Annotated in this window: 61 protein-coding genes and 1 pseudogene (2 of these 62 only partly in view); 33 read left to right on the plus strand and 29 right to left on the minus strand. The window is 68.8% G+C overall.

Annotated elements, in window-relative coordinates; all coding sequences use genetic code 11:
- Positions 1-1,333, minus strand: partial view of a phytoene desaturase family protein gene (locus PGN37_RS06845; RefSeq protein WP_335330271.1) — the 5' portion only. 212 nt of this gene lie to the left of the window's left edge; only the first 1,333 of its 1,545 coding nucleotides appear in the window; its start codon is at positions 1,331-1,333; its stop codon lies beyond the left edge, outside the window.
- Positions 1,330-2,463, minus strand: coding sequence for a glycosyltransferase (locus tag PGN37_RS06850; protein ID WP_335330272.1), 1,134 nt, complete (start codon positions 2,461-2,463; stop codon positions 1,330-1,332). Before PGN37_RS06850 ends, PGN37_RS06845 begins: the two co-directional genes overlap by 4 nt.
- A gap of 73 nt (positions 2,464-2,536) precedes the next feature.
- Here PGN37_RS06850 and PGN37_RS06855 point away from each other — a divergent pair, with 73 nt between their 5' ends.
- The 3 genes from PGN37_RS06855 (at position 2,537) to PGN37_RS06865 (ending at position 6,071) form a co-directional block, all read left to right on the plus strand.
- Complete coding sequence (locus PGN37_RS06855; protein ID WP_335330273.1) at positions 2,537-3,382, plus strand: carotenoid biosynthesis protein; 846 nt, start codon at positions 2,537-2,539, stop codon at positions 3,380-3,382.
- Positions 3,379-4,950 (plus strand): FAD-dependent oxidoreductase, encoded by a 1,572-nt coding sequence (locus PGN37_RS06860; protein ID WP_335330274.1) that lies wholly within the window; start codon positions 3,379-3,381, stop codon positions 4,948-4,950. Before PGN37_RS06855 ends, PGN37_RS06860 begins: the two co-directional genes overlap by 4 nt.
- A gap of 179 nt (positions 4,951-5,129) precedes the next feature.
- Entirely contained in the window at positions 5,130-6,071 is a 942-nt protein-coding gene (locus PGN37_RS06865; RefSeq protein WP_442932865.1) for an esterase family protein, read from the plus strand.
- Positions 6,072-6,113: 42 nt separating this feature from the next.
- Here PGN37_RS06865 and PGN37_RS06870 read toward each other — a convergent pair whose 3' ends face one another.
- Both PGN37_RS06870 and PGN37_RS06875 read right to left on the minus strand, forming a co-directional pair.
- On the minus strand, positions 6,114-6,395 hold the full coding sequence (locus tag PGN37_RS06870) for a hypothetical protein (protein WP_335330276.1): 282 nt from the start codon (positions 6,393-6,395) through the stop codon (positions 6,114-6,116).
- Positions 6,396-6,454: 59 nt separating this feature from the next.
- Complete coding sequence (locus PGN37_RS06875) at positions 6,455-6,721, minus strand: hypothetical protein (RefSeq protein ID WP_335330277.1); 267 nt, start codon at positions 6,719-6,721, stop codon at positions 6,455-6,457.
- Between the two features lie 129 nt (positions 6,722-6,850).
- Between PGN37_RS06875 and PGN37_RS06880 the strand changes: the two genes are divergently transcribed.
- Both PGN37_RS06880 and PGN37_RS06885 read left to right on the plus strand, forming a co-directional pair.
- The gene (locus tag PGN37_RS06880; RefSeq protein WP_335330278.1) at positions 6,851-7,195 is read left to right on the plus strand and encodes a DUF3253 domain-containing protein; all 345 of its coding nucleotides are present in this window, start codon (positions 6,851-6,853) and stop codon (positions 7,193-7,195) included.
- Positions 7,196-7,199: 4 nt separating this feature from the next.
- On the plus strand, positions 7,200-7,745 hold the full coding sequence (locus PGN37_RS06885; protein WP_335330279.1) for a class I SAM-dependent methyltransferase: 546 nt from the start codon (positions 7,200-7,202) through the stop codon (positions 7,743-7,745).
- A 1-nt stretch (position 7,746) separates the two neighbouring features.
- Here PGN37_RS06885 and PGN37_RS06890 read toward each other — a convergent pair whose 3' ends face one another.
- Positions 7,747-8,136, minus strand: coding sequence for a DUF4267 domain-containing protein (locus PGN37_RS06890; protein ID WP_335330280.1), 390 nt, complete (start codon positions 8,134-8,136; stop codon positions 7,747-7,749).
- Between the two features lie 55 nt (positions 8,137-8,191).
- Complete coding sequence (locus tag PGN37_RS06895) at positions 8,192-8,560, minus strand: STAS/SEC14 domain-containing protein (protein WP_335330281.1); 369 nt, start codon at positions 8,558-8,560, stop codon at positions 8,192-8,194.
- A gap of 83 nt (positions 8,561-8,643) precedes the next feature.
- On the opposite strand from PGN37_RS06895, the gene PGN37_RS06900 reads away from it, so the two are divergent.
- Entirely contained in the window at positions 8,644-9,039 is a 396-nt protein-coding gene (locus PGN37_RS06900; protein ID WP_335330282.1) for a tautomerase family protein, read from the plus strand.
- Between the two features lie 29 nt (positions 9,040-9,068).
- Here the strand turns inward: PGN37_RS06900 and PGN37_RS06905 are convergent, their stop codons facing one another.
- Positions 9,069-9,950 (minus strand): TIGR03854 family LLM class F420-dependent oxidoreductase, encoded by an 882-nt coding sequence (locus PGN37_RS06905; RefSeq protein WP_335330336.1) that lies wholly within the window; start codon positions 9,948-9,950, stop codon positions 9,069-9,071.
- A gap of 65 nt (positions 9,951-10,015) precedes the next feature.
- Here PGN37_RS06905 and PGN37_RS06910 point away from each other — a divergent pair, with 65 nt between their 5' ends.
- On the plus strand, positions 10,016-10,768 hold the full coding sequence (locus PGN37_RS06910) for an alpha/beta hydrolase family protein (protein WP_335330283.1): 753 nt from the start codon (positions 10,016-10,018) through the stop codon (positions 10,766-10,768).
- 51 nt (positions 10,769-10,819) lie between these two features.
- On the opposite strand, the gene PGN37_RS06915 is transcribed toward PGN37_RS06910, so the two are convergent.
- Positions 10,820-12,220, minus strand: a complete 1,401-nt coding sequence (locus tag PGN37_RS06915) for a hypothetical protein (RefSeq protein WP_335330284.1) — start codon at positions 12,218-12,220, stop codon at positions 10,820-10,822.
- 198 nt (positions 12,221-12,418) lie between these two features.
- Between PGN37_RS06915 and PGN37_RS06920 the strand changes: the two genes are divergently transcribed.
- Positions 12,419-12,871, plus strand: a complete 453-nt coding sequence (locus PGN37_RS06920; protein WP_335330285.1) for an MOSC domain-containing protein — start codon at positions 12,419-12,421, stop codon at positions 12,869-12,871.
- A gap of 4 nt (positions 12,872-12,875) precedes the next feature.
- Here PGN37_RS06920 and PGN37_RS06925 read toward each other — a convergent pair whose 3' ends face one another.
- Entirely contained in the window at positions 12,876-13,364 is a 489-nt protein-coding gene (locus PGN37_RS06925) for a hypothetical protein (protein WP_335330286.1), read from the minus strand.
- A gap of 179 nt (positions 13,365-13,543) precedes the next feature.
- Between PGN37_RS06925 and PGN37_RS06930 the strand changes: the two genes are divergently transcribed.
- Complete coding sequence (locus tag PGN37_RS06930; RefSeq protein WP_335330337.1) at positions 13,544-14,074, plus strand: YdcF family protein; 531 nt, start codon at positions 13,544-13,546, stop codon at positions 14,072-14,074.
- A gap of 16 nt (positions 14,075-14,090) precedes the next feature.
- Here the strand turns inward: PGN37_RS06930 and PGN37_RS06935 are convergent, their stop codons facing one another.
- From PGN37_RS06935 to PGN37_RS06950, 4 genes are all read right to left on the minus strand, one after another.
- Complete coding sequence (locus tag PGN37_RS06935; RefSeq protein ID WP_335330287.1) at positions 14,091-15,911, minus strand: fatty acyl-AMP ligase; 1,821 nt, start codon at positions 15,909-15,911, stop codon at positions 14,091-14,093.
- Positions 15,912-15,981: 70 nt separating this feature from the next.
- Positions 15,982-16,605 carry an NlpC/P60 family peptidoglycan-binding protein RipD gene (ripD, locus tag PGN37_RS06940; protein WP_335330288.1) on the minus strand — a complete coding sequence of 208 codons (624 nt, stop codon included), beginning with the start codon at positions 16,603-16,605 and terminating at the stop codon, positions 15,982-15,984.
- A 196-nt stretch (positions 16,606-16,801) separates the two neighbouring features.
- Positions 16,802-17,299: a thiol peroxidase gene (tpx, locus tag PGN37_RS06945; protein WP_335330289.1), complete on the minus strand. Its 498-nt coding sequence runs from the start codon at positions 17,297-17,299 to the stop codon at positions 16,802-16,804.
- A gap of 42 nt (positions 17,300-17,341) precedes the next feature.
- Positions 17,342-18,031, minus strand: a complete 690-nt coding sequence (locus PGN37_RS06950) for a DUF899 domain-containing protein (protein WP_335330290.1) — start codon at positions 18,029-18,031, stop codon at positions 17,342-17,344.
- Positions 18,032-18,117: 86 nt separating this feature from the next.
- Between PGN37_RS06950 and tenA the strand changes: the two genes are divergently transcribed.
- The 5 genes from tenA to aceA all read left to right on the plus strand — a co-directional run bounded on the left by tenA (position 18,118) and on the right by aceA (position 24,336).
- Positions 18,118-18,834: a thiaminase II gene (gene tenA, locus PGN37_RS06955; RefSeq protein WP_335330291.1), complete on the plus strand. Its 717-nt coding sequence runs from the start codon at positions 18,118-18,120 to the stop codon at positions 18,832-18,834.
- Between the two features lie 73 nt (positions 18,835-18,907).
- Complete coding sequence (locus PGN37_RS06960) at positions 18,908-20,143, plus strand: GTP cyclohydrolase II (RefSeq protein ID WP_335330292.1); 1,236 nt, start codon at positions 18,908-18,910, stop codon at positions 20,141-20,143.
- Between the two features lie 32 nt (positions 20,144-20,175).
- Positions 20,176-21,357: a DUF1688 family protein gene (locus PGN37_RS06965; RefSeq protein WP_335330338.1), complete on the plus strand. Its 1,182-nt coding sequence runs from the start codon at positions 20,176-20,178 to the stop codon at positions 21,355-21,357.
- On the plus strand, positions 21,358-21,999 hold the full coding sequence (gene upp, locus PGN37_RS06970; RefSeq protein ID WP_442932866.1) for a uracil phosphoribosyltransferase: 642 nt from the start codon (positions 21,358-21,360) through the stop codon (positions 21,997-21,999).
- Between the two features lie 36 nt (positions 22,000-22,035).
- The gene (gene aceA, locus PGN37_RS06975; RefSeq protein WP_335330293.1) at positions 22,036-24,336 is read left to right on the plus strand and encodes an isocitrate lyase ICL2; all 2,301 of its coding nucleotides are present in this window, start codon (positions 22,036-22,038) and stop codon (positions 24,334-24,336) included.
- A gap of 4 nt (positions 24,337-24,340) precedes the next feature.
- On the opposite strand, the gene PGN37_RS06980 is transcribed toward aceA, so the two are convergent.
- Positions 24,341-25,126: an O-succinylbenzoate-CoA synthase gene (locus tag PGN37_RS06980; protein ID WP_335330294.1), complete on the minus strand. Its 786-nt coding sequence runs from the start codon at positions 25,124-25,126 to the stop codon at positions 24,341-24,343.
- Between the two features lie 35 nt (positions 25,127-25,161).
- On the opposite strand from PGN37_RS06980, the gene PGN37_RS06985 reads away from it, so the two are divergent.
- A complete protein-coding gene (locus PGN37_RS06985) occupies positions 25,162-25,899 on the plus strand; it encodes a glutamine amidotransferase (protein WP_335330295.1) in 738 nt (245 codons plus the stop codon).
- Here PGN37_RS06985 and PGN37_RS06990 read toward each other — a convergent pair.
- The 3 genes from PGN37_RS06990 to PGN37_RS07000 all read right to left on the minus strand — a co-directional run bounded on the left by PGN37_RS06990 (position 25,896) and on the right by PGN37_RS07000 (position 28,176).
- On the minus strand, positions 25,896-26,189 hold the full coding sequence (locus PGN37_RS06990; RefSeq protein WP_335330296.1) for a Dabb family protein: 294 nt from the start codon (positions 26,187-26,189) through the stop codon (positions 25,896-25,898). The two genes, PGN37_RS06985 and PGN37_RS06990, sit on opposite strands and share 4 nt — an antisense overlap.
- A 20-nt stretch (positions 26,190-26,209) precedes the next feature.
- On the minus strand, positions 26,210-26,899 hold the full coding sequence (locus PGN37_RS06995; protein ID WP_335330297.1) for an Rv0518 family GDSL lipase: 690 nt from the start codon (positions 26,897-26,899) through the stop codon (positions 26,210-26,212).
- Between the two features lie 65 nt (positions 26,900-26,964).
- Positions 26,965-28,176, minus strand: a complete 1,212-nt coding sequence (locus tag PGN37_RS07000; RefSeq protein WP_335330298.1) for an acyltransferase family protein — start codon at positions 28,174-28,176, stop codon at positions 26,965-26,967.
- Between the two features lie 247 nt (positions 28,177-28,423).
- Between PGN37_RS07000 and PGN37_RS07005 the strand changes: the two are divergent.
- From PGN37_RS07005 to yaaA, 6 genes and pseudogenes are all read left to right on the plus strand, one after another.
- A pseudogene (locus PGN37_RS07005) lies at positions 28,424-29,592 on the plus strand (PP2C family protein-serine/threonine phosphatase).
- Between the two features lie 96 nt (positions 29,593-29,688).
- Positions 29,689-31,281, plus strand: coding sequence for a sensor histidine kinase (locus PGN37_RS07010; protein ID WP_335330340.1), 1,593 nt, complete (start codon positions 29,689-29,691; stop codon positions 31,279-31,281).
- Positions 31,278-31,718 (plus strand): response regulator, encoded by a 441-nt coding sequence (locus PGN37_RS07015; RefSeq protein ID WP_046364196.1) that lies wholly within the window; start codon positions 31,278-31,280, stop codon positions 31,716-31,718. The genes PGN37_RS07010 and PGN37_RS07015 overlap by 4 nt, the downstream gene beginning before the upstream one ends.
- Before the next feature lie 2 nt (positions 31,719-31,720).
- Positions 31,721-32,863 carry an alkaline phosphatase family protein gene (locus tag PGN37_RS07020; protein WP_335330299.1) on the plus strand — a complete coding sequence of 381 codons (1,143 nt, stop codon included), beginning with the start codon at positions 31,721-31,723 and terminating at the stop codon, positions 32,861-32,863.
- Between the two features lie 161 nt (positions 32,864-33,024).
- Complete coding sequence (locus tag PGN37_RS07025; protein ID WP_335330300.1) at positions 33,025-33,555, plus strand: peptidoglycan endopeptidase; 531 nt, start codon at positions 33,025-33,027, stop codon at positions 33,553-33,555.
- 24 nt (positions 33,556-33,579) lie between these two features.
- Positions 33,580-34,326 (plus strand): peroxide stress protein YaaA, encoded by a 747-nt coding sequence (yaaA, locus tag PGN37_RS07030; protein ID WP_335330301.1) that lies wholly within the window; start codon positions 33,580-33,582, stop codon positions 34,324-34,326.
- Between the two features lie 41 nt (positions 34,327-34,367).
- On the opposite strand, the gene PGN37_RS07035 is transcribed toward yaaA, so the two are convergent.
- Complete coding sequence (locus PGN37_RS07035; protein ID WP_335330302.1) at positions 34,368-34,865, minus strand: hypothetical protein; 498 nt, start codon at positions 34,863-34,865, stop codon at positions 34,368-34,370.
- Between the two features lie 129 nt (positions 34,866-34,994).
- On the opposite strand from PGN37_RS07035, the gene PGN37_RS07040 reads away from it, so the two are divergent.
- Genes PGN37_RS07040 through PGN37_RS07055 form a run of 4 tightly spaced genes read left to right on the plus strand, consistent with a single transcriptional unit; the run spans position 34,995 to position 38,063 of the window.
- Positions 34,995-35,246, plus strand: a complete 252-nt coding sequence (locus PGN37_RS07040) for a hypothetical protein (RefSeq protein ID WP_335330303.1) — start codon at positions 34,995-34,997, stop codon at positions 35,244-35,246.
- Entirely contained in the window at positions 35,243-35,581 is a 339-nt protein-coding gene (locus PGN37_RS07045) for a hypothetical protein (protein ID WP_335330304.1), read from the plus strand. The genes PGN37_RS07040 and PGN37_RS07045 overlap by 4 nt, the downstream gene beginning before the upstream one ends.
- 49 nt (positions 35,582-35,630) lie before the next feature.
- On the plus strand, positions 35,631-37,097 hold the full coding sequence (locus PGN37_RS07050) for an amidase (RefSeq protein ID WP_335330305.1): 1,467 nt from the start codon (positions 35,631-35,633) through the stop codon (positions 37,095-37,097).
- A 42-nt stretch (positions 37,098-37,139) separates the two neighbouring features.
- On the plus strand, positions 37,140-38,063 hold the full coding sequence (locus tag PGN37_RS07055; protein WP_335330306.1) for an alpha/beta fold hydrolase: 924 nt from the start codon (positions 37,140-37,142) through the stop codon (positions 38,061-38,063).
- Here the strand turns inward: PGN37_RS07055 and PGN37_RS07060 are convergent, their stop codons facing one another.
- From PGN37_RS07060 to PGN37_RS07075, 4 genes are read right to left on the minus strand one after another with little or no spacing between them, the layout of a single operon-like run.
- On the minus strand, positions 38,064-38,288 hold the full coding sequence (locus PGN37_RS07060) for a hypothetical protein (RefSeq protein ID WP_335330307.1): 225 nt from the start codon (positions 38,286-38,288) through the stop codon (positions 38,064-38,066).
- A gap of 10 nt (positions 38,289-38,298) precedes the next feature.
- A complete protein-coding gene (locus tag PGN37_RS07065) occupies positions 38,299-39,567 on the minus strand; it encodes a competence/damage-inducible protein A (protein WP_335330308.1) in 1,269 nt (422 codons plus the stop codon).
- Between the two features lie 52 nt (positions 39,568-39,619).
- On the minus strand, positions 39,620-42,367 hold the full coding sequence (locus tag PGN37_RS07070) for a glycoside hydrolase family 2 protein (RefSeq protein ID WP_335330309.1): 2,748 nt from the start codon (positions 42,365-42,367) through the stop codon (positions 39,620-39,622).
- Positions 42,368-42,420: 53 nt separating this feature from the next.
- Entirely contained in the window at positions 42,421-43,167 is a 747-nt protein-coding gene (locus tag PGN37_RS07075) for a glucose 1-dehydrogenase (RefSeq protein WP_335330310.1), read from the minus strand.
- Between the two features lie 80 nt (positions 43,168-43,247).
- On the opposite strand from PGN37_RS07075, the gene PGN37_RS07080 reads away from it, so the two are divergent.
- A complete protein-coding gene (locus tag PGN37_RS07080) occupies positions 43,248-44,321 on the plus strand; it encodes an NAD(P)H-dependent amine dehydrogenase family protein (RefSeq protein ID WP_335330311.1) in 1,074 nt (357 codons plus the stop codon).
- Positions 44,322-44,324: 3 nt separating this feature from the next.
- Here the strand turns inward: PGN37_RS07080 and PGN37_RS07085 are convergent, their stop codons facing one another.
- Positions 44,325-44,771, minus strand: coding sequence for an ATP-binding protein (locus tag PGN37_RS07085; protein WP_335330312.1), 447 nt, complete (start codon positions 44,769-44,771; stop codon positions 44,325-44,327).
- Between the two features lie 45 nt (positions 44,772-44,816).
- Positions 44,817-45,203 carry an STAS domain-containing protein gene (locus PGN37_RS07090; protein WP_335330313.1) on the minus strand — a complete coding sequence of 129 codons (387 nt, stop codon included), beginning with the start codon at positions 45,201-45,203 and terminating at the stop codon, positions 44,817-44,819.
- A 202-nt stretch (positions 45,204-45,405) separates the two neighbouring features.
- Between PGN37_RS07090 and PGN37_RS07095 the strand changes: the two genes are divergently transcribed.
- From PGN37_RS07095 to PGN37_RS07110, 4 genes are all read left to right on the plus strand, one after another.
- On the plus strand, positions 45,406-46,161 hold the full coding sequence (locus tag PGN37_RS07095; protein ID WP_335330314.1) for an HAD family hydrolase: 756 nt from the start codon (positions 45,406-45,408) through the stop codon (positions 46,159-46,161).
- A 53-nt stretch (positions 46,162-46,214) separates the two neighbouring features.
- Entirely contained in the window at positions 46,215-47,348 is a 1,134-nt protein-coding gene (locus PGN37_RS07100) for a nitronate monooxygenase (protein ID WP_335330315.1), read from the plus strand.
- Positions 47,349-47,427: 79 nt separating this feature from the next.
- A complete protein-coding gene (locus PGN37_RS07105; RefSeq protein WP_335330316.1) occupies positions 47,428-48,021 on the plus strand; it encodes a TetR/AcrR family transcriptional regulator in 594 nt (197 codons plus the stop codon).
- Entirely contained in the window at positions 48,018-50,273 is a 2,256-nt protein-coding gene (locus PGN37_RS07110) for a molybdopterin-dependent oxidoreductase (protein ID WP_335330317.1), read from the plus strand. Before PGN37_RS07105 ends, PGN37_RS07110 begins: the two co-directional genes overlap by 4 nt.
- A gap of 12 nt (positions 50,274-50,285) precedes the next feature.
- On the opposite strand, the gene PGN37_RS07115 is transcribed toward PGN37_RS07110, so the two are convergent.
- Complete coding sequence (locus tag PGN37_RS07115; RefSeq protein WP_335330341.1) at positions 50,286-50,774, minus strand: hypothetical protein; 489 nt, start codon at positions 50,772-50,774, stop codon at positions 50,286-50,288.
- 214 nt (positions 50,775-50,988) lie between these two features.
- Between PGN37_RS07115 and PGN37_RS07120 the strand changes: the two genes are divergently transcribed.
- Complete coding sequence (locus PGN37_RS07120; RefSeq protein WP_335330318.1) at positions 50,989-52,245, plus strand: cytochrome P450; 1,257 nt, start codon at positions 50,989-50,991, stop codon at positions 52,243-52,245.
- A gap of 12 nt (positions 52,246-52,257) precedes the next feature.
- On the opposite strand, the gene PGN37_RS07125 is transcribed toward PGN37_RS07120, so the two are convergent.
- A complete protein-coding gene (locus PGN37_RS07125; RefSeq protein WP_335330319.1) occupies positions 52,258-52,542 on the minus strand; it encodes a hypothetical protein in 285 nt (94 codons plus the stop codon).
- Between the two features lie 85 nt (positions 52,543-52,627).
- Here PGN37_RS07125 and PGN37_RS07130 point away from each other — a divergent pair, with 85 nt between their 5' ends.
- Complete coding sequence (locus tag PGN37_RS07130) at positions 52,628-53,404, plus strand: MmyB family transcriptional regulator (protein ID WP_335330320.1); 777 nt, start codon at positions 52,628-52,630, stop codon at positions 53,402-53,404.
- Between the two features lie 79 nt (positions 53,405-53,483).
- Positions 53,484-53,909 carry a lipoprotein LpqH gene (locus PGN37_RS07135; protein WP_335330321.1) on the plus strand — a complete coding sequence of 142 codons (426 nt, stop codon included), beginning with the start codon at positions 53,484-53,486 and terminating at the stop codon, positions 53,907-53,909.
- On the opposite strand, the gene PGN37_RS07140 is transcribed toward PGN37_RS07135, so the two are convergent.
- The 3 genes from PGN37_RS07140 to PGN37_RS07150 all read right to left on the minus strand — a co-directional run.
- Positions 53,894-54,058 (minus strand): hypothetical protein, encoded by a 165-nt coding sequence (locus tag PGN37_RS07140; RefSeq protein ID WP_335330322.1) that lies wholly within the window; start codon positions 54,056-54,058, stop codon positions 53,894-53,896. The genes PGN37_RS07135 and PGN37_RS07140 overlap by 16 nt on opposite strands.
- A gap of 74 nt (positions 54,059-54,132) precedes the next feature.
- Positions 54,133-54,870: a L,D-transpeptidase gene (locus PGN37_RS07145; protein ID WP_335330342.1), complete on the minus strand. Its 738-nt coding sequence runs from the start codon at positions 54,868-54,870 to the stop codon at positions 54,133-54,135.
- Between the two features lie 116 nt (positions 54,871-54,986).
- Positions 54,987-55,556, minus strand: the 3' portion of a protein-coding gene (locus PGN37_RS07150) for a Pr6Pr family membrane protein (RefSeq protein WP_335330323.1). The gene runs 27 nt beyond the window's last position; only the last 570 of its 597 coding nucleotides appear in the window; its start codon lies beyond the right edge, outside the window — the gene reads right to left on this strand; the stop codon is at positions 54,987-54,989.

Raw genomic sequence — 55,556 nt, forward strand, 5'->3', positions numbered from 1 at the left:
GCGCGGCCCGTGGACCGTGGGATGCGGTGCCGTAGATCGCGCCGCCCGGAGCGCCGGTACGGCGTTCCAGCTCGGCCGGGGTGATGACCTCGACGAAACGTAGCCGGGGCCGCACATCTACACCGCGCTCGGCCAGCACGTCGAGGATGTGCTCGGCGTAGATGTCGGCGAGGCTGTCGGCGTCCCAGTCCATGCCACCCGCCGGATCGTGGGCCGGCGCGTTGACCAGGACGAACCAGCCTTCGGCATCGTCGTCCGGTCGCAGCGCCGGGTCGTCGGGGGCGTGTACGTACACCGTCGGATCGGCGACCGGGGCCGGGTGCGGCCCGAAGATGGCGTCGAACTCGGCGTCGTAATCGCGGGGAAAGAAGATGCGGTGTGCCACGCCGGGCTCTCGACCGGACAGGCCGAGCATCATCACGAACCCGGCCATCGAGCGGGGTGTCCGGCGTAACCGCCGGGCCAACCGCGCCGGCGCGTGGGCCAGCCTGCCGTACAGCTCGTCGGCGTCCGCGTCGCTGACCACCACGTCAGCGGTCACCGTCGCTCCGCCGCAGCGCACGCCGTACACCCGGCCGCCGCCCGTCACCACCTCGTCGACCCGACAATCGGTCCGGATGTCCACGCCGAGCTCCGTGCAGCGTCGGGCAACCGCCTCGACGATCCGGCGCAGCCCGCCGGAGACGTACCAGGCGCCGAACTCCTGCTCGACGAACGAGGTGACGGCCAGGACCGACGGCGTGCGCCTCGGATCGGAGCCCGAATAGGTCGCGTAGCGGTTCAACCACACACGCAACCGGGGGTCGGCGAACGCCGCGCGGCCCAGTCCGTCGATGGTGCGCCACGGAGCGACCGCCTTCAGGTCGGCCGGCCGTGCGCTCATCCGGGCCAGCGCAGGCAATGAAATCGGTTGCCGCAGAACGGGTTCGCCCACGAGCTCCCACAGTCGCCGCGATCGCTCGTGCAGACGGCGCCAGGACTCCCCCGCGTCGCGGCCCAACGCGTCGTCGATCGCCGCCCCCACCTCGGTCGGATCGTGCGGCAGCGTCAGCTCGGTGCCGTCGGCGAAGAGGTACGTGCACGCCGGGTCCACCCGCTCCACAGGCAGCTCGGAGGGGCCGCCGGTGGCGGCGAACAGATCGGTCAGCAGGCCCGGCATGGTCAGCAGCGACGGCCCGGTGTCGAAGGTGAAGCCGTCGCGCTGAAAGATCCCGAGCTTGCCGCCCACGCTCGAGGCCGCCTCGCACACGGTGACCTGATGACCGAGTGCGGCGAGCCGCGCCGCGGCGGCCAATCCGCCCAAGCCGGCACCGATCACCACCACGCGACTCATACGGTCCGGCCTTTCCACCGCAGGGTGCCGCGCCGTCGGCCACGCCACGACGAGCTCAGTAGCCCCAGCAGAGCAAGCACGGACACCGGGTGGCTGGCGGCGTCGAGCAGCTCCCCAGCGCCGCCGCGCCCACACCATCGGCGCGCAGGCACCCGGCCGGCAACGGCCGCCACGTAGCCGAGCGCCCCGACCCGCGAGCCGGTCAGCGCCGCCGCGGGCGGCACGACGTACACCAGGCACAGGGCTGCGCCGACGGCCGCGGCACCGAGTGGAGATCCGAACGCGGCCCACAGCGACTTTCGGTAGCCGGCGCTGAGTTCGCGGCCGGTCGCATACATCCGGCAGGTGGCGACGCCGGATCCGTCGGCGACCGCGGTGCGTCCCCCGCTGATCCGCACCGCCCGCGCGAGCCCGATGTCGTCGAGCACGGCATCGGCCACCGAGGCCCAACCGCCCGCGCGGGCCAGCGCGTCGGCGCGCATCGCCAGGAACTGCCCGTTGGCCACCGCCAGCGACGGCCGCCGCGAACGTTCCGCGATTCGCAGCGGCACCGTCGTCAACCACGACCATGCCAGCAGCGGCTGCACCAGGTGCCCCAGCACGCCCGCCGCCACCTGCCGCGGCCACACGCTGACGAGATCCGGGGCCTGCGCTCCCTGCAGCATCGCCGCGGCCCCCGCGACAGCGGACGGCGCGAGGACCACATCAGCGTCGACGTAGACCAGGATGTCGCCACGCGCCGCCGCGGCCAGCTGCGCACACGCGTGTGGCTTCCCCAGCCAGCCGTGCGGCAGCGCTGATCCGGTCAGAACCTTCACTCGGGGGTCGTCACCGGCGGCTCGCCGGACGACCTGGGCTGTACCGTCGGTCGATCCGTCGTCGAGCACCAGGATCTCGGCGTCCGGCAGCCCGAGCTGCGCCAGCACCGAGCAGATGGTGGGTGAGATTCGGTGCGCCTCGTCGCGAGCCGGAATCAGCACCGACACCGTCGCCGCCACCGGTTTCGGCTGTTCGTCCGGACGGCGCAGAAGACGCAGATTCACCAGCTCATGAGCGGTGCCCAGGCAGGCGAGCGCCGATCCGACCGCCGTCGCGGCGCGTAGGATTTCGACAAGGCGCGCATCGGGCACCTGCAAACTCTACGCAGTTCGGCGATGGCGCAGCGCCGGCGGCACGGGCCGCACGGCCAGTCAGACTCTCGAGGTGGAGGTTCTGCCGGTGGCGGTTGCGGTACGCAGCGCCGACACTGCGGCGGTGCGCTGGCGCCCCGTGGTCTGGGCGCTGGTGATCTCCGCCGTCGTCGTGCAGATCGTCTATCCGTTGATGCCCGAAACGTGGCGCACCCCGGTGACGGTGTGCAGCGTCGCGATCTTCTTCCTCGCCTCGCTGGCCGACGTGGGCCGGGTGCACGGACCGCGCGGGGCGCTCACCCTGGCAGCCGTCGCGGGCGGGGGTGGTCTGATCGCCGAAGCGATCGGCGTCTCCACCGGGTTTCCGTTCGGGGCATACACCTACACCGGCACGCTGGGCCCCGAGGTGCTCGGCGTTCCGGCGATCGTGCCGATGGCGTGGGTCATGATGGCCTGGCCCGCCCTTGTCGTCGGGCGCACCCTGGCCCGGCGGGGACCCGCTGTCGTGGCAGTCGCGGCGTATGCGCTGACGGCCTGGGACGTCTTTCTCGACCCGCAGATGGTCGCGGCGGGTCACTGGAGGTGGTTCGACGCCACCCATACGCTGCCGCTCATTCCCGGGATTCCGTTGACGAATTACGCGGGCTGGCTGCTGGTTTCGATCGTGATGATGCTGGTGCTACATGCGCTGCTGCCGTCAAGGGCGGAGTCGACCTACTCCGGGCCCGCCGCGGCGCTCTACCTGTGGGTCTACTTCTCGTCGGTGCTGGCGCACGCGGTGTTCTTCGGACTGCCCGGCTCGGCGATCACCGGCGGGCTGCTGATGGGGGTGGTCGCGCTGCCATTCGCGGCCCGGGTGTTCGGCCACGTTCGACCATGTCCGCGCCGACCGATCGACGGCAAGGAGCCGCGTAGATGAGTGATGTGCTGACCAGCCGCGCCGCGCCGCTGCGCATGCGGCCGCGCCGCCTCGTGGTACCGGATCCGTTGCAGCCCAATCAGGTACCGGCCGGCACCGAGGCCGTCGTCGTCGGCGGCGGGATCGCCGGGGTCTCGGCCGCGGTGGTGCTCGCCGAGCGCGGTGTCGCGGTGACACTGCTCGAGGCGGCAGACCACCTCGGCGGCCGATTGGGCGCATGGCCGGAACGCCTGCCCGACGGCTCCGACCAGATCATCGAGCACGGCTTCCACGCCTTCTTCCGGCACTACTACACCTGGCGGGCGATTCTGCGGCGCGCCGACCCGACGCTCGCGTTCCTCGCGCCGGTGAAGAGCTACCCGGTGATCTCCGCCGAATGGCCCGCTGAAGACCTCTCAGGGCTGCCCGCCGCTCCCCCGCTCAACCTGTTGGCTCTGGCGCTGCGCTCCAAGAGCCTGACGCGCCGGGAACTGCTGCGGGCCGACGCAGACACCGGCCGGGCACTGCTCGCCTACGACCGCGCGAGCACCTATGCCGAGTTCGACGGCGTCGACGCCGCGGCGTTCCTCGACGGGTTCGGGATGACCGAGCGCAGTCGCAGCATGCTGTTCGAGGCCTTCGCGCGGTCGTTCTTCTGCAACCAGGGCCAGCTCTCGGCCGCAGAGCTGATCGCGATGTTCCACTATTACTTCCTGGGCAACCCCGAAGGAATCGGCTTCGACGTCCCGTCCACCGACTACGCCACTGCGATCTGGGAGCCCCTGCGACGCCATCTGCAACACCACGGTGCCGACGTCGCGATGGGGACCGGGTGCGTGTCCGTCGAACCGCAGGGCCACGGATGGCGGGTCGCCACCACGACGGGGACGATCGATACCCGCCACGTGATCATGGCGCTCGATCCCGGGGCGCTCAAGGACGTCCTGAATCGATCGCCCGGCGCGGCGCAGGCCGCCCCGCGGCTGGCGCAGGCCTGTGAAAAGCTCTCGGTGGCACCACCTTTCGCAGTCAGTCGGATCTGGTACGACCGGGATGTCGCCGCGGACCGAGCGCCGTTCAGCGCCGTCAGCGGGCAGCCCACCCTCGATTCAATCGCGGTGTACTCGCGTCTGGAAAAGCCGAGTGTGGACTGGGCACGCTCCACCGGCGGATCGATCGTCGAACTGCACTCGTACTCATGCCGCCTGCCCGACGCCGACGCCGCCGCAACCGCCCTGCGCCAGGAATTGGCGACGCTGTGGCCCGAGACCGCCGCGGCGCGGATACTGCACACCCACGACCGGCTCGAAGCCACCGCGCCGGCGTTTCCGCCCGGCTCTGCCGGTACGCGGCCCACGGTCCGCACCGACGCGAGGGGCCTGCGGGTCGCCGGCGACTACGTCGACACCCCCTACCTGTCGGGGCTCATGGAACGGTCGGCGATGTCGGGCGTGCTCGCGGCCAACGACGTGCTCGCCGAACTCGGCGCGGCGGCGGAGCCGATTGTCGGTGTGCCGCAACGCGGCTTGCTCGCAGGAGTGCCACAGTTCGGTCGTAAGCCCAGAGAGCTCGTTCATCGCGATCTGTGACGAAACCTTCACGCCGGTAACGCCGATACGTCACGTGACGAAGTAGTGGACGCGGGTGCGGTGTGAAGCAACAGCATCGCCTCGGCGTGAACGCCGACCGCTGACAGTTCCCGTGACGCGCGCCGTGAGGGCGCGCGGTGGAGAGGACGGCACACACAACCATGAAGATCTTGCTCGCAATGAGACGCCGGCTGATCGCCGGCGCGATGGTGGCGCTGCTGCTGCCGGCACTCGTCGCAGTCGTCGGCGGATCGGCGACCGCCGCGGCCTACTCCCGGCCCGGACTGCCCGTCGAAACCCTGATGGTGCCCTCGGCGGCGATGGGTCGCGACATCCCGGTCAAGTTCCAGGGCGGCGGGCCCAAGGCCGTCTACCTACTCGACGGCCTGCGCGCCCGCGACGACAACAGCGGGTGGGACATCGAGACCGCCGCATTCGAGAACTACTACCAGTCGGGTCTGTCGGTGGTCATGCCCGTCGGCGGCATGTCCAGCTTCTACACCAACTGGCAAGGTCCCGCGGTCGGCAACGGACAGACCTACAACTACCAGTGGGAGACGTTCCTGACCTCGGAGCTACCCGCGTATCTGGCCGCCAACAAGGGGATCTCGACGACCGGCAATGCGGTCGTCGGCCTGTCGATGTCGGGTAGCGCCGCGCTGATCCTCGCCGCCTACCATCCTGGCCAATTCAGTTACGCCGCATCGCTATCGGGCTTCCTGAACCTCTCGCAGGGCATCTGGCCGACCCTGGTCGGCTTCGCGATGCGCGACGCGGGTGGCTTCGACGCCACCGCGATGTGGGGACCCGGCGGCGGGCCGGCATGGCAGCGCAACGACCCGACCCTGCAGGTGGGACGGCTCGTGGCCAACGGCACGCGGCTGTGGATCTACACCGGCAACGGACGTCCGGGTGATCTCGGCGGCGGCGGCGACGTCCCCGGCCAGGTGCTGGAGAGCATCACCGGTGACAGCAACCGGGCTTTCCAGAAGGCCTACACCGCTGACGGCGGCCGCAACGCCACCTTCAACTTCCCGGCCAACGGCACCCACGGCTGGGGCTACTGGGGGGCACAGCTGAATGCGATGAAACCCGACATCCAGCGCACACTGGGCGCCTGATCACGGCCGGCCGCAACGGACTCCGTTGCGGCCGGTTCGCGGTCATTCGGGTGCCGGCACCGGGCTTTCCCAGCGGGCGCGCCGCTCGTCGTCGGACTGTTTCCACCACGGCGGTGAACCCCGTTCCCCGAGAGCCACTTTGGCCGCCTGCACACCCGCGCGCGATGCCGCTTCCTCTGGTGTTCCGCGGGCGCGTCGTACTTCCCGGCGCCACGCCATCAAGATGTGGGTGAGCTCGTCGCGGCGCTCGTCGGGGATGGCAGGGTCGGTGGCTCTCCATCGCCTGCCCTTGATGACGATGTAGTGCTCGTCGTCGGTGCTCATGACAGCAGACCGCCGCGGACCCGTGAGATCCGCGGCGGCCGATGCATTGCGATCAGTGATCAGTAGGTCGGAACGAAGACGCCGTTCAACCAGACGCCCCAGTGCTGCCAGCCTTCGTCCCACACCTGCGGGTTTCCGGCGGCCCAGGCGGGATCGACGGGCTTGGGCGGGGCGGATGCCGGGGCGGCGCCGGTGTTCGGCCCGGCCGGCGGAACCGGCGGAGGTGTCCAGCCGGGCTGCGCGACCGCGGAACCGGCGACACCCAATGCGCCGGCGGTGAGGCCGCCGAACACGGCTGCACTGGCGAGAACCTGAGTCAACTTCATCGGTGAAACTCCCCTTTCGGGCCTGTCCGGCCCATGATCGTTGAGTACTGCTCAGTACTAACCGGTACGTGAAGCGAATAAACGCACGGTGTGGCACACCTCACAGCGTCGGGCTGCTTCACTGGACCTGTGTCCGACCGGCTCCGCAGCGAACTCCAGACGATCGCCGACGGCTCGGGTCCCCACGCCGACACTGCCCGCATCGCGTTGGGTGACGGTCCTCTCGAGCGCCGACTCGACGCGGCCATCCGCGCACTGGCCGGACATCGCGGAGCCGCCAGCAGCACCTGTCCCTCGGATGCGGCCCGCGCCGTCGGCGGCGCGGACTGGCGGGCCGCGATGGACGCCGCGCGCGAGATCTCCCGCGGCCTCGCCCGTCGCGGCCTGGTTCAGATCACCCAGCGCGGTGAAGTCCTCGACCCTGACGGCGACTGGCGTGGCCCCATCCGCATCCGCGCCGCGGACCGACCATGACGCCGTGTCCGAGGACGATCGTCTCCGCTGGGAGGAGCGATATCAGTCGCTACCCCCGCTCCGCGCCGACGACATCGGGCTGCCCGCGCCGTTCCGTCCTTTTGCCGATCTGCTGCCCCGCTCCGGTACGGCGCTCGAGCTCGCGTGCGGGCGTGGCACCGCCGCGGTCTGGCTCGCGCAGCAGGGACTGACTGTTCATGCCTACGACGTGTCCCCCGCCGCGGTGGAGGCGGCGCGGGCGTTGGCCGGTTCCACCGGCTGCCAGCAGCGTTGCCGCATCGCGGTTGCCGACCTCGACCATGGCCTGCCGCCCGGCGACACCGTAGATGTGTTGCTGTGCAGCATGTTTCGCGCTCCCCCGCTGTACGGGGCGATGATCGACCGGGTGGCACGCGGTGGACTGCTCGCCGTCAGCGTCCTGAGCGAGGTCGACGCGGCCCCCGGCCGGTACCGGGCACCGGCCGGCGAACTCACCCGCGCATTCACCGGTCTCGACGTGATAGCCGCCGGCGAGGGCGACGGCCAGGCGTGGCTGCTGGGCCGACGCTGATTCAACCGCGGGAACGGCGGGGCCGCAGCGCTCCCCACACCCCGACGCCGATACCGGCCACCGCGCCGCCGAGGCCGATCAGCCGCTGTGAGGCGCTCAGGTGATCGTGCACACTCAACCCGCCGAGCAGATCGGCTGCGTCGGCGCCTCCCGAGGCCAGGAACCACCCTCGAGTGTCGCGCCCCGAAGCCGCCGCGGAGACCAGCAGCGCGCCGATCAGGGCATCGCGGTAGCCCATTGAGCGCAACAACAGCCGCGCGGTGGGCGGCGGCTCTGCCGGATCACCCCAGAACCGGTTCGCCCGCAGCGGATCGACCAGAAACCAGACGCCCGAGGTGAGGCGTATGCCACCTGCGACAAGGGCGGCGCGGTCGAGTGTTCGGCCGGTCATGCGGCAGCCCAACCGACCGCCGCGTCCAGGTCGGCGAGGTCGAGTGTTCGGCCGGTCATGCGGCAGCCCAACCGACCGCCGCGTCCAGGTCGGCGAGAGGAAACAGCGCAACCTCGCCGGGCACCAGCCATGCGAACGCGTGCAGCGCGTGGACCACCCAGTCCTTGTCGGTGACCACGGCGATCCGGCGGAACGCGCCATGGTGATGCATCAGTACGTCGAGACCCAGCCGCAGGTCCTCGGACAGACCACCCGGTCCGAAGCCTTCGTAGTCGTCGGCGACCACCTCGACGAGGCGAATCTCTCCCGTCGCGAGCAGCTGCTCGATCGAGGGCTGGAACGCCCGTAGGTCGGCGCCGTCGAGGCGACCGGCCACCCGGAACCCCGCGACGCCCGGCGGCAGATCCGACAGCATCTCGATCATGATTCGCAGTGTGGCACGCGCCGTTGATCGGCAGCGGCAAAATCCAGCTGACTGCCGGCTGGCCGGTGTGTGAGGATGCTGCGATGCCCAGCACCGTCATCGACGTCCGGCGGCGCTACTGCGCCGATGATGAGATCGCGATCATCGATGCCGTGCACGAAGCGCTCGTGGTGGCATTCCAGATTCCCCGGGCCGACAAGCACGTTCGGCTCATCAGTCACGAGCCGCATCGGTTCGCGCACAATCCCAATTTGGCTCAGCCGGAGCTGTACACGTTCGTGGCTGTCGACTGCTTTGCCGGTCGCTCGGTGCAGGCCAAGCGCAGTCTGTACCGGGAGATCGTGAATCGCCTCAGCGCGTTGGGCATTCCGGCTGATCACGTGACCATCGTCGTGCGTGAGAGTGCACTGGAGAACTGGGGCATACGTGGTGGTCAGGCAGCCTGCGATGTCGACCTCGGCTTCGACGTCACGGTATAGCGCCATCGCCCGCGGCGCGGTGAATGAGGTCAATTCTGGCGCGGCAGAAGCTCTTCGACGAATCTGTCCAGGAACTCAGCCGTACTGGCGGAGCCAAGTGGGCGGATGACGAACTTCGTCAGGCCTGCGGCGATGTAGCCGTCGAGCATCGCATGCAGCGCGGGCCAGTCGGGGGCGACCAGCTCGGCGGGATCGAGGTCGGGCCGCCGAGCGTGGACCGCCGCGCGCACCGCGTCGGGCAGATCGCCGGTGCCGACCGCCACGTTGATACCGAAGTGGTCGTCGGGGATGTGCCGCCCGGCCTTTTCGGCGGCCGCGCGGATCTCGACGAGCGCGCCGCGCGTCTCTTCAGGGGTGAGGAAGCTGCCCAACCATCCATCGGCGTGGGTTCCGATGCGCCGGTATCCCGCCGACGAAGAACCACCGAGCCACACATCCAGTGGCGCAGCGGGTTTCGGGTTGATCGTGGCATCACGCACCGAAAAGAACTCGCCGGTGAACGTCACGGCGTCCTCACGCAACACGCGGCGCAGCAGCGTCAGCGACTCGTCGAACACCGCACCGCGCTTGCCGTCGGGCACGACGAACAGGTCGCGCTCGACCGGTAGCGCCGAGCGCAATCCGAACACGGGCAGCACCCGCTTCGGCGCCAGCGTTGCCATCGACAGCAGCGCCTTGGCGACCAGCACTGGATGACGACCGGGGAGTACCGCGACCGAGGTTCCCACCTTGAGGTGCCGAGTACGCGCCAGCGCGACCGCCATTCCGACGGTGGGGTCGATGGCAGGTGAGTACACCAGCTCGGAGAACCACAGGGAATCGACGCCCTGGGCTTCGAGACGGTCGACGACCTCCCCCAACGCCTCGGGGCCCACATCGGTACCCAAGCTGACTCCGAACCGCACCTTCATCGCCACATCCACTCCCGTCACTCCTCACCAGGATGCGCCACGGCACGAACTGAGAGGATGGCGGCGTGGCAGAGCGCGTGGAGTTCCCGAGCAGCAGCGGTCCGGCGTTGGCCGGCCTGATCGACACACCGGACGGTGAGGTCCGCGGGTGGGGAGTCTTCGCGCACGGTTTCACGCTCGGCAAGGACTGCCCGGCGGCCAGCCGCATGTGCAAGCAGCTGGCCAGCGAGGGCATCGGCATGCTGCGCTTCGACAACCTCGGCCTTGGCCATTCCGAGGGTGACTGGGGTGATGGATCGTTCTCCCACAAGGTCGCCGACACCGTGCGCGCGGTGGAATTCATGAACGACTCCGACCGCGCGGTGCACCTACTGGTCGGCCATTCCTTCGGTGGCGCGGCGGCCATCGCGGCGGCTCACGAGTGCCCGACGGTGACCGCGGTAGCCAGTGTCGCAGCGCCTTTCCAGCCGGCTCATGTGGAACACATCTACGACGCACTGGTCGAGCGCATCGAATCCGACGGCGAGGCACCGTTTCTCATCGGCGGCAAGGCACTCACGTTGCGACGGCACTTCATCGAGGACGTCCGTGACGCCGACCTGCGCGAGCGCATCAAGACGCTGCGTCGTGCACTGCTGGTCATGCATTCGCCCACCGACAACACCGTCGGTATCGGCAACGCCAGCGACATCTTCCGCGCCGCGCGGCATCCGCGCAGCTTCGTGTCGTTGGAGGGTGCCGACCATCTGCTGACCGAGAAGAACCAGGCCGCTCGCGCCGCCCGGATCATCAGCGCCTGGGCCGACCCCTACCTGTGAGCGTGGCCGCGGGCGGGCTGCGCGTGGTCGCACTGCCCGCCCGCGCCGCGCTCAGCCCTCGGAACCGCCCTTGCCCGAGTCGCTGCTCTTGCCGGCGCTCTTGCTGCTGCTCGAGTCGCTGCTCGCGGGCTTCTTCGAGAGGCTGTCGGTCACCTTTGAGACGCTGGCGTTGATCGAGTCGCGCACCTGCTTGATCGCCGTGCTCGTCGCGGTGGGCTTGCGGTGCTTGGGTCCCGACGTGGTGCTCGTGGCATCGGTGGTGTCCGAGACGGTCTCGTCCGCGGCCGGGGCCTTCACCTCGGTGGGGGTGTCCACCTTCTCGGAAGCCTTGGTCTCTGCCGGGGTCTCGGTCGGGGTCTCGGGTGAACCGGTCTTCTCGTCGGCCGCCAACGCCGTGGATGCCGAGGTGTCGGGATCGGTGAACACCGGCCCCGGGATCGGCTTGTTGTCGGGATTGGGTACGAACGGCGCGCACACGGTGCACTGCGTGCCGAGGACGAACGGGTTGAAGTCGGTGTTGATCCCGTTGGCGAGGCTGGTCAGGCTGCCTGCCACGAATTGCGGTGTCACCGGCTTGATCTCGGAGAAGTCGGGCGTCTTGGTGAGGCTGTTGTAGAAGCTGGTGAACGGTGCTGTCGGGTCGAGCTTCACGGTCTGTCCGGACCACGGCACCTCAGGGCCGTCCTCGTCCTTGACGTAGCACTGGCCGTCCGCGCTGCAGGTGATGCCGGCCCGGGTTTCGGGATACGTGTAGCCATCGGGCGAAAACAGCGCCGCAACGTGACGAAGATCAAACATTTTGCTGAGAATGGCTTCGGGGTGATCGCACGAGCCGGGGCCGGTTCCGGTGCAGCCGACATCCATGGGTAGCTGTGAGGCCGCGATCGCTGCGACCATGTTTCCCAGGGGCACCGACAGCGCCGGGAACGGCACGAGCACGTTGGTCAGCGCTTGGTAGCGCGACGGATCCGCCGGGTCGGTGCCGAGGATGTTGGTCTGGCTGTACACCCACCAGCTGCCGGTGTAGCGCAGGTTGCGGCCGAGGCCGACGACGCTGCCCTCCGGCTGGGTGAGCGTCACTCCCTCGTAGGTGGGCTGGAAGCTGAAGTCGCCGTTGGGGTCCGAGCCGAGTGCGACATTGCCCTCGCCGAGGGCGTTGAAGAAGTTGTACGGCGTATTGGCAAGTGCGATAAAGAGGTTCGCCGGGATGTTGAGGACGTTCGTGCTGTCCGTGGTGGTCGCGAACGGTGCCGCCGACGGGAGGCCCGTCGTCGGGGTCGCGCACAGGGCGCTCGCGCTCCCTGTGGCGCAGCTCTGCGTGGCGGCGACCAGCCCCACGTCGTAGCTCTTCATCTGCAGGTCGAGGTTCGGCGTGACCGGTGTCGCGGAGATGACTCCGGCTCCCATCAGGGCTACGCCGGCGGTGACATAAGAACGTGCGGTAGTGCGCATGACGCGACCCCTCCAATGTTGCTGTGTGGCCCCGACCGCGTGAAACGTATCCAGAATGTGATGAAATGTCCACCGAAACGCGAGGAATTCTCGCTGTGAATCGATTTGCTGACGCGCACGTCAGTTAATTCAGTCGCCAGTTGTGAGCAATTCATGACGCCATTCGGTCGGCGCCCGCTGTGAGTAGGCTCGCCAGTCGTGCACATCGTCGCGATCCACGTGGCGCCCGGCCGGCGCATCCCGACGCGGTCAGTGGAGTCTGTGACCGCGCAGGAGGGCACGGGCCTGGTGGGCGACCGCTATCACGGAACCCGCCACCGGCACGTGACACTTCAGTCCCGAGAAGCGCTCGACGCTGCCGCGGCTCAACTCGGGCGGCCCATCGATTCCGGGGCGACGCGCCGCAACATCACCGTCGACAGCGGCGACATCCCGACCAAGCCCGGCACCCGGATTCGCATCGGGGATGTCGACCTCGAGGTGGTCCGTCTCAGCGCTCCGTGCCGGCTGCTCGACGACTGGATCGGTCCCGGCGCCGCTGCAGCGATGTCACGGCGCGGCGGGTCCGTCTGTCGGCTGTTGAGCTCGGGAACCCTGCGCGTCGGCGACGAGGTGACGGTGCAACCTGCGCCGGCAGGTCTCTCCGAGTGACCCGTCAGCTCCCGTCGCCACCGACCTCGGCCGGCAGTGGTGGCGGCAGCGGTGTGCTCGAGGTCTTCGGCGCCTGCGTCGCCGCGGTGCTGCCCGGCCGATGGAAGTCGACCATCTCCTCGTCGCGGATGACCTTCTCGGCGGCACTGATGACCAGTGCGTCCGAGGTCACCATGTACTCGATACCGTCCCGGGTGGCGGTGAAGGCACCGTCAGCGGACTGGGTCGCCGGAGCGATCAGCTTGGCACCGTCGCGCACCCTGACGCCGCGATACTCGAGGTCGCCATCGGTGCTCTTGCAGATCGCCACCCGTGAGCCCGACGTGCTGCCGAAGACGACCACGGTCGCCGGCGCAGCGCACCGCGCGGTGGAGTCGACATATCCCTGACTGTCCGACGGCGGGGTCGACGCGGCCGACGGAGCGGCGACGAGCAGGGCTGCACCGCCGGCGGTCACGACCAGGGCCGCTCGGATGCGAAGGCGCGAAGACATCGAGGAAGACATCATCTTCCACCAGACCACGTCCGCGTCGATCGCGCCAACGACGTCGGCGGATACTGCCGCATCGTTGAGTCATCGAGACCGGACCGTAATGCGCGGCGGCTGTGCGGCGATGAACAGTCGTGACCCAATCCGGTACCGCGGCGCGGCTGGTGTACGCGCTCACGGCCATGCTCGCGGTGCTCGTCGGGGTGGCGCCCACTGCGCACGCAGCTCCTCCCCTTGCGGCCAAGGACTTCTCGAAGCCCGCGATCGTGATCCTGGGATACGGGCTCAAGGACAACGGCACGATGCGGCCGATCCTGTACACCCGCGTGCTCACCGGACTCGCGGTGGCGCAGATGTTCCCGCAATCACCGGTGATCGTGACGGGCGGCAATCCCCGTAACGGACGCACCGAGGCAGGCGAGATGCGCAAGACGCTGCGCGTGCTCGGGCTGCCCGACGACAGGATCATCGTCGAGGACCGCGCCAACAGCACCGTGCAGAACGCGCAGTTCTCGGTACCGCTGGCCCGCGACGCCGGCACGTCGGGCATCATCCTGGTCACGTCGTCGTCGCACCAGGACCGCGCCGACGGCAACTTCGCCGATGCCGGTGGCAATGTGCTTGCCACGGTGAGCTTTCCGGACAGCAACCCCAAGACGAACGTGACCCAATTCGTCAGAGACGTCCTGAGTCCGTTTGTGGCAGTGACCTAATCGAATCGGCGTCGAATCAAGCGTCGAAGGCGCCGGCGAGGTACGCGTCGCGACAGGCGCGCCGAGCCAGCTTGCCGCTGGTGGTCCGCGGGATCGTGCCGGCCGGGACGATCCGCACATCCCCCACTATCGCTCGATGGCGTTGCCGTACAGCGACTGCGACGGCTTCGGCGGCGGCCGCCGGGTCGCTACGGCCGCTGCCGGTCGCACGCTCGGCGACGATGACCAGCTGATCGTCTGCCGCGAACGCTGCGACGTATCCCCGCCGCACCATCGGTGAGGCGTCCGCAGCGGTCGACTCCAGATCCAGCGGCGAGTAGCGCCGTTCGCCGAGCACCACCACATCGGCGATCCGTCCGACAACGTACAACTCGCCGTCGAGATGGAATCCGAGATCGCCGGTGCGCAGCCACCCGCGATCGAGGTCGGAGCCGGTGGCGTGGCTGCCGTCACCGAGGGTGGACACCAGGCGCGCGGCGAAGGTGCGACGTGTCTCGTCGGCGCGGTTCCAGTAGCCGCGGCCGATGTTGTCCCCTTGCAGCCACGGCTCGCCGACGCGTCCGTCCGGGACCTCACTGCCCGTGTCCGGGTCGACGATCACGCACCACTGGCTGCGCGCCACCTGCCCGCATGACACCAGTGCCACCGCATGCTCGTGACCGGGCGGGACCGCAACCGCGACGCCTCGGGCCAGTTCGTCACGATCGACATGGAGAACCCGGGGGGCAGCCGTGGGCGCGGTCGTCGCGACGAGCAATGTGGCCTCGGCGATCCCGTACGACGGCTTGAACGCGGTGCGAGGCAGTCCGAACGGGGAGAACGATGCGGTGAAGGCATCGATGGCGTCGAGACTGACCGGTTCGGAGCCGATGATCAACACGACATTGGCGAGGTCGACGGTCGAGCCGGCCGCCGGCACGCCCCGAGCCGCGGTCCACTCGTAGGCGAAGTTGGGGGCGGCGGTGACCGCTCGGCCGACCGCGGATTCGGCCGACATGGCCTCCACCCAGCGAAGGGGTCTGCGCAGGAACGCGGTCGGAGACATCAGCGTCGAATGGCCGCCGTAGACAGCGGGAAAGCCGATCATCGACAGACCCATGTCGTGGTAGAGCGGCAGCCAGCTGACCCCGTGGGTGTTGCGGTCCAGCAGGTCGATCGACAGGATCATCTGCACCAGGTTGGTGCCGACCGCCCGGTGGGTGATCTCGACACCGACCGGCGCGCGTGTCGCCCCACCGGTGTACTGCAGGTGCGAGACGTCGTCGACATCGATGCTCGCGGCGACGAACTCGGTTGCCGCGCTGTCCGGTACGTCGTCGATGACGACGATCGTGGGCCGGGCCAGGCCCGTCATCTCATCGAGGAAGGCCGCCACGGACTCCCGTGCGGCGCGGGTCGTCAGGACTGTGGCAGGGCGTGAATCGCGCAGTGCGACGTCGAGACGTTCGGCGTGGCCGGGCAATTCGGGCGCGAAGAGGGGAACCGCGATCGTACGGGCCTTGACCGCGGCGAAAAACCCGGTGATGTAGTCGATTCCCTGCGGTGCGAGCACAGCGACGTGCTCCCCCGCCGCCGTCACATGCTGGAGCTGTGCGGCGACCGCGGCCGTCCGCACACCCAGCCTGCTCCAGGTGATGTCGTGAGTCGCCATGGCGGAACCGGAGAAGTCGAGGTACCGGTAGGCGACCTCATCCCCGACGTGGGCGATGTTGCGCTCGATCAGCGAGACGAACGTGGTGCCGTCGGGCAGTTCGATGCGGCCGTCGGCGGCCAGGCAGTCCTCGATCTGCAGCAGCCCTGACTCGATCGGGATGGACCGCCCGCTGCGAAGGCTCATGCCCGCAGTCTAGGCGGCCCGGATGTGGGCGGCCTGGACGCGGGCATGAATCCCTCTGCAGCGCAATCGATCAGGCGATGATGCGAACCAGATAGGGGGCCATGTCCTTGGTCCGCACCTCGGAGACGGCGACGCCGGAATCCGTGGTCTCGACCATCTTGCCGTTTCCAACGAACAGCGCAACGCTCTGGGTGCCGTCCGGTCCGTAGAACAGCAGGTCGCCCGGCAGCGCCAGGGACGGCATCACCTTCTGGCCCACCTTGTACATCTCGCCCGAGGACCGCGGCAGTTTCACGCCCACCCCCGCGTAGGAGTACACCATCAGACCGGATGCGTCGAAGCCCACCACCTCGACCCGCGGAGCCGGTGCGGGAGTCGGGGCTGCGGCGGGCAGGTTTAGCCCGGGAGTGGTCAGGTCAAGCGCGGAGGCGTCCGACGCCGCCTGATCCAGCGGTGCTGCGGGGTCCGTGGGTGCGGCGGCCGTGCCCTTGCTGGGCCCGGACGCGCCGCCACCGCCGTAGGCGAAGGGCACGCCGCGCTGAGACAGCGCACGAGCGATCACGACCTCCACGGCCTTCTGATTGGTGGCCGAGCGCGTGGGCTGAGCCCCCGCGACGCCGGGCGCCGCGACCATCAGGGCCAGGCTCAGCGCGAACCCCAGAACCAAGACGACACACCCACGAACCGCTCGCATGACACTTTCACCGCTTTCCGAGCTGCCAGCGCCAGGGAGGCACTGATCTCATTAGTCACAACAGTCACTATGACCACTTTTACACCACCTGAGCGGGTGTTCTTACGTCGTCGCAGGACTGCGGATCAATCAGATGCCTGACCGGAACCGAACGGTGACCTATGCCGGCGCCGTGACGCCTAGGGTGTGTCGCGCGTCACGCGCCCAGGGCTGCCAGCGCGGCGTCGTAATCGGGCTCCTGACCGATCTCGGGCACGAGTTCGGTGTAGGACACGGTGCCGTCGGCGCCGACCACGACGACCGCGCGCGCCAGCAGGCCCGCCATCGGGCCGTCGGTGATCGTGACGCCGAAGTCATCGCCGAAGCTGTCACGGAACGCCGAGGCCGGGGTCACGTTCTCGATGTCCTCGGCACCGCAGAACCGCTTCTGGGCGAACGGCAGGTCGTTCGACACGCACAGCACGGCCCCACCTGCGGCGGCTGCGCGCTCGTTGAACGTGCGCACGCTGGCCGCGCACACGGGGGTGTCGACGGAGGGAAAGATGTTCAGCAGCAGGGGCTTACCGCGGAACTGATCGTCACCGACCGGGCCGAGATCCGTTCCGACGAGCGTGAACCCGGGCGCCGGCGAACCGACGGCGGGGAGCTCTCCAACGGTGTTGATCGGGTTTCCGCGCAAAGTTATCTGTGCCATGCGCACAGTGTGCCAAGTGACCCCGGTTTCGTCGCGCCCGGGTCACACGCCCGGATCGCCGTAGATACGGCCGATATCGGGCGAATCCAGCCACCCCGAATACGTCGGCCGCTGTGGCCAGCCCTCGGGCGCGTCCTGCCAGACCTCCTGACGACCCCACGGCAGGACGTCGAGCAGCGCGAAAGAATGGCTCAGCTGCTCGGTACCCCGGCCATTCGTGTGCCAGGTGCGATAGACGCGATCCCCCTCCCGCACGAACACGTTGACGGCGAATCCCGTCCCCGGCGCGGCGTCGACGTCCGCGGCGAAGGAACTCTGCGACGACGAGTACCACTCCATCTGGTTGCCGACCCGCTTCTTGTAGGCCAGCGCCTCCTCGATCGGCCCCGCGGTGACGATGACGAACCGGGCGTCGTAGCTGTCGAGGAACTCCAGCCGGGTGAACTGGGAGGTGAACCCGGTGCAGCCGCCGCACTGCCACGTCTGGCCGTCAGTCCACATGTGGTTGTAGACGATCAACTGGCTGCGTCCGTCGAAGACGTCGACGAGCCGAACCGGGCCGTCGGCTCCGATCAACGTGTAGTCACCCATCTCGACCATCGGCAGCCGACGACGTTGGGCGGCTATCGCGTCGAGTTCGCGGGTGGCGGCCTTCTCGCGGGCGCGCAGCTCGTCGAGCTGCGCGCGCCAGGTGGCCGCGTCGACGACGGGTGGAAGGGCGGACTGGCTCATCGGACCATCCTGTCAACAGTGGGGCAACGGGTCGCCAGTATTGACCGGACGGGCGCGCAGAATTCATCGCTGACAGGATGATCGGCATGACATCGCGCATCGGTTCGGGCCGCACCGATTCCTGGAGCTCGCGACTGTGGCGCGACATCGACCCGATCTTCGACGCGATCACCGCGCATCCTTTTCTCACCGGGCTGACCGACGGCACCCTCGATCCCGCGGCCTTCGCGCACTACGTCGCCCAGGACGTGCACTACCTACGCGCCTACGCCCGGGCACTCGCGGTCGTCGGCGCCAAAGCCGGCACGCTCGCCGACACCGCGATGTTCGCCCGGCACGCGGCCGAGGTCTTCGACGTCGAGCTCGAACTGCATTCTGCGCTGCTGCCCGCGCTCGGCCTGTCCGCCGAGGCGGTGGATTCCGTCCCTGTCGCCCCGACCACGCAGGCCTACAACAGCTACCTGATCGCCACGGTCTACGAGGGCTCGTTCGCCGACGGACTCGCCGCGGTGCTGCCGTGCTACTGGATCTACGCCGAAGTGGGCGCCGAGCTGGCCCAGCGGGGCTCCACCGACCCGCGCTACCAACGCTGGATCGACAGCTACGGCGGCGACGACTTCGCCGCGACCGTCCGCGAGGTCATCGCGCTCGCCGACCGGGTCGGGCCCACCCTGACCGAGGCCGACGAAGCCGCTGCCCGCGCGCATTTCGTGACCACCTCCCGCTACGAGTGGATGTTCTTCGACGCCGCGCACCGGCGCGAGACCTGGCCGCAGGCGACCACAGGCGCGGCGGCGCCGTAGCGGCAACAGCGGGCGCATCCGCGCAGTAGTGACTAAGCTGGCGGATTCTCTGTCGGACAACCGAAGGACACCGATGCCCACCGGACACGTCCGACTGACGTCGCACAGCGGAGGTACCCACGCGCCCGCACTGCACTGGGGCGCGACGACGGCCGCCGAGCGCGGTCCGATCGTCGGAACCACCACCCGTGCGCACCGCAACGTGATCGGCGCGCACAGCGGCGCGTACGGCGTCTACCGGGCGCTGGCCGTCGCCGCGGGCAAACTCTCCCCCGACCACCGCGCCGACCTGACCGACACGGCGCCCACCGACCGCATCGGCCCGTTCCCGCAGTGGACGGACCCGACGACCATCGTCAGCCTGGACCCGTGGGGGGCGATGGTCACCGACGTCTTCGCCGAGCAGATCGCCGCAGGCATCGACATCAGGCCCACCATCGCGGTGACCAAGGCGCAGGTGATCCTGCCCGAGATCGCCGATGCGATCGCCAAGGGTCGGCTGGTCCCCGACGGACGCATCCTGCTCGAGACCGGCGCCGCCCAGGTCACCAAAGCCGCCGTCGAACCGGTGTGGCACCTGCCCGGCGTCGCCGCGCGCTTCGAGTGCAGCGAAAACGATTTGCGCCGTGTGCTTTTCGAAGAGACCGGCGGCATGTATCCCGAACTGGTGACGCGCCCGGATCTCGAGGTCTTCCTGCCTCCCATCGGCGGCCAGACCGTGTACATCTTCGGCGATCCCCAGCACCTGGCCGACCCGACCGTCGAACTCACTTCACGGGTGCACGACGAATGCAACGGCTCCGACGTGTTCGGCTCCGACATCTGCACCTGCCGGCCCTATCTGACCCACGCCATCGAGGAGTGCATCATGGGCGCCCAGCGTGGCGGGGTCGGGCTGGTCGCGTACTCCCGCAAGGAAGGTCGCGCGTTGGGCGAGGTGACCAAGTTCCTGGTGTACAACGCGCGCAAGCGACAGGTCGGCGGTGACACCGCGGACCAGTACTTCACCCGCACCGAATGCGTTGCGGGCGTTCAGGACATGCGGTTCCAGGAGTTGATGCCCGATGTGCTGCACTGGTTCGGGGTGAGGAAGATCCACCGGCTGGTGTCGATGAGCAACATGAAGTACGACGCGATCACCGGTGCGGGCATCGAGGTGGGCGAACGGGTTTCGATTCCCGACGAGCTGATCCCGGCCGATGCGCGCGTCGAGATCGACGCGAAGATGGCCGCCGGCTACTACACGCCCGGTGAGGTCCCCGACGCCGAAGAACTCAAGCGGGCCAAGGGCAGAGGGCTGCAGGGGTGACGGCCCCGGCCGAGGCCGCTGAGGCAGTGGGGATGCTGCGCACCACGACGGCGGTGCGGTCGCGGTCGGCGTCGCTGCTGGAGCGTGCCCGAGCGGGTGAGTCCCGCTGGTTCACCGTCGACGACAATGCACTCGCGCTTGTCGCCGACCAGGTTGCGGCGCTGACGCGCAGCCGCTTTCCCGATCTCGACATCCCGCCGCACAGCCGCTGGCGGCATTTCACCGCCGGTGGTGTCGACCGCACCGGCCGGCTGACGCATCTGCTCGGTGACGTGCCGGACAGCGACCGAGCCCGGGCGATGATCGACCTCACCGTGGTGAGCGTGCTGCTCGACGCCGGGGCCGGCGCGGACTGGGCATTCGTCGAGAACGGGGTGCGCTATCACCGGTCGGAGGGTCTCGCGGTGGCCAGCTGGCACGGCTTCGTCGCGGGCGCATTCTCCAGCGACCCGAGCCGCCCGCTGCAGGTCGATGCCGCCGCGCTGCGCGCCCTGACCGACGAGGATCTCGCCGGCGTCCTGCAGGTGTCGTCCGAGAATCCCCTGGTGGGTCTGTCGGGCCGGGTCCAGCTGATGCGCAGCCTCGGCGCCGCGCTCGCCGACCAGCCTGAGGTGTTCGGTCCGCACGGCAGACCCGGCGGACTGTTCGACGCGTCGTCGGCCGCCTCCGGTACCGCGGCCGCCCACGACCTGCTGGTCATGCTCCTCGTGTCGCTGTCGCGAATCTGGCCGTCGGACAACGTGATCGACGGTGAACCACTCGGCGACTGCTGGCGCCATGACGCCGTCGACGGCGCCGGCGCGACCGCGGGTTGGCTTCCGTTTCACAAACTCTCGCAATGGCTCACCTATTCACTGATCGAGCCGCTGCAGTGGGCCGGTGTGAAGGTGACCGGGATCGACGCGCTGACCGGGCTGCCCGAGTACCGCAACGGTGGACTGCTGCTCGACGGCGGGGCGTTGCGGCTGAGAGACCGTGAGTGGGCTCAGAAACCCTGGGCGCCGGGCGACGAACTGGTGGTCGAGTGGCGCGGGTTGACCGTGGCACTGCTCGACGAGGTCGCCCCGCTGGTGCGTGAGCGACTCGGAGTCGAGGAGTTGCCGCTGGCATGCGTGCTGGAAGGCGGCACGTGGGCGGCGGGGCGGGAATCGGCGCAGCGGCTACGTGGCGGCCTGCCCCCGCTCAACGTGCTCAGTGACGGGACGGTGTTCTAGATGACTTCCTCTGTGTCCGGGGTGCACCTGGTCGACCATCCGCTGGTGCAGCACAAGATCACGCTGATGCGGCGCCGCGACGCGTCGACGAACACCTTCCGCCGCCTGGTGCGCGAGGTGTCGGCCCTGATGGCCTACGAGGTGCTGCGCGACCTCGCCGTGCACGAGGTCGAGGTCGAAACCCCGATGGAGACCACCACCGGCACGGTCATCGACGGCAAGAAGGTGGTGTTCGTCTCGGTGTTGCGGGCGGGCACCGGCATTCTCGACGGCATGCTCGACGTCGTGCCCTCGGCTCGTGTCGGCCACATCGGTCTCTACCGCGAGCCGAAAACCCAAGTGACCGTGGAGTATTACTTCAAGATGCCGAGCGATCTGGCTGAGCGCGACGTGGTGGTGCTCGATCCGCTACTGGCCACCGGACACTCGGCGGCCGCGGCAGTCGAGCGGGTCCGCGAGCTCAACCCCACGTCGGTCAAGTTCGTCTGCCTGGTCACCTGTCCTGAAGGCATCGCGGCCATGACGCGGGCGCACCCCGACGTGCCGATCTACACGGCAGCCATCGACCGGGAACTCGACGGCAACGGCTACATCCTGCCCGGCCTCGGCGACATCGGCGACCGCATCTTCGGCACCAAATAGCTCCCCTCCTGCTCACGCCCCGCTCTAGGGTGGGTCATGGCCATCACCGAAGCTGACCTCGCGCCCCACACCCCGTTCGAGCGTGATGTCGTCGACACCCAACGCTATTTCGACAGCCCCCGTTTCGAGGGCATCATCCGCCTCTACACCGCACGCCAGGTCGCCGAGCAGCGCGGCACGATTCCCGCCGACTACCCGGTGGCGCGCGAGGCCGCCACCGCGTTCCACCCCCACCTGCGTGAGCTCTTCGCCCAGGGCAAGAGCATCACCACCTTCGGCCCCTACTCCCCCGGCCAGGCAGTGGTGATGAAACGGATGGGCATCGAAGGCATCTATCTCGGCGGCTGGGCGACCTCGGCGAAGGGGTCGATCAGCGAGGACCCGGGACCGGATCTTGCCAGCTACCCGCTCAGCCAGGTGCCCGAGGAGGCTGCCGGCATCGTGCGCGCGTTGCTGACCGCCGACCGCAACCAGCAGTATCTGCGGCTGCAGATGACCCCTGAACAACGTGCGGCAACCCCTGAATACGACTACCGGCCGTTCATCATCGCCGACGCGGACACCGGTCACGGTGGAGATCCTCACGTGCGCAACCTGATTCGTCGCTTCGTCGAGAACGGCGTGCCGGGTTACCACATCGAGGACCAGCGTCCCGGAACCAAGAAGTGCGGCCACCAGGGCGGAAAGGTGCTGGTGCCGTCGGATGAGCAGATCAAGAGGCTCAACACCGCACGCTTCCAGCTGGACATCATGCGCGTGCCCGGCATCATCGTCGCCCGCACCGACGCCGAAGCGGCCAACCTGATCGACAGCCGGGCCGACGAACGCGACCAGCCGTTCCTGCTCGGCGTCACGAATCTCAGGATCCCGTCCTACAAGTCGTGCTTCCTGGCGATGGTGCGTCGTTTCTACGACCAGGGCGTGACCGAGTTGAACGGCCACTTGCTCTACGCGCTGCCCGACGGCGAGTACGCCACCGCCGAGGCCTGGCTGGGCCGCCACGGTGTGCTGGAACTGATCGACCAGACCGCGGCCGCCTGGCAGGACGGCGCCGAGCAGTCCCTGGACGCGGCGTTCGACACCGTCGAATCCCGCTTCGTCGACGCCTGGCAGGACGACGCCGGTCTCGACACCTATGCCGGCGCGGTCGCCGACCTGCTGGAGTTCCGGGAGCGCGAAGGCGAGTCCGCGGCGATGAGCGCCGGCCAGTGGCGCGAATTCGCCGAGCGCGCACCGCTCTACATCGCCCGGGAGAAGGCCAAGGAACTCGGTGCCGACGCGGCGTGGGATTGCGAGCGGGCGAAGACGCCCGAGGGGTACTACCAGGTGCGCGGCGGCATCCCCTACGCGATCGCCAAGTCACTGGCCGCCGCCCCGTTCGCCGACATCCTGTGGATGGAGACCAAGACCGCCGACCTGGCCGACGCCAAGCAGTTCGCCGACGCCGTCCACGCCGTCTATCCGGACAAGATGCTCGCCTACAACCTCTCCCCGTCGTTCAACTGGGACACCACCGGAATGACCGACGAGGAGATGCGCGCCTTCCCCGAGGAGATCGGGAAGATGGGGTTCGTCTTCAACTTCATCACCTACGGCGGCCATCAGGTCGACGGCGTGGCGTCCGAGGAGTTCGCGACGTCGCTGCGCCAAGAGGGCATGCTGGCGCTGGCCCGGTTGCAGCGCAAGATGCGACTGGTCGAATCTCCCTACCGCACACCGCAAACGCTCGTCGGCGGCCCGCGCTCCGATGCCGCGCTGGCGGCCTCGTCCGGACGCACGGCGACGACGAAGTCGATGGGCAAGGGCTCCACACAGCATCAGCACCTGGTGCAGACCGAGGTGCCCAAGAAGCTGCTCGAGGACTGGCTGGCGCTGTGGAGCGAGCACAACAAGCTGCCGGAGAAGCTGCGCGTGCAGCTGCGACCGCGGCGCGCCGGCTCGGATGTGCTGGACCTGCAGATCCTCGGCGAGGGCTCCGAAGCCGGCGCAGAGCCGTTGGCCAACGTCGTGGTCGACCCGATCAAGGACCGGCACGGCCGCAGCATCCTGACGGTGCGCGACCAGAACACGTTCGCCGAGAAGCTGCGGCAGAAGCGGCTGATGGACGTCATCCACCTGTGGCTGATCCACCGTTTCAAGGCCGAGATCGTCTACTACGTGACGCCCACCGAGGACAACATCTATCAGACCGAGAAGATGAAGAGCCACGGCATCTTCAGCGACGTCTACCAGGAGGTGGGCGAGATCATCGTCGCCGATGTGAACCAGCCGCGCATCGACGAGCTGCTCAATCCCGACCGCGAGGCGTTGACCCGGCTGATCAGCAAGCAGGACTGACGCGCTAGAGCAGTGCGGCGGCGCGGCGCAGCATGTCGCGCCACTGCGCGACGACGGCGGCGTCGGTGACGCGGAACCGGGCGAGGCGGATCGCGTCGGGGCCGGCGGGCATCGGCGCGGCGGGAAGGTATCCGTCGGCGGGTACCAGTGTCCGCGCGTTCGACACGACGTCACCATCGCGCAGCCACGGCGGGACCGGACCGCACGGATAGGGCAGGTCGGGCAGCGCCGCGGCGAGTGCGACGTCGGCGGCCACCCCGATGCTGGTGGTCCCGCTGAACGCGACCAGCGCCGGCATGCCCAGCCGCTCGGCGCGACGCATCGCGCGACGCACCCCGCCGAGGGACCCGCACCGCAGCGCGACGACGTCGGCGCACTGCGGATCGGTGGCGAGCACGTCCGCGTCGACCGCGATCGGGACGTCGACGCGGCGCCGGATCGCGGCGGCCTGCTCGGCAGTGCAGTCGAGTAGGTGCGCCACGTCGAGCGCGGTGCCCCGGATGTGGGCGACCGCCGTGTCGACCGCGGGGTCGACCCCGTCGCATCCGACGGACACCGGCGCACGGTCGGCGTCGACGGGCACCCGGCCGCGCAGCGCGTCGGGCCAGCCGACCGTGCTCGGCTCCATGGCCGCGGTCAGCCAGCGCGCCGCCACCTCGTCGGAAGCCTCAGGGGGCGGGCTGAATTCACCCCAGCCCTGCGGCCCCTCCACCAGAACCCCGTACCGCGGTCCGGCGGCGGAGGGGATCGCGAACACGGGCGCGTCGTCGAGATCGATCAGAGTTCTCACCGATCGACAAGCTAGCCCGTGACTACGCTGGATCGGTGGCCGGTGCCCCATTTCTGCTGTTGTCGATCCGTGGCGAGGACGACGCGGCTGCCGACGAGTACGCATCGGTGATGCGATTCGCCGGGCTCGACGAGCGGAGCCTGCACCGCATCGGGCTCACCCACCGACCGCTCGGCGACCTGGATCTGGCGAACTGGTCGGGCATCATCCTCGGCGGCGGGCCCTTCACGGTCAGCGACGATCCGGCCACCAAGTCGCCGGTGCAACAGCGTGTCGAAGTCGAACTCGCGGACCTGATGGCCGCTGTCATTGCCGCGGACTTCCCGTTCCTGGGCTGTTGCTACGGCATCGGCATCGTCGGCGCCGCGGTCGGGGCGCTCATCGACCGCTCGCACAGTGAGCCCGTCGGGCCGCTGACCGTCGAGCTGACCGACGACGGGCGCGCCGATCCGTTGTTCGCCGGTCTGCCCGACACCTTCGACGCATTCGGCGGGCACAAGGAGGCAGCCTCGGTCCTGCCCGATCACGTCATTCGGCTGGCCCGCTCTCCTGCCTGTCCCGTCCAGGCGTTCCGGGTCGGCGCCAACGTCTACGCCACGCAATTCCATCCGGAGCTCGACGTCGACGGGTTGTGCACGCGCATCGACGCCTACAAGAACGACGGCTACTTCGCGCCCGAGACAGCGGAGACGCTCAAGAGTGCCGCCCGCGCCCGCTCGGTCACCCACCCGATGGCGATCCTGCGCGCTTTCGCGGCCAGGTACTCGCGCTAGCCGGCCGGGAGCTCCATCTGGGCCCGCGCGATCTGGTCGACCATCGGGGCCAGGCGAGCCCGCAGCGCATTGTGTTCGGCGTCGGCGTCATACGCGCGGTAGGAGTCGATGTCGGCGAAGTCGGCCACGATGACGAAATCCCAATTGCCCTCGCGCAGGCCCGCGTCGGTTCCCGCCGAGTACGCCACCGTGCCGGGGCAGTTCAGCTCCCGCAGGCCCTGCTGGATCTGCGCGAGTTCGGCGGCGTCGTAACCGTCTTTGAGCTTGGCGAGCACCACGTTGCGGATCATTCGCGCACCGTAACAGCTCCTCAGTAGGGCGCGAGTTGGGTGCCGATGAGCGGCGCGATCTTGTCCGCCATGTAGGCGTGGCCCGCGTCGGTGGGGTGCACACCGTCAGCCCCGATGAGGTCGGGCCGGCCGACGAACCACCGGGCGGCGATCGGGTCGACAAACGTCGCGCCGGCGAGCTGGGCCTGATAGCCCAGGATGTCGCGGATCCTCAAGATCTCCGGCGGAGGATCGGCCGTCGGCCACGGCGGACCGATGACCAGCATCTTCGCCGACTTGGCGATCTGGCGGGCCAGGTTCAGCGTGCCGTACATCGCGATGGAGAGCCGGGTCGGCTCGACCTTCATGTCGTTGCGCGAGCCGAAGAACACGACCAGCGTGTCGTTGGGCTTGACCGCGCGCACCGTCAGGTCCTCGAAGACGCTGCCGCGGTTGCCTCGCGTGCAGTATCCGGCGCCGCCTTCCGCGGCGACAGTGGGTGTGACCGGGATGCCGTGCCCGCTCAACGCCTGCCACACCTGCGGAGCCCAACCCTGCGGCCCGTTACCGCCCTGATCGCTTCCCGTGGTGTACGAGTCGCCGACCACCGCGACCCGGTTGATCGCGAAATCGGTGGTGCGCACCTGGCGATGGGTGACCGCCGGGGCGGGCGCGCTGAAGGCGCCGAACAGCAAGGCGGCAGCGAGGATCCACGTCAGCACACGACTCACTGGACCAGCCTAGGGTCGGTCCGGTCGGGCGGGCGCGCCGACTCGCCGCGCGTCACGATCGCGCCTCATCCCGCCCGCGCCGTGACCGTCTGCAGCCTGCCCTGCGGCGACGCAGGAAGGCTCGCAGGCGGTGTGCGGGGGTCGATCATCCGACGCATCCAGCGGCGCGCCGGCTCCTCGACGACGTGGTAGAGCACCGCTGCCAGCAGCCCGGACAGCAGGACGAGGCCGACCACCGTGAACTTCGCCGACCAGCTGGGGACCAGGGTGATCGCGAACTGCTGGGCCGCCCAGTTCCACATCGTGTGCACGATCTCGTGGATCATGTAGAGCCCGAACGAGATGTGCCCGAGATAGACCATCACCGACGTGGACAGGAACGCGGGAAGCGTGCCGGCTCCGATGGACAAAGTGATCACCAGCGGGACGAACAGGACGTCGACGAGCCCGCCGGCGTCGAGCATGTCCTGGGGTGGATACGCGTCGAGAAGGTAGAGGCCGCCGATGATGGCGACGCCCAACCCGAGCGCGGCGACGCCGGCGGAGCGCCGGCCGCGGTCGGTGAGCTGTAGCCGGCGCACCGCGGCGCAGGCCAGCGCCCCCGCAGTGAACTGCATGATGATGCGGGGCAACCAGCTCCACGGCGTGTAGAAGACGCCGTGGGCGAGCAGCAGCAGGGTGGGCGCCAGTGCGGCCGCGACCGCCAGCCAGATCAACCCGCGCGCCCGTGTCACCGCCGCGATGCGGAACACCACCAGGACCAGAGCACCGAACAGCAGGTAGGCCAGCCATTCGGCGCTGATCGACCAGGCCGGACCGTCCCAGCTCGATCCGTCGAAGAACGGCTGGAACCACAGCTGCACCAGGAACACCTGCTTGAGCCAGCTCAGCGCGTTCAGGGAAGCGATGACGTCGGGCGGAAGCGGGAACCGCCCCACGTAGAGCGTGAACACCGCGAACGCCGCGGCCAGGTGCATGGTCACCAGGTAGACCGGCCACACCCGCGCCAGTCGCAGCCACAGGAACCGCAGGGTGGACCGCGTTGACCAGGACTCGCCCATTCGATCGAGATAGTTCCAGGTCAACACGAACCCGCTGAGGATGAAGAACAGATCGACACCCTGGGCGCCCGCGTTCAAGATCGGCGCGAAAGCGCTGCGTACCCCCGGCGACGCCTCGGCCAGCAGCGGCCGGAAGTGGAAGAGCACGACCCACAGCGCAGCCACGATGCGAAGCCCCGACAGGGCCTTGATCTCACCGGTGCGCACACGACTCATTTCGTCTCGACGTTGTGGAAAACAGTGACGACGGCGTCGATCCTCGGGGCAACTCGCGGGTCGCCTCCCCGGGGCGAAAACGCCGGCGACCGGTCGGAGGTTACCAGCGCGAGCTGTCAGCGGCCGTCTCGCAACGCCGCCGCGGCCCGCGTCTGAAGAACCTGTGAAAGCCCGGGTAGTGTCTACGAAATTGTCAATCGAAGATGCCAGCGTGCGTGACGAGCCGTACGCCTACGTGCCGGGTCAGATGACTGTTCCCGGTGACGGCGGGCCGCTGCGGGTCCTTCTCGTCGAGGACGACCGCGGCGACGCCATCCTGGTCGAAGAGTTGATCGCCGACGCCGGTGTCGACATGCGCGTGGCGTGGGCCGAGTCGATGGCCGAGGCCGAGAAGGCGATCGACGGGTCGCGCCCCGACTGCGTGCTGCTGGATCTGCATCTGCACGACACCGAAGGAGTCGCCGGGCTCGCACGCATCGCCGCCAGGGACGCGACCGTCCCCGTGGTCGTGTTGACGGGCCTCAACGACGAGCATGTCGCGTCGGCGGCCGTGGCCTCCGGTGCGCAGGACTATCTGGTCAAGGGCCGGGTCGACCCGGAGACTTTGCGGCGTGCGGTGCTCTACGCGATCGAGCGCAAGCGCGCGGAGCTCACCGCGGTGGATCTGCACGCCACGCGCTCCCGGGAGCAGGAGAACGCCCGGCTCGAGCGTGGTCTGCTGCCCTCGCCGCTGTTGCTCGACGACCCCGGCGTCAGCATCGTCACCCAGTACCGCCCGAGCCGACAGAACGCCCTGCTCGGCGGAGACTTCTTCGACATCGTCCAGACGCCGGACCGCACCGTGCACGTGATGATCGGCGACGTCGCCGGACACGGTCCCGACGAAGCCGCACTCGGGGTGGCCCTGCGGATCGCCTGGCGGACGCTGACGTTCGCCGGGCTGCGCGGCGCCGAGCGCATGCACCACCTCGAGCGCATCCTTCGCGCCGAACGAGCAGGCAGAGGCACCTTCGCCACCGTGCTCAGCCTGGCTCTGCCGCTGGAGGGGTCGGCGCTCACCGCGGTGCGCGCCGGGCACCCCGGCATGCTGCTGCACGGCGGCGGCACGGTCGAGTGGGTCGAGCCGGCGGTGGGCCGGCCCTCGGGTTGCACGTGGGTAGATGGACGCCGCACACGATCGAGTTGCCGCCCGGCAAGGGACTCGTGCTGATCACCGACGGCCTGTTCGAGGGACACATCGGCCGGGGCAACGAACGGCTCGGTGAGGAGGGGTTGCTCGAGTTGGCTCGCTCGCTCGCGCACCTGCCCGGGCCGCAGTTCGTCGACGCGCTGATCAGCGCCGTCGAACAGCGCGCGCAGTCCAACGGCGGGATGGCCGACGACATCGCCGTGGTGCGGGTGGAGAGGACGGCATGAGGATGTCGAGGTCGTGAGGATGTCACCGTCGTGAGGATGTCATCGTCGTGAGGATGTCGTCGTGAGGATTTCGAGGTGAGCCCCGACCAGCGCGGGATGCGTGCCCTGACCGTCGAGGGCTGGCAGTACCTGGTGCTGTCGGTCATGGCCGTCGTCGTGCTCGTCGGTGCCGTCACGACCGCGGTGCTGCTCACCCGCACCGACCGGGTGTCAGGTCAGCTCACCAACAACGTGGGGCCCGCCCGGGTGGCTGCCTACCAGTTGCAGGCCGCGCTGCGCGATCAGGAGACCGCGGTCCGCGGATACGTGATCTCGGCCGACCCTCAGTTCCTCTCGCCCTACGACGCCGGCCGGGAGACGGAGTCCAGAGCGTCGGCTGACCTCCGGCAGTTCGAGCAGAAGCGGCCCGATCTGCTCGCCGACCTCGACGAGATCGAACAGGCGGCCGGCTCGTGGCGGGACAACTACGCGCAACCCGTGATCGCGGCGGTGCAGCCGGGGGTGCCCAACGCTGTCTCACCCGCGCTCACCGAGATCGGCAAGGCGGAGTTCGACCGGTTGCGCACGCTGTTCGACCAGCAGAACCAACATCTCGCCCAGGCCCGCACCGACGGCGTCGCCGAACTCGCATCCATCAGTGCGTGGCGCAACGGGGTGCTGTTCTCGATCCTGGGTGCGTTCTCGGTGACGATGGTGGTGCTGGCGATCGTGTTGCGGCGTGCCCTGGTGCGGCCGCTCGGACGGTTGGCCGAGGCATGCCGTCGGGTCGCCGTGGGGAATTTCGGCGAGAAGATCGTCCCGCAGGGTCCGCGGGACATCCGGTTGATCGCGATCGACGTCGACAACATGCGCCAGCGGATCGTCGAGGAACTCAACGCGTCCCGTGCGGCGACCGAGGCGCTGGACGAGCAGGCCGAGGAATTGCGCCGCTCCAACGCCGAGCTGGAACAGTTCGCCTATGTGGCATCCCACGACCTGCAGGAGCCGCTGCGCAAGGTCGCGTCGTTCTGTCAGCTGCTGGAGAAGCGCTACGGCGACAAGCTCGATGAGCGCGGCACGGAATACATCGCATTCGCCGTCGACGGCGCAAAACGCATGCAGGTGCTGATCAACGACCTGCTGACGTTCTCCCGGGTCGGACGTCTAGGCGCCACCGAGACCGCGGTGGATCTCGACACGGTTCTCGACGCCGCACTGGCCAACGTCGCCACCGCGATCGAGGAGACGGGCGCGCAGATCGAGCGGCCGACCGGCGGTCTGCCGACGATCTCGGGCGATCCGACCCTGCTGACCATGTTGTGGCAGAACCTCATCGGCAACGCCGTGAAGTTCCGTCGCGAAGGCGTCGCGCCGCGGGTGGTGATCGAATGCGGTTCAGCAGATGCCGACCAATGGTCGTTCTCGGTGAGCGACAACGGGATCGGGATCGCCGCGGAGTTCGCGGAGAAGGTCTTCGTGATCTTCCAGCGATTGCACGGCCGCGATGCCTACACCGGAACCGGCATCGGTCTGGCATTGTGCAAGAAGATCGTCGAACACCACGGTGGGACGATCTGGATCGACAACGATTACACCGACGGCACCCGCTTCCGGTTCACGTTGCCGAAGCCTCGTTCTGACAAGGCAGCGATTCCCGACGCCGCCGTGTCCGGTAATGCAGCACCCCTGATGGAAGGATCGTCGTCATGACCCCCGCTGAAAGAGCCATCGACGTGCTGCTGATCGAGGACGACCCGGGGGACGAGTTGATCACCCGAGAAGCGTTCGAGCACAACAAGATCAAGAACAATCTCCATGTCGCTCACGACGGCGAGGAGGGGCTGGACTTCCTCTATAGGCGAGGCAAGTACGAAGGCGCACCGCGGCCGGACCTGGTGCTGCTCGACTTGAATCTGCCGAAGTACGACGGGCGTCAGCTGCTGGAGACCATCAAGTCCGACCCCGAGCTCAATCACATCCCGGTGGTGGTGCTGACCACGTCCTCGGCCGAAGAAGACATCCTGCGCAGCTACAAGTTGCACGCCAACGCCTACGTGACCAAGCCCGTCGACCTCGACCAGTTCATGAACGCGGTGCGGCAGATCGACGAATTCTTCGTCCAGGTGGTCCGGCTCCCCCACTCGTAGAGGTGGAGCTGCCCCGGCCCGACCCGCACGCGGCCCACCTCGCCGACGTCGCACCGTCGTTGCTCGCGGCGATGGGTGTCGCCGGGTTCTCGTCGCGGCTTCTCGGCAGCATCGATGCCGGGGAGGCAGCGGGTGCGTGCCTGCTGCTGGTCGACGGGCTCGGTGCCGAGCTGCTCGATGCCCACCTCGATGACGCGCCGTTCCTGGCGACGTTGCGCGGGCGCAGGCTGACCGCGGGGTATCCGGCGACGACGGCCGCGGGCCTGGCCGCCGTCGGCACTGGATGCCGCTCCGGCGAGCACGGCATTGTCGGCATGACCTTCCGGCTGCCGGACGTCGGAGTCGTCAACGCGCTGCGCTGGCGTCAGCACCCCTGGGGCGAGGATCTCCGGGAGCGCGCGGTGCCCGAGAGCGTGCAGCCGCGGCCCACGACGTTCGAACGTGCAGCGTCGGCCGGAGTGTCCGTGCGCGTGATCTCGGGTGCCGAATTCGCGGGTTCCGGCCTGACCCGGGCGGTGCTGCGCGGCGGCGACTATGTCGGAGTGCACGCGATCGGTGATCTGGTCGCGGCGGTCACCTCGACACTGTCCGACCGCGGCTTCTGCTACGCCTATCACGCCGATCTCGACCTCGTCGGCCATCTGCACGGTCCGGGAAGTGCGGCATGGAGGTGGCAGCTGCGCCAGGTGGACCGGATGGTGGAGTCGATCGTCGAGGCACTGCCCGCGGGCGGGCTGCTGGCGGTGGTCGCCGATCACGGCATGGTGAGCCTGGGCGAGGACACCGTGGACGCCGATGCCGAACCACTGCTCCAGGAGGGGGTGGCCGCGCTCGGTGGAGAGGTGCGGGCCCGCCACGTGTACGTCGAACCCGGCGCGTTCGACGACGTGCTGGCCGCGTGGCGCGATGTGCTCGGTGAACGGGCCTGGGTTGTCGGGCGGGAGGAAGCCGTGGCCGCCGGGTGGTTCGGTCCGCGGGTGAGCGATGAGGCCATGGCGCGCCTCGGTGATGTGTTGGTTGCCGCACAGGGGACCTCTGGTGTGGTGCGGCCCACAGTTGAACCGATCGAATCCTCACTGATCGGTCAGCACGGCTCCTTCACAGCCGCCGAACAGCTGATTCCGCTGCTCATTGCCAGGGGATAACTCAATGCTGTTGTCGGACAAGGCATCTCCCTAGAATTTCTTCTTCGCGAAAGATGCCGTCCCACAGATGTTTTCGTGACAGGACCGCTTCCATTTCGTGTATTGTGCCCGCTGTCACACATTTTGGCCGTATTAGAGACCCTCTGCTAGCGTCCGGCCGCATGTATGAACTCGCCACACTCTTGACGCTCGTCAACCAGGTGTCGGGAACTCCGTACATCAGAGGCGGAGACTCGGCGGCCGGAACGGACTGCTCCGGCCTGGTCTCCTGGGTGACCAATGCCGCGACCGGCCGACCCGTTTTCGGTGACCGCTTCAACACCGGAAACATCGAAGGTGCCCTCAAGGCTCGCGGGTTCGAGTACGGAACGCAGCCGGGCGCCCTCGTCGTCGGGTGGAATGGCGGCCACACCGCGGTGACCCTGCCGGACGGCACCCCGGTCTCCTCCGGGGAGGGCGGCGGCGGCGTCAAGATCGGCGGTGGCGGCGCCTACCAGAGCCAGTTCACCCACCACATGTTCCTGCCCGCGCCGGCGGCTGCCGACGTACCCCCGCCGGTCGATCCGCAGTTGGCGCCGCCCGTGCCCCCGCCGCCGCCTGCCCCTGTGGTGCTGATGGGCTCCGAAGCGCCTCTGCCTCCCCCGCCGCCAGCTGACCCGGCGCTGCCGCCCCCGCCGCCGCCGGCGGGGTGATCCGAGGGCGCTACCGTCACTGCCGTGATCGTGCTGTTGCCCCCGTCGGAGACCAAACGTGGCGGCGGTGACGGGCCCGCTCTGAGCCTCGACGCGATGAGCTCACCGGCGCTGCATCCGGTACGGGCCGAACTCCTCGACGAGCTCGTCGCGCTGGCCGCCGATCCCGCCGGGAGCCGCACGGCTCTCGGCCTGTCCGCGAGCCAGGACAGCGAGATCGAACGCAATGCGGCGCTGTGGTCGGCCTCGACGATGCCCGCCCTGCATCGCTACACCGGCGTCCTCTACGACGCACTGGACATCACGTCGCTGCGCGGTGCGTCTGCGTCGCGCGCAGCATCACGCCTGATGGTCGTCTCGGCGCTCTTCGGCGTGGTCCGGGCCGATGACCTGATTCCCGCCTACCGGCTCTCGGCGGGTTCCAAATTGCCGGGCCGGCCGACGCTGGCGGCCGTGTGGCGGCCGGTCCTGGAGCCGGTGCTCGCCGAACTCGCCGACGGCGACCTGATCGTCGACCTGCGCTCCGGGGCCTACGCCAACCTGGGCAAGGCGCCCGGCGCGGTCACCGTCGACGTGGTCGCCGAACGTGACGACGGGCATCGAAGCGTCGTCAGCCACTTCAACAAGGCGCACAAGGGACGGCTCGCCCGCGCGCTCGCGACGAGCAGGTCAGACCCCGCCGACGCTGCCGCGGTGGCGGGCATCGCCCGGCGTGCCGGGATGCGCGTCGAGCGGCGCGGCGACCACATCACCGTCGTGGTAGGCGCGTGATCCGGCCCGAGAATCCGTTGTCGGGCAGCCGATGTCAGGTGTCAGGCAGCCGATGACAGGTTCGCGATCAGATCGGTCGTGTAGAACTCGGCCGGCTTCTGACTGTTCGTGCCGGGCCGGGTGAGTGCCAACCATGCACCGGTGGCGCCCGGCATCAGCGGCCCGCGCACCGTCGCGTGCCCGGAACCCACGCCGTCGGTGAACAGCGTCGTCGCGGTGACGCCCGGCGCGCCCGCGCCGCAGCCCGCCGCCGAGGTGCGGGGCACCTGAATCAGCCGGAGGTCGTACGGCGTGTTGGGCAGGCCGGTGAAGAACTCGACATCGGCGATCACGTCGCCGCCCTGGACGCGCAGCTGGGCCGACGGGCGGCCGTAGCCGTCTGCGCCCACCCACTTGATCTGGGAGAAGTCGCAGACGCGCAGCTTCTGCGAGAACGGCATGCTGACCGCCGTCTGCTCGGCGGTCGCGACGCCGGCGAACAGGGGTGCAGCGATCAGGAGTGCCGCGGTCGCGACCACGGCTCGGGCCGCTGGGTACATCACGTCACCTCACATGGGAAATGGACAGGAAATCGACAGCTTCGTCAAGGTTAGTTGTTCTCAGTATCTTCTGGCCATCTCGGACCAGCCGTTGACGTGCAGATGTGTCGAAGGTGACACTGTCGGCCGATGTCCAGTCTGTGGGTGTACGTGCGCATGCAGGCGATGATCTTCGTGTTCGGGATCGTCGGCCCGATCTTCCTGTTCGTGTACTTCGCCGCGCAGCCCGACCAGACGATCCGCTGGATGTACTGGTGGGGGTTGACCATCACCGTCGGCGACATCCTGATTGCGCTCTCGTTGACCGACACCATCCTGCGCAAGGACCGCGAGCTAGCGGCCGAGCGGGCTGCCCGGCGAGCTGGTGAGGAGACGCCGTGACGCATCCGCCGCCACGCTCACGCGCTGATCTGGCGGCCTCGATCGCCCTGTTGGTGGTGACCGTCCTGATGGGAGCCGTCGGGTCGGTGCTGGGCCTCTTCTCGCTGGCGTTCCTGGACCACTGCCCGCCGGTGACCTGCAGTGTGGACGGCGCGGTCACCGCCGTGTTCAGCGCCCTTGCCGCCGCCGCGACGATCGGGGTGATCGGACTGGTGCTGACGGTGGTGGCGCTGATCCGGCGCGCACACGCCTGGCCGTACGCGCTCGCGACCGTGTGCCTGTGCGCACTGAGCCTGTTTCTCGGGATGCTGGGTTACGGCGCCGCGGTGAGCTGATCTCTCTTCCGGTTGCCGCGGTGTGCCGTCGGCCGGAAGGATTCGGCGCATGGACGCACGTACGGCGGTCGAACTCGCCGATATCGACGCCGTCGGCCAGGCGGCCCTGGTCGCCGCCGGTGACCTGAGCGCCGCTGACCTGCTGGAGGCCGCGATCATCCGCCTCGACGCCGGACGCGCGCTGAACGCGGTGATCACCGACCTCGTCGACCGCGGTCGCGCCAGTGCCGCAGCGCTCGACGCGTCCGGTGTGCTGCGCACCGGGCATGCGGGACCACTCGCCGGGGTCCCGTTTGTGCTCAAAGACCTCGGCGCATCATTAGCCGGTGCCCCCGAGGCGATGGGCTGCCGCGCGCTGCGCACCCACATCGCCTCCGACACCGCCTGGATCGTGACCCGCTACCTCGACGCGGGTCTCGTGATCTTCGGAAAGACCAACACTCCCGAGTGGGGCAACCACTGCACCACCGAACCGTCGCTGTTCGGCGCGACCGTCAACCCGTGGGCGCCCGGGATCACCCCCGGTGGTTCCAGCGGGGGCTCGGCCGCGGCTGTCGCCGCAGGCATCGTGCCCGCTGCGTCGGGCGGTGACGGCACCGGATCGATACGAGTGCCCGCCGCATGCTGCGGTCTGGTCGGACTCAAGCCGCGACGCGGCCGGACCTCGTTCGCGCCGGGGGCCGGCCACGGCCTGGAGGGTCTGGTCAACGAGCACGCCCTCACCCGCACCGTGCGCGACAGCGCGGCGTTGCTCGACGCCGTCACCGGAAGCGGTGTCGGCGACCCGTATTCGGCGCCTCTGCCGGCGACGCCGTTCCTCAGTGCCATCGCCGAACCGCTTGCGCCGCAACGCATCATGGTGGCCACCGGATCGCCGTTCCCCGGTCCGGCAACCGACCCCGCCGTCGTCGCAGCCGTCGAACGGACGGCGGCCGTGCTGGCTGATCTCGGCCACCACGTCGAGCCGGGCGCGCCCTCGATCGACGCCGACGCGGTCGCCGACGCGATCGCGGTCCTGCACACCGTCAGCAACGTCGAACTGTTCGCGACGGCGCGCGAGCATCTCGGTCGCGAGCCGCGGGAGGACGAGTTCGAACCGAGCTCCTGGGTGATGATCCAGGAGGGTTTCCACACCACCGGCGTCGCCTATGCCGAGGCCATCGCCGCGATCCATGCCCAGACGCGGCGCTTCGCTACACAGATGCTCGGTCATGACGTGCTGCTGGTGCCCACACTGCTGACTCCCCCGCCGCCCTACGGACTGCTCGATCAGCCGCGCGGCACCACGCGTGCGTTCTTCGACGTCGAATTCGCGACGACCGGTTGGACATCGCTGGCGAATGTCACTGGCTGGGCGGCGATTTCGTTGCCGCTCGGCGTGACGGCCGACGGCTTGCCGATCGGTGTGCAGCTGATGGCGCCCGACGAGGCGGTCCTGCTGACACTGGCTGCACAGCTGGAAGCGGCCGTGGGGTGGGCCGACCGCCGCCCGCCGGGCTGGATCACCGCGAGCTGAGGCCATCGGGACGCGCTCGTCGGGCATGCGACACTGTCGCGCATGTCCACCGACATCACCCGTCCCAAGCTCGAAGGCAACGTCGCCGTCGGCCCGGACCGTGCGGGCCGACGGCTGGGTTTTGCCGAGTTCGGCGATCCGCAGGGCACGCCGATCTTCTGGCTCCACGGTACCCCGGGCGCGCGCCGCCAGATTCCGCTGGAAGCGCGGCTCTACGCTGAGCGCAACGGTATCCGGCTGATCGGCATCGACCGTCCCGGCATCGGCTCGTCCACGCCGTACGCCTACGGGAGGGTGATCGACTTCGCCGATGACCTGCGCACGCTGGCCGATGCGCTGGGCATCGGGAAGATGATGGTGATCGGGCTGTCCGGCGGGGGGCCCTACACGCTGGGTGTTGCCGCAGCCATGCCCGACCGGGTCGTCGCGGCCGGCGTCCTCGGCGGTGTCGCACCCACGAAAGGGCCCGACGCGATCGGCGGCGGGGCGATGGGAACACTCGGGGTGCACGTGGCGCCAGTGCTCGAGCACATGGGCGCGACGCTGAGTTTGATGGCCACGCCGCTGATCCGCATGGTCAAGCCTGTCGCCAACCCGATCATCGGGCTGTATGGCGCGTTGTCCCCCGAGGGTGATCGCCGACTGCTCGCGCGCCCCGAGTTCAAGGCGATGTTCCTCGACGATCTGCTCAACGGCAGTCGTAAACAACTCGCCGCGCCGTTCGCCGACATCGTCGTGTTCGCTCGCGATTGGGGTTTCCGGCTCGCCGACGTCAAGCAGCCGGTGCGGTGGTGGCACGGCGACGCCGACCACATCGTGCCGTTCGCGCACGGCCGGCACGTGGTGTCCCGGTTGCCCGATGCGGAGCTCTACACGCTCTCGGGTGAGAGCCACCTCGGTGGGCTCGGAGAGGCCGAGGCGATCCTCACCTCGATGACCGCGCTGTGGGATGCCGGCGAGAACTGATCAGCGCCTGAGCCAGCTCTGCACCGTCGGCAACTCACGGCTGTAGGACGTCAAGAGGTCGTCGTGGAACAGCGTGCCGCCATTGAGGGCGCTGTCGTCCTGCCATACGACGTGGACGCGGACGTCACCCTTGGTGAAGTAGTCGTTGCGCTCTGCTGTGCGCAGTGTCCAGCCGGTCTCCTGGGCGAGCGCCGAGACCGCCTGCCGCTCGTCGGTGTCAACCATGGTGCACACCCTAGCGGGGTGCGGTCAGTGCCCTGCGCAGCATGTGCATCGCGATCGTGGTCGAGCGATCCCGCACGTCCGACCGACCGCCGGGCATCGTCGTCGTCCGGGTGACGACGGGGCCCTCGGCCAGGGCCACCGAGAAACACACTGTGCCCACCGGTTTGGCCGCGGTGCCGCCCCCCGGCCCCGCGACACCGGTGATCGCCACCGCGGTGTCGGCACCGAAACGGGCCAGTGCGCCGCGGGCCATTGCCTCGGCGACCGGCTCGGACACCGCGCCGTGCTCGTCGATCAGTCCGGGGTCGACGCCGAGCACCTCGGCCTTTGCACTGTTCGCATAGGCGACGGCACCGCCGCACACGTAGGCCGACGAGCCGGGCCGCTCGGTGAGCCGCGCGGCCAGCAGACCGCCGGTGCAGCTCTCGGCGGTCGCGATCCTGCGGCCGGCCAGCAGCGCGGCCACCTGGTCGTCGACCAGGGCCCCGTCGGTGGAGAAGATCTCCTGGGCATGCCGGTCCGACAGCGTTGCCAGCAACGCGTCGTAGACGGGTGCGTCCTGCGGCTCGAACCGGGTGACGATCTCCAGCTCACCCCGACGCAGACACGTCGTGATCTCGAGCCGATCGAACCCGTCGACGCCGCGCTCGGCCTCCCGCAACGTCTCGGCCAGACCGGACTCCGGCAGCCCGAACATCCGCACGGTCTCCTGGCGGTAGTCCGTGCGGCCGGCCATTGCCTCGGTCACGGCGTCGGTGGCCACCGCCGCCCGCCACATCGGTTGCAGCTCACGAGGCGGACCGGGCAGCACCACCACCGTCGGGTGGCCGGGGACGACGACACCGGGCGCGGTGCCGACCGGGGTGAGGATCGTCGCACCGGCGGGCACCAGGGCCTGCTTGCGGTTGGCGGCGTGGACAGCCTCGACGTCCACACCGGGGTAGCGGGCCATCAGCCCGTCGACGATGCCGCGGATCGTCGCCTCCAGCTCGGCATCGAGCACCAGCTTGCGGTCACAGAAGCGGGCCACCACCTCGACGGTCATGTCGTCGGCGGTGGGGCCGAGGCCGCCGCTGGTGATGATCAGGTCCACGTCCTGATCCGCGAGGAACCTCAACTGCGCCTCGATGTCACCGGGACGGTCACCGCACAGCGTGATGTGGGCGAGTTCCACGCCGAGTTCGAGGAGGCGATCAGCGAGGTACGGCCCGTTCTGATCGGCCACCCGCCCGGTGAGGACCTCGGTTCCGGTGATGACGATGCCCGCCCGTGCGCTCACACCTTGAGACAGTACGCATGAGTCAGCCGACCGGAACTCAGCGGACCGGAGCTCAGCGGACCGGAACGACGACCGGCGCGGTGTTGTAGCCGGTGACACGGACCCAGTCCGCGCGGGGCGTGTCCGCCAGCGGCTGCCCGCGGATCTCGACGGTCTCCCCGCCGTAGACGGTCACGTAGTTGTCGGTGTAGGTGATCGGCAGGATCTCGTCGGCGTCCGGTGCGGGCGTGAGTTCCGCGCGGGCGAAGAACGCGACCCCCCGGCCGGGATTGTGCAGGCGGATGGTGACCCCGTCCGCGTCGCGCCGGGCGGTGACGTCGAGCCTGCCGCGCGGCATCGTGTTCAACGCGGTCATGTCGGCCCAGCGGGCGGGCCGCAGCTCGAACGCCTGGTCGTTGCCCGGGTCGCCGACGTCGTCGCGACGCTGAGACTGCCAGTAGGTGCTGTCAGTGACGAGATGATTTGTGGCGTCGCGCAATTCGACGCGGACGAAGAACACCGGGGAATCCGGTGCGACGCGCGGCAACCACAGCGCCGTCGCGGACCCCCCGGAGGCGACGTCGACCGGTGGACTCGTGCGATCCTCGCGCACCCGGCCCGCCACGTCGTAGACCCGCACCCGCACCCGCAGGTCCCGCTGATCGGCCGGGGTCTGGTTGACGACGGTCAGTGCGGCACGGCTGTGATCGCCGGTGACATAGGCGTCGAACACCGCCGACAACGGGCGCAGCCCGGTCTTGGCGCCGAAGTAGGCGCCACCCGGGCGCAGGTAGTAGTCGAAGAGGTGCCCGAAGAACGACGGCCAATGGTTGTTGAGCATCCAGTAGATCGTCATCTTGTGCGTGTCCCAGCCGCCCGCGGCGAACGCCTCGAACTGCGCGCGCGTCGATTCATAGTGCGCCAGTTGTGCTTTGGTGGTGAACATCTCCGCATTCGTCGACGGTCCGTAGCGCCGGTCGATCGCGCGGCGAATCGTCGTCAACGACGAGTTGCTGGTGTTCGCGCCCGCGTGGAAGGACCAGGTGTCGTTGATCGGCCACAGTTTGTCGGGCGGGATGAAGCGGCGCAGACTCGCCATCGGCGGGATGTGTTCGTTGTCGCCCTGCTCGGCGTTGGCGCCCCGGGCGGCGCCGTACCGGCCCGCGAACCAGTAGCTGGGCGGGCGCCAACTGTAGGGTCCGGCCATGTGGATGCCGTCCCACAGGACCTTGCCATCGGAGTCCCGGGCGAAACTGGACACCGTGTCGACCACGGCGTTGGGCCAGTGCAGGTCGGCGAGAATCCGGCGGTAGTCGGCCAGCAGGTCCGGCGGCGGGGTGCCGTCACTGCCGTTGGCCCACACGAAAGCCGAAGGGTGCGAACGCAACATGGTGATCTGCGAGGTCAGGCTGTCACGGGCGACGCGATTGTCCTCGTCGTCCCACTGCGACCACTTCTCCCACTGGTTGCAACACATCCATCCCAGCATCAGCGGGATGCCGAGTTCGTCGGCCATCTGCACCAACCGCTCGCCCGGGAACTTCCCCTCCAGGCGCAGCATGTTCAGGCCGAGGTCGCGCACATAGCGCAACGTGGCGGCGTCACGCACCGGGTCATCGGCGAACAGCAGATCGGGAGAATATGCGGCTCCCCGCACCGGGAAATCGCGGCCGTTGACGGTCAGATAGAAGTTGCCGCCGGTGCCCAGTTCGGGGTGGCTGGTGTCGCCGTCGCGGTGCGCGGTGACGGTGCGGATACCGAAACGCTGTGTCCGGGAATCGGAATCGTGCCCGAAGCGGCGGAACTCGGTGCGCAGATCGTAGAGCGCGGGGTCGCCCATCGTGTACGGCCACCACAGGTCCGGATGGTCCAGCCTCAATTGCGGATACCGATCCGCGCCGAAGCTCACCTCCCGACTCTCCCCCGCCGCCAACGTCACTCGTTGATCGAGCGTCAGATCGGGCTTTCCCGCCCTGCTGATGGTCACGCGCATCACACCGCGCACGCTGGCGGGCGAGTAGTTGCGCACCGTCGTGTACACGGTCAGCGTCGCCGAATCCGCCCGCGGCAGCGGCAATTCGGAGGTCACCGCGCTCTCACCGAGCGAGACATCCTGTGACATCTGCAGCGTCACGGGCTTCCAGATGCCCGCGTTGCGATCCGGGACGAAGGAGTTGTTGACCGGCAGCCCATCCGGCTGTTCGCGATACCCCAGGTAGCGCCAGTTGATCCAGTCGTACCAGCTGTCGGCGAGTTCGACGCCGTCGACGTCCTGCAGTGCCTGTTCCGGAGTCACCTTGACCGCCAGCACATTCGTGCCGCCGCGGTGAATCCAGGGCGACGCGTCGACCTGGTGTGCGGCGTGCATGCCGACGATCTGATCGGAGCCGGCGATGCGGTGCCCATTGAGCCAGATCTCGGCCCGGTAGTTGATGCCCGGGAAGTCCAGCAGATAGGTCGTGTGACCGACAGGTGCGTCGAAAGTGGTGCGGTACCACCAGTCCTGCCGGTACAGGTCCCAGGGCACCTCGTCGCGCAGCCGGGTGCCCACGAAGAGGTCGGGGTAGCTGCCGTCGGCCTGCAGGGTCTGCAGGACCGTGGCGGGCATGTGGGGTATCGGATGCCACCCGGCCTGCGGGACGCTCGCCGATGACAGGGCGGCTCCGTCGTCGCCGGCGACGCGGACAGAGGCCAGGCTCCACCCTTGAGCCAGTTCGACGCGCGACGGGTCAGGAGTGGGGCGGGCGAAGTCGGGGAAATCGGCGACACCGAGCACCGCCACCAGGGCCGCCAACAGGACGACGATCAGCGTCGTGCGCATGCCGCGACGACGCTGCGGTTCAGCGGTGATGACTGGCCCCGGTGTGGGCGCAGCTACTTGTGCGGGACGTCGTTGACCAGACCGCCGTCCATGACGAACTCGGCCCCGGTCGAGTACCGCGATTCGTCACTGGCCAAGAACACCACGAAAGTGGCGACCTCGTCCGGTTGGCCGGGCCGGCCGAGCGGAATTCGCAGCATGTCGTCAGGGAAGAACTTGGTCATCGGTGTGCGGATGAAGCCGGGGTGCACGGAGTTCACGCGGATGTTGTGCGGGCCGAGCTCCAGCGCCGCCGATTTGGTCAGCCCACGCACGGCCCACTTCGACGCCACGTACGGGTGCACCATCACCGCGCCACGCAGCCCCTCGATCGACGAGATGTTGATGATCGAACCGCCGCCGGCGGCTTTCATCGCCTCGACCGAGGCCTGCATGCCGAGGAAGGTCCCGGTCAGGTTGACGTCGATGACCCTCTGCCACTTGGCCATGTCGAACTCACCGATCTTGCCGAGTGCGACGGTGCCGGCGTTGTTCACCAACACGTTCAGCGTGCCGAAGGCCTCGAGCGCGGTGGCCACCGCGGCGTCCCACTGGTCGGCCTGGGTGACGTCGAGGTGCACGTAGCGAATCGAGTCGGGCGTCTCGGCGTTGATCTCCTCGGCCAGCGCCTGACCCTTGTCGTCGAGGATGTCGCCGATCACGACCTTGGCCCCCTCGGCGATCAGTGCCCGGGCGTCCTCGGCGCCCATCCCCTGCGCGCCGCCACTGATCAGTGCCACTTTTCCGTCCACGCGTCCCATGGGGCGACAGGCTACCGCACCACACCCCGCGCAATTAGAACCTGTTCCAATTCGGCGGTCGACCACGCATACTGGCCGCCATGGCGATTCGAGTGGCGCAGATCGGCACCGGCAACTGCGGCAGCCTGACGCTGCGTCAGCTGATCGAGGACCCGCGGTTCGAGCTGACCGGCGTCTGGGTGTCTTCGGCCGACAAGCTCGGCAAGGACGCCGCGGAACTGGCCCGCCTCGGCGGCACCACGGGAGTCCGTGCCGTCGGGGACCTCTCGGCGATCATCGATGACGCGCCCGACTGCGTCGTCTACTGCGCGATGGGCGACATCAGGCCCAAGGAGGCGCTGGCCGATGTCCGCACCTTCCTCGAGGCGGGGATCAACGTCGTCGGCTCGTCACCGGGTTTTCTCGCCTATCCCTGGGGCGTCATCGGTGAACGGGCGATCGAGCGGGTGGAATCCGTTGCCCAGGAGGGCAATGCCACGGTGTTCGTCACCGGTGTCGACCCCGGGTTCGTCACCGACCTGCTGCCGCTGGCGCTGGCCGGCACCTGCCAGCGTGTCAGCCAGATCCGGACGATGGAGATCGCGGACTACGCCACCTACGACGGTGCGACCGTGATGTTCGACGTGATGGGCTTCGGGAACGAGATCGGCGATCTGCCCTTCCTGTACCAACCCGGCGTGTTGAGCGCGGCCTGGGGCGTGGCCATCCACCAGCTCGCTGCCGGGCTCGGCGTGACGATCGACGACATCAGAGACACCGTCGAGCAGGAGCCCGCACCCGAGGATTTCGACGTGGCTGTCGGCACGATCAAGAAGGGCACCGTCGCCGCGGTGCGCTTCCAGATCGAAGGCCTCGTCGGGTCCGAGCCCGTCATCGTCGTCGAACACATCACCCGGCTGCGCGGCGATCTGCGGCCCGACTGGGCGCAACCGGCCCAGGAGGGTGGGTCCTATCGGGTGGAGATCACCGGGGAACCGTCCTACGCGATGGACATCTGCCCGACCAGTGGCAACGGCGACCACAACTACGCGGCCATTCTCGCCGCGGCAGGCCGGATCGTGAACGCGATACCCGCGGTGGTGGCCGCGGAGCCGGGCATCCGTACGACGCTCGATCTGCCGCTCGTCACCGGGGCCGGCACGTACCGCAAATAGGAATCAGCGGCGGGCCACGCCGTGCCACTCCAGGCGGACGTGCGTGCCTTCGGTCGACGGTTCGATGACCGAGCGGTCCGACAGCGTCTCCATCAGCGGGATGCCGCGGCCGCGGGTGCGTGGCACCGGGTCGGTCTGCGGAGTGCGCCACGTGCCGCGGTCCTTGACGTCCACCGTCAGCGTCTGGCGCTCCGCGTCGTAGAGAGCGCAGATGTCGATGGTGCCGGGTCGCTCGGAGAGCCGATAGGCGAACTCCGCCGAGTTCGCCAGTGCCTCGTTGATGGCCAGCACCAAGTCACTGCAGCGCTCCTCGTCGAGGGCGAAGTAGCGGTTCAGCCAGGCGGCGAATTCACGGCGCGCCATCGCGACCGTTCCGGCGTCGGCATCGAGGCCGAACCGCTCGAAACGTTCTGCATTGGCTACTTCAGCCGGCGGCATGGAATCGATCATGGCAGTCGGTGGCTACCCGAAGACGCACGTTTCTACGCGGCTTTCCTACGCGTCACGTGCGGCGAGCGCCTCGTCCAGGTTCGGATAGAGACTCACGATCTCGGCGATGCCCACCAATTTGAGGGGCCGGCTGGTCGCCGGACCGTCGGCTACCACGCTGAATGCGACGTCGGCGCCCGCTCTGTCGTGTGCGGCGACCAGAACGCCCATGCCGGCCGAGGCCAGGAATTCCACTTTCGTGAAATCGATCACGACGGCGGACGGCTTCTGCGCCAGAGCGGCATCGATGGCCGACTCGAGCTGCGGTGAGGTGAGCATGTCGACGACGCCGGAGACCGCCACGATGGCCACGCCATCGACCCATCGTTCGGTCACGTCGCAGTTCGAAGCCCCTGCTGAGGCGGTTGTGCCGTCGCCTGCTTGCTCGTCCAAGGTTCACCTTCCATGTCAGGCCGCTGTCCGCCCACTGTGAGAGCGCAGACTCCCGTCCACCCTCTCGCACAGGCTGCTTCCTGAACCCGGCTACCAAACTACCGTGGCCGTTTGCGGCGACCGGCACAGATTAAACCAGGAGTGTCGGCGTGGTCCGTAGCATGGCGAGTCAACGGCGACACCGGCCGAACGCGAGGAGACCGTGACCGCACTCCCCACCGACCTGCTGGCGGCGATCGCGGCGAGCCCGCAGGGCCCTCACGTCGGTGCGTTCTTCGATCTGGACGGGACGCTGGTCGACGGTTTCACCGCCACGGCGCACGCCGGAGACCGCATCCGTCGTCGTCAGGCCCGGCTCGGCGAGGTGACCGGGGTCATCGAGGCGGCCATGCGGTACCGCTTCGGCCGCGTCGATTTCGCGAAGCTCCTGGAGCGCGCCGCCGGGTATCTGCGCGGTGAGTCGCTGACCGAACTCGACGACATCGGCGAGCGGCTGTTTCGCGAACGCGTCCGGTCGCGGCTCTTTCCCGCCATGCACGACGTGGTGCTCGCGCATCAGAGCCGCGGCCACACCGTGGTGATGTGCTCGTCGGCGCTGACCATTCACGCTGAGCCCGTGGCCAGGTTCCTGGAGATCGAACACGTGGTCTGCAACCACTTCGAGGTCGATGCCGACGGCCTCCTCACGGGGCGGATCCGACGCCCGGTGATCTGGGGGCGGCGCAAGGCCGACGCGGTCGTGGCGCTCTGCGAACAACGCGACATCGAACTCGCCGACAGCTGGTTCTACGCCGACGGCAACGAGGACATCGCGCTGATGCAGTTGGTGGGGCAGCCGCGCCCGGTGAACCCCCGTCGCGATCTGGCCGCCCGCGCCGCCGTGGAGGGCTGGCCGGTTCTGCGAGTCACCACTCCGGGCAGGGGAAGCCACGACGGCCTCCGCGGTGTACTAAAGTAGAACACGTTCTAATTTCCGACGCGTTCGGCCCATGAGCCCACCAGGAGCGGACTATGCATACTCCCCTGTGCGACCAACTCGGCATCGAATTCCCGATCTTCGCCTTCACCCACTGCCGTGACGTCGTGGTCGCGGTGAGCAAGGCCGGCGGGTTCGGCGTGCTGGGCGCGGTCGGCTTCACCCCCGAGCAGCTCGAGATCGAGCTGAACTGGATCGACGAGCACATCGGCGACCACCCCTACGGTGTCGACATCGTGATCCCGAACAAGTACGAGGGCTCCGACGCCGCGGACATGGACCCCGAGGTGCTGAAGAAGACGCTCAACGACCTGGTGCCGCAGGAGCACATCGAGTTCGCGAAGAAGATCCTGTCCGAGCACGGGGTACCCGTCGAGCACAGTGACGACGACGCCCTGCAGCTGCTCGGCTGGACCGAGGCGACCGCCACCCCTCAGGTCGAGGTGGCGCTGCAGCATCCGAAGGTGACGATGATCGCCAACGCGCTCGGCACCCCGCCGGCCGACATGATCGCCCACATCCACGAGCAGGGTCGCGTCGTGGCTGCGCTGTGTGGATCTCCCTACCAGGCCCGTAAGCACGCCGACGCGGGTGTCGACATCATCATCGCCCAGGGCGGCGAGGCCGGCGGGCACTGCGGTGACATCGGTTCGATCGTGCTGTGGCCGCAGGTCGTCAAGGAGGTCGCACCCGTCCCGGTGCTCGCCGCGGGCGGCATCGGCAGCGGCCAGCAGATCGCCGCGGCGCTGGCGCTGGGCGCCCAAGGCGCCTGGACCGGGTCGCAGTGGGTGATGGTCGAAGAGTCCGAGCACACGCCGGTGCAGCACGCCGCGTACGCCAAGGCCACCAGTCGCGACACGGTGCGCAGCCGGTCCTTCACGGGCAAGCCGGCGCGGATGCTCAAGAACGACTGGACCGAGGCGTGGGAGAACCCGGAGAATCCGCAGCCGCTCGGCATGCCGCTGCAGTACATGGTGTCGGGCATGGCGGTGGCCGCGACGCACAAGTACCCCAACGAGTCCGTCGACGTCGCCTTCAATCCCGTCGGTCAGGTGGTCGGCCAGTTCACCAAGGTCGAGAAGACCGCGATCGTGATCGAGCGCTGGGTGCAGGAGTACCTGGAGGCCACAGGCCGCCTCTCCGAACTGAACGAGGCCGCCTCCGTCTGAGTGATTTCGGCGTGGTTGTCGTCGCTGGGCGACGACAACCACGCCCATTTCGCGCGACAGATTATGTATGGTTGCATACATGACCAGTCCTCGTGAGCGCATGGTGGTCTCCGCGGCGCTGCTGATTCGGGAGCGTGGCGCCCAGTCAACCGCGATCGCCGATGTGCTCGAACACAGCGGCGCGCCCCGCGGCTCGGCCTATCACTACTTCCCTGGCGGACGGACCCAACTGCTCTGCGAGGCCGTCGACTACGCCGCGGCCTACATGGCCAGCCAGCTCGACGCCGCCCCGTCGTGCCTCGACGCGTTGGAGGAGTTGTTCTCCCGGCAGGCGCAACTGTTGCGCGACAGCGACTTTCGGGCGGGCTGTCCGGTGGTCGCGGTAGCTGTCGAAGCCGGCGACCCCGGTGCGCCCGAGCGTCCCGTCCTCGACCGCGCCGCTGCGGCGTTCGCCCGGTGGCGCGAGGCGCTGGCCGCCCGGTTGCGTGCCGACGGCGTCGCAGGAGACCGCGCCGAGGGGCTCGCCGTGTTCACGCTGTCGGCGTTCGAGGGGGCGATCGTCATCGCGCGGGCCCAGCGCGACGACGAACCTCTGCGCCTGGTGCACACCCAGCTCGCGGAGATGATCCGCGCGGCGCTACCCGCGGGCGCGAGAAAGCGAGCCACGCCATGACCGACACGACCGCCGACTGGCAGCCGACCGCCTGCATCCTGTGCGAATGCAACTGCGGCATCGTCGTTGCGGTCGAGGATCGCAAGCTGACCCGCATCCGCGGAGACAAGGACCACCCGGCGTCGCAGGGCTACACCTGCAACAAGGCGCTGCGGCTGGACCACTACCAGAACCAGCGCAACCGGCTGACCTCGCCGATGCGTCGCCGACCAGACGGCTCCTATGAGCAAATCGATTGGGACACAGCGATATCGGAGATCGCCGCGGGTTTCACCGCGATCGCCGACACCCACGGCGGCGACAAGATCCTCTACTACGGAGGCGGCGGCCAGGGTAACCACCTCGGGGGTGCCTACAGTGGCGCCTTCCTCAAGGCGCTGGGCTCCTACCATCGGTCCAACGCGCTGGCTCAGGAGAAGACCGGCGAGCACTGGGTCGATGCCCACTTCTACGGCGGCCACACCCGCGGCGAGTTCGACCACGCCGAGGTGTCGGTGTTCGTGGGCAAGAACCCCTGGATGTCTCAGAGCTTTCCGCGCGCCCGCGTGGTACTCAACGAGATCGCCAAGGACCCGGCACGGTCGATGATCGTGATCGACCCCGTGGTCACCGACACCGCGAAGATGGCGGACTTCCATCTGCGCGTGCGGCCCGGCGCCGACGCCTGGTGTCTGGCCGCGCTGGTGGCGGTGCTGGTGCAGGAAAACCTCTGCGACGACGCCTTTCTCGCTGAGCACGTCAGCGGCGCCGACGAGGTACGCGCCGTGTTCGCGCAGGTGCCCGTCGCCGACTACGCCGACCGCTGCGGCGTCACCGAGCAGTTGCTGCGGGACGCTGCCCGCCGCATCGCCCGCGCCGACAGCGTCGCGGTGTTCGAGGACCTCGGCGTGCAGCAGTCGGTGAACAGCACCGTGTGCTCGTATCTGAACAAGATGCTGTGGATCCTGACCGGCAACTTCGCCAAACCGGGCTCCCAGCACCTACATTCGTCGTTCGCGCCGCTGTTCCGGCCCGGCGGTGTCGGCCGCACCCCGGTCACCGGCGCGCCCATCATCGGCGGGTTGATGCCGAGCAACGTGGTGCCGGACGAAATTCTCACCGACCACCCCGACCGGTTCCGCGCGCTGATCGTGGAGAGCAGCAATCCGGCGCACTCGATCGCCGACTCCCGCGCCGTGCGCGCGGCGTTCGAGAGCCTGGAACTGCTCGTGGTCATCGACGTGGCGATGACCGAGACGGCCCGGCTGGCCCACTACGTGCTGCCCGCCGCCAGCCAGTTCGAGAAGGCCGAAGCCACGTTCTTCAATCTGGAGTTCCCGCGCAACACCTTCCACCTACGCCACCGGTTGATGGAGCCGTTGGAGTGCACGTTGCCCGAACCCGAGATCTGGGCCCGTCTGACCCGCGCACTCGGCGTCGTCGACGAGGCCGAGCTCGCACCGCTGCGCGAGGCCGCCGAGCGTGGTCTCGACGAGTTCGCCGCGGCGTTCCTGACCGCCGTCGGCGCGAATCCCGGCCTGGCCAAGGTGCTTCCGTTCGTGCTGTACGAGACGCTGGGTGCGACGCTGCCCGACGGTCTGGCCGGCGCGGCTGCGTTGTGGGGGCTGGCGCAGAAGACCGCGATGACCTATCCGGAGGCGGTCCGGCGCGCCGGCCACGCCGACGGCAACGCACTGTTCGAGGCCATCCTCACCGGGCGCTCGGGGATCACCTTCACGGTGCACGAGTACGAGGACGACTTCGCTCTGATCACGCACCCCGACCGCAGGATCGCGATCGCCATGCCGGAGATGCTCGCCGAGGTGGAGAAGCTGGCCGCGGAATCCGCGACACTCACCTCGCCCGAGTTCCCGTTCGTGCTCTCGGCCGGAGAACGGCGCGCTTTCACTGCCAACGACATCCTGCGCGATCCCAGCTGGCGCACCCGGGATGTCCAGGGGGCACTGCGAGTCAGCCCGGCGGACGCGGCCGCGTTGGGGTTGACCGACGGCGGACCGGCTCGCATCACCACCGCGGCGGGCACGGCCGAGGCAGTCGTCGAGATCAGCGACGCGATGCTGCCCGGGCACGCATCACTGCCCAACGGATTCGGGGTGGACTACGTCGACGCCCAGGGAGACACCGTCGCGCCCGGAGTCGCGCCGAACGCGCTCACGTCCAGTGAATGGCGCGACGCCTATGCGGGCACCCCGCTGCACAAGCATGTGCCCGCCCGGATCGAGGCGATGGTGGGAACGGCCGGCGCGCGGTAGAGCGCCGGCGCCTCAGGGTGCCAGCGGGGCCGGCGCGGGCACGGGTGGTGCCGGCGGCGCGGCCGGTGCCGGAGGGGTGGGAACCATGCCCGGCGTCGCCGTCATCGGGCGCTGGGTCAGCAGCAGCAGCGCATCCGAGCCCGACACCTCCTGGGTCTGCATCGAATGCCAGAGGTCACGTAGATACCCCAGTCGGGTCTGCGTCGTCGGGGTCTCGGTGGTGCCCGGAGGCAGGTTCTCGGGGCTGGACAGGTGCGGAACCTCGGCGGGCGGTGCCGCAGCCACATCGGGTGCACCACCGGCCAGCGCCTGGACCGGCGCACCCGGCAGCGTCGCCGGATCCAGCGCCGCCGGATCCAGCGGCGCAACTGGGGTAGGAACCGGGGCCGGCGGCGGAACCGCGGGACCGGGATCGGCGGCCGCGATGGGCGCACACACCAGCAGCCCCGCGACCGCGGCGGCGCCTACAGCAGAAGCGGTCCTGACCTGCCATCCGATCATCACCGGTTCCCCCTTCGGGTGTGCGGCCACGATGCAGGCCGCCTGGGTTCATTGTCACCCTGTGCTTCTCCCCCCGCGTCACATTCGTTACAGCTCTCTTCGACCGAACTCCGCGAACTCGGCGCCGTGAGCCCTGCCGGTGGTGTAGGTATCGAATACGAGCCCCGTGACGGCACCCCATGACGGCACCCCCGATGACGCAAGGAGCCACTGCATGCCGACTCCGGTCTTTCCCCCTGGTTTCGACTTCACCGATCCGGACCTCAACTGCGAGCGACTCCCAGTGGAGGAACTGGCCGCGCTGCGTCGCGCCGCACCCATCTGGTGGAACGAGCAGACCTCAGGCGGCGCCGGCCCCTTCGGCGACGGCGGTTACTGGGTGGTGACCAAACACCGCGACGTCAAAGAGATCTCGAAGCGCAGCGACGTGTTCTCCAGCCTGGAGAAGACCGCACTCCCCCGCTATCCCGAGGGCTCGACGGGTGAGCAGATCGAGACCGGCAAGTTCGTTCTGCTCAACATGGATGCCCCACACCACACCCATCTGCGCAAGATCGTCTCCCGCGGCTTCACCCCGCGAGCCGTGGAACGGCTGCGCGCCGACCTCGATGCCCGCGCGCAGGACATCGCCAAGAACGCTGCGGCCGCAGGTGCGGGCGACTTCGTCGAACAGGTCTCATGCGAACTCCCGCTGCAGGCCATCGCCGGGCTGCTCGGTGTGCCGATCGAGGACCGCAAGAAGCTCTTCGACTGGTCCAACCAGATGGTCAGCGACGACGACCCGGAGTTCGCGCACTACGACAACCGCAATGCGGCAACGGAATTGATCATGTACGCGATGCAACTCGCGGCCCAGCGGGCGGAGCAGCCGGGTGAGGACATCGTCACCAAGCTGGTCGAAGCCGACGTGGAGGGCCACAAACTCTCCGACGACGAGTTCGGGTTCTTCATGGTGCTGCTCGCTGTCGCGGGCAACGAGACGACCCGCAACTCGATCACCCACGGCATGATCGCGTTCACCGAGCACCCCGACCAGTGGGAGCTGTTCAAGGCGCAGCGCCCGGCTACCGCGGTCGACGAGATCGTGCGCTGGGCGACGCCGGTGACCTCGTTCCAGCGCACGGCGCTGTGTGACTACGAACTGTCCGGCGTGCCCATCAAGAAGGGGCAGCGGGTCGTGATGTCCTACCGCTCGGCCAATTTCGACGAAGAGGTGTTCACCAACCCCTCGTCGTTCGACATCCTGCGCGATCCGAACCCGCACGTGGGCTTCGGCGGCACCGGGGCGCACTACTGCATCGGCGCCAACCTGGCCCGCATGACCATCGAGTTGATGTTCAACGCCATCGCCGACCACATGCCCGATCTGCAGTCCATCGGAACCCCGGAACGTCTGCGCTCGGGCTGGTTGAACGGGATCAAGCACTGGCAGGTCGACTACACCGGCACGGGTTGTCCCGTCGCCCACTGAGCGTTCGATGCGTTAGCTCGGATAGTCGATGACAGAACGCCAGTAGTCCTCGCCGAGCTCGCCGCCGTTTCGCAGCACCATCGCCAGCCCGGTCGCCATGGCCAGGCCCAGCACGCCCAACCACAGCCCTGCCAACCCGATCAGCACCCACAGCGCCGTCGTCACCGCGGGCCACGGGGACACGATGGCGAGGACGGGCGCGAAGAAGAAACCGGTACCGACGTACCACGCCGAGCCTGCTCGGTCGCAGATCAGGACGATACGCAGCCAGCGGGGCGTGTGGGAGATCCCGGACATGCCTCCACGATTCGCGCCTCGGGTAAGCGTCGCAATTACCTCCGAGGTAGTAGCGCCCCCTACCGGCACGGCCCAGACTGAAGCGATGGTGATCCAGGAGGCCCCGCCGGCCACGGTGGGCGCGATGGTGAGGCGGTGGCGGGTGCGGCGCCGCCTGAGCCAGCTCGACCTCGCACTGGAAGCAGACGTCTCGGCGCGCCACGTCAGCTTCGTCGAAACGGGCCGCGCGACACCCAGCCGGGCGATGGTGCTGCGGCTGGCCGATGTGCTCGACGTGCCTCGGCGCGACCAGAACCGCATGCTGATCGCCGCTGGACACGCACCCGCCTACACCGAGCGGTCCCTGGACGCTCCCGACATGGCGTCCGTGCAGGCCGGCGTGGCGCGGGTGCTCGAGGCCTACAACCCATACCCCTGCGTCGTCGTGGACCGAGTCTGGAACCTGATCAGCGCCAACGCCGGCGCCGGCGTGCTGCTCGCCGGCGTCGCGCCGCACCTGCTCGACCGGCCCAACGCGTTGCGTATCGCACTGCACCCCGACGGCCTCGCGCCGCGCATCCGCAACCTCGGTCAGTGGCGCGCCCACCTGATCGCGCGGTTGCGGCGGGAGGCGGCAGCCGACGACACCGGGGACCTCACCGCACTGCTCGACGAGATCGGCGGTTACCCGGGCGGGGACGACCGATCCCCCGATCTGGGCGGGGTCGCGGTGCCGCTCGATCTCGTCACCCCCGACGGCGCCGAACTGCGCTTGCTGTCGATGGTCACGACGTTCGGAACCGCGCTGGATCTCACCGCCGCCGAACTCAGCATCGAAGCGTTTCTGCCCGCCGATGCCGCGACGGCGGCGGCCCTGCAATGACACGCCCGGGGTGACGCCTCGCGCGGATTGCGCGGGAAGTCCCCGGGCAACGGCTCATCACCGCATAGAGTCGTGCGCCATGGAGACTCGACATCTTGCCGCGATCGTCGCCGTCGGCGGAGCCGTCCTCGGGATGACGGCGTGCTCATCGCCCGAGCCTGCACTCGGCGGCACCACGGCAACCGTCGCGATCGACGGCAACGATGCCGGAGGCGCGTTCCCGGTGACGTGCCGGCAGACGGGTTTCACCTGGTACATCCAGACGGCTGGCAAGGACAAGGGATTCACCGCCGTGCTGGCGATGGACGGCCCCCCCAAAGCCGAGTCGGTCGAATTCCGCGATGTCGCAGGCTTTTCCGGCAACTTCTGGAAAGGCAACATGGGCGATGCCCAGGTGACTGGTCAGCAGGGGCGGTACACGATCACCGGCACCGCGGACGGCAACTTCACCGCGACACCGAGCGACGACGCGCAAGCGAAGTTCCGGATTCAGACCAACTGCTGAGCGAGTCTCTCCTCGTAGCGGGCGATCGCGACCAGGTTGTCGTGCGCCTCGACGCTGATGTATTCGCCGCTCATCGCCCGCAGCATGGGTGAGTCCCCGATCTCGGACACATCAGCCAGGCTCGCGGTCTCGCGTGGGTGGTCGTGCATGATCGCACCTCCGTCGTCGATGACAGAGGACTACCCGGTATGTGCCCGACGAATATGACGGTGCGGTGACCGGGTCAGGCCTGGACGATGATCGGATCGCCGACGCTGACGGTGTCGAAGTACCACGCCGCGTTGTCAGGGCTGAGGTTGATGCAGCCGTGGCTGACGTTCGCGTAGCCCTGCGAGCCCACCGACCACGGGGCGGAGTGCACGTAGACACCGCCCCAGGTGACGCGGACGGCGTCGGCGACGGTGAGCTTGTAGCCCTCGGGATCCGACAGCGGGATGCCGATGGTCCGCGAGTCCATGACCACGGACTTCTGCTTCTCCAGTGCGGTGAAACTCCCGATCGGCGTGGTGTGCTTCGGCTTGCCCATCGAGGCGGGCATCTCCCGGGCGACGACGCCGTCGATGCTGACGGTGAACGTGTGCGCGTCGAGGTCCGCGACCCCGACCACCGACGACCCGGTCTGGAAGCTGGTGGCGAATCCGCCCACCGAGACGTCGATGGGTGCGTGCGCCGGGAAGAACTGCGTGGGTGTCCACTGCACGGTCCGGTCGTCGAGCCACGAGAACGTGCCCTGGGCCGGCCCGCCGTCCGTCGGCCTCACCGCGAACGAGCTCTCGACAGCGCCGCGGTCGGGTACGGGGGCGGTGAACGTGACCGTGACCGGGTGGGCCACACCGACGGTCTCACCGGGCGACGGCGACATCTCGCTGATCGTCGACGGGAGCGTCGGCAGCGCAGAGCCGATGGCTCCGACCGCTGACGGCCCGACCGAGAGTCCGGTCATGACGACGACCGATCCCATCACGGCCGCGAAGCGGACGATCGAGAAGCGGAGTCGGTTGTGTTCACGTGAGGCGCTCGCCACGGTGCCATCCTAGGTAATCGACGGGTGTGACCCCTGTTGAACGACTATCGCGCTCACGCGGGGGAACGTTTCACTCCGCCACCGACGGCCAGCAACGCATATCCCAGCGCCAACACCCCGACGGCCAGGGCCGCGACGTTGGTGGCCACCGCGGCTGCACCGACGCTGTCGACATCCAGGAAGAAGTAGGGCGCCCGCCGGCCCAGGTCGTTGAGCACCAGCAGCGCCACCACCAGATACGCCGCCGGGAACGTCAGCCACGCCACGGGATGCCACCACGCCAGCGACGCCGTCGCGGTTGCCGGGCGCCGGCCTACCAGAACCCAGTCGCACAGCGCGAGCACCGGGACGACGCAGTGCAGCAGCAGGTTCGCGACGGTGTAGCCCATGCTGCGCTCGACGAGGAACAGGTTCCACACCAGTCCCGCCATCACCAGGTTGAGGACCACGGCCCCGCGCAGACCGGCGCGCACGTCGGCGCGCGGTCGGACCAGCGTCCAGAGATAGTAGGCGGCCGCCGCGACGTTGACCTGATAGGTGAACGTCACCATCCGCCACCACAGACCACGCTCGGAGGTCACGCCGACGACCAGCAGGGCCGCGGCAACGGCCAGGACGATCCC

Source organism: Mycobacterium kyogaense (assembly GCF_036946525.1).
Taxonomy (GTDB): Bacteria; Actinomycetota; Actinomycetes; order Mycobacteriales; family Mycobacteriaceae; genus Mycobacterium; species Mycobacterium kyogaense_A.

Bases quoted from the DNA above. Each gene is read 5' to 3' on its own strand.
- PGN37_RS06860 (WP_335330274.1), top strand. From the start codon at position 3,379: ATGAGTGATGTGCTGACCAGCCGCGCCGCGCCGCTGCGCATGCGGCCG.
- PGN37_RS06865 (WP_442932865.1), top strand. From the start codon at position 5,130: ATGAGACGCCGGCTGATCGCCGGCGCGATGGTGGCGCTGCTGCTGCCG.
- PGN37_RS06870 (WP_335330276.1), bottom strand. From the start codon at position 6,395: ATGAGCACCGACGACGAGCACTACATCGTCATCAAGGGCAGGCGATGG.
- PGN37_RS06875 (WP_335330277.1), bottom strand. From the start codon at position 6,721: ATGAAGTTGACTCAGGTTCTCGCCAGTGCAGCCGTGTTCGGCGGCCTC.
- PGN37_RS06890 (WP_335330280.1), bottom strand. From the start codon at position 8,136: ATGACCGGCCGAACACTCGACCGCGCCGCCCTTGTCGCAGGTGGCATA.
- PGN37_RS06895 (WP_335330281.1), bottom strand. From the start codon at position 8,560: ATGATCGAGATGCTGTCGGATCTGCCGCCGGGCGTCGCGGGGTTCCGG.
- PGN37_RS06900 (WP_335330282.1), top strand. From the start codon at position 8,644: ATGCCCAGCACCGTCATCGACGTCCGGCGGCGCTACTGCGCCGATGAT.
- PGN37_RS06905 (WP_335330336.1), bottom strand. From the start codon at position 9,950: ATGAAGGTGCGGTTCGGAGTCAGCTTGGGTACCGATGTGGGCCCCGAG.
- PGN37_RS06915 (WP_335330284.1), bottom strand. From the start codon at position 12,220: ATGCGCACTACCGCACGTTCTTATGTCACCGCCGGCGTAGCCCTGATG.
- PGN37_RS06925 (WP_335330286.1), bottom strand. From the start codon at position 13,364: ATGTCTTCGCGCCTTCGCATCCGAGCGGCCCTGGTCGTGACCGCCGGC.
- PGN37_RS06930 (WP_335330337.1), top strand. From the start codon at position 13,544: ATGCTCGCGGTGCTCGTCGGGGTGGCGCCCACTGCGCACGCAGCTCCT.
- PGN37_RS06935 (WP_335330287.1), bottom strand. From the start codon at position 15,911: ATGAGCCTTCGCAGCGGGCGGTCCATCCCGATCGAGTCAGGGCTGCTG.
- ripD (WP_335330288.1), bottom strand. From the start codon at position 16,605: ATGCGAGCGGTTCGTGGGTGTGTCGTCTTGGTTCTGGGGTTCGCGCTG.
- tpx (WP_335330289.1), bottom strand. From the start codon at position 17,299: ATGGCACAGATAACTTTGCGCGGAAACCCGATCAACACCGTTGGAGAG.
- PGN37_RS06950 (WP_335330290.1), bottom strand. From the start codon at position 18,031: ATGAGCCAGTCCGCCCTTCCACCCGTCGTCGACGCGGCCACCTGGCGC.
- tenA (WP_335330291.1), top strand. From the start codon at position 18,118: ATGACATCGCGCATCGGTTCGGGCCGCACCGATTCCTGGAGCTCGCGA.
- PGN37_RS06960 (WP_335330292.1), top strand. From the start codon at position 18,908: ATGCCCACCGGACACGTCCGACTGACGTCGCACAGCGGAGGTACCCAC.
- PGN37_RS06965 (WP_335330338.1), top strand. From the start codon at position 20,176: ATGCTGCGCACCACGACGGCGGTGCGGTCGCGGTCGGCGTCGCTGCTG.
- upp (WP_442932866.1), top strand. From the start codon at position 21,358: ATGACTTCCTCTGTGTCCGGGGTGCACCTGGTCGACCATCCGCTGGTG.
- aceA (WP_335330293.1), top strand. From the start codon at position 22,036: ATGGCCATCACCGAAGCTGACCTCGCGCCCCACACCCCGTTCGAGCGT.
- PGN37_RS06990 (WP_335330296.1), bottom strand. From the start codon at position 26,189: ATGATCCGCAACGTGGTGCTCGCCAAGCTCAAAGACGGTTACGACGCC.
- PGN37_RS07000 (WP_335330298.1), bottom strand. From the start codon at position 28,176: ATGAGTCGTGTGCGCACCGGTGAGATCAAGGCCCTGTCGGGGCTTCGC.
- PGN37_RS07010 (WP_335330340.1), top strand. From the start codon at position 29,689: ATGCGTGCCCTGACCGTCGAGGGCTGGCAGTACCTGGTGCTGTCGGTC.
- PGN37_RS07015 (WP_046364196.1), top strand. From the start codon at position 31,278: ATGACCCCCGCTGAAAGAGCCATCGACGTGCTGCTGATCGAGGACGAC.
- PGN37_RS07025 (WP_335330300.1), top strand. From the start codon at position 33,025: ATGTATGAACTCGCCACACTCTTGACGCTCGTCAACCAGGTGTCGGGA.
- PGN37_RS07035 (WP_335330302.1), bottom strand. From the start codon at position 34,865: ATGTACCCAGCGGCCCGAGCCGTGGTCGCGACCGCGGCACTCCTGATC.
- PGN37_RS07040 (WP_335330303.1), top strand. From the start codon at position 34,995: ATGTCCAGTCTGTGGGTGTACGTGCGCATGCAGGCGATGATCTTCGTG.
- PGN37_RS07050 (WP_335330305.1), top strand. From the start codon at position 35,631: ATGGACGCACGTACGGCGGTCGAACTCGCCGATATCGACGCCGTCGGC.
- PGN37_RS07055 (WP_335330306.1), top strand. From the start codon at position 37,140: ATGTCCACCGACATCACCCGTCCCAAGCTCGAAGGCAACGTCGCCGTC.
- PGN37_RS07060 (WP_335330307.1), bottom strand. From the start codon at position 38,288: ATGGTTGACACCGACGAGCGGCAGGCGGTCTCGGCGCTCGCCCAGGAG.
- PGN37_RS07070 (WP_335330309.1), bottom strand. From the start codon at position 42,367: ATGCGCACGACGCTGATCGTCGTCCTGTTGGCGGCCCTGGTGGCGGTG.
- PGN37_RS07075 (WP_335330310.1), bottom strand. From the start codon at position 43,167: ATGGGACGCGTGGACGGAAAAGTGGCACTGATCAGTGGCGGCGCGCAG.
- PGN37_RS07080 (WP_335330311.1), top strand. From the start codon at position 43,248: ATGGCGATTCGAGTGGCGCAGATCGGCACCGGCAACTGCGGCAGCCTG.
- PGN37_RS07085 (WP_335330312.1), bottom strand. From the start codon at position 44,771: ATGATCGATTCCATGCCGCCGGCTGAAGTAGCCAATGCAGAACGTTTC.
- PGN37_RS07100 (WP_335330315.1), top strand. From the start codon at position 46,215: ATGCATACTCCCCTGTGCGACCAACTCGGCATCGAATTCCCGATCTTC.
- PGN37_RS07105 (WP_335330316.1), top strand. From the start codon at position 47,428: ATGACCAGTCCTCGTGAGCGCATGGTGGTCTCCGCGGCGCTGCTGATT.
- PGN37_RS07110 (WP_335330317.1), top strand. From the start codon at position 48,018: ATGACCGACACGACCGCCGACTGGCAGCCGACCGCCTGCATCCTGTGC.
- PGN37_RS07115 (WP_335330341.1), bottom strand. From the start codon at position 50,774: ATGATCGGATGGCAGGTCAGGACCGCTTCTGCTGTAGGCGCCGCCGCG.
- PGN37_RS07120 (WP_335330318.1), top strand. From the start codon at position 50,989: ATGCCGACTCCGGTCTTTCCCCCTGGTTTCGACTTCACCGATCCGGAC.
- PGN37_RS07125 (WP_335330319.1), bottom strand. From the start codon at position 52,542: ATGTCCGGGATCTCCCACACGCCCCGCTGGCTGCGTATCGTCCTGATC.
- PGN37_RS07130 (WP_335330320.1), top strand. From the start codon at position 52,628: ATGGTGATCCAGGAGGCCCCGCCGGCCACGGTGGGCGCGATGGTGAGG.
- PGN37_RS07135 (WP_335330321.1), top strand. From the start codon at position 53,484: ATGGAGACTCGACATCTTGCCGCGATCGTCGCCGTCGGCGGAGCCGTC.
- PGN37_RS07140 (WP_335330322.1), bottom strand. From the start codon at position 54,058: ATGCACGACCACCCACGCGAGACCGCGAGCCTGGCTGATGTGTCCGAG.
- PGN37_RS07145 (WP_335330342.1), bottom strand. From the start codon at position 54,870: ATGGGATCGGTCGTCGTCATGACCGGACTCTCGGTCGGGCCGTCAGCG.